This is a genomic window from Collinsella sp. An268 (assembly GCF_002159765.1).
In the GTDB taxonomy this organism is placed as follows: domain Bacteria; phylum Actinomycetota; class Coriobacteriia; order Coriobacteriales; family Coriobacteriaceae; genus Coprousia.
In genome coordinates, this window is sequence record NZ_NFJH01000003.1 from 57,672 (window position 1) to 115,342 (window position 57,671).

At 65.6% G+C, this 57,671-nt stretch carries 52 protein-coding genes and 1 tRNA gene (2 of these 53 cut by a window edge); 7 read left to right on the plus strand and 46 right to left on the minus strand.

The window, feature by feature from the left end; translation table 11 throughout:
- The 15 genes from B5F70_RS03280 to B5F70_RS03350 all read right to left on the minus strand — a co-directional run.
- Positions 1-742: the 5' portion of an FHA domain-containing protein gene (locus tag B5F70_RS03280; RefSeq protein ID WP_158094919.1), read on the minus strand. It extends 140 nt beyond the left edge of the window; only the first 742 of its 882 coding nucleotides appear in the window; its start codon is at positions 740-742; its stop codon lies off the left edge, out of view.
- A gap of 73 nt (positions 743-815) precedes the next feature.
- Complete coding sequence (locus B5F70_RS03285) at positions 816-2,771, minus strand: AarF/UbiB family protein (protein WP_158094920.1); 1,956 nt, start codon at positions 2,769-2,771, stop codon at positions 816-818.
- The gene (locus B5F70_RS10480; RefSeq protein WP_143753914.1) at positions 2,768-3,763 is read right to left on the minus strand and encodes a hypothetical protein; all 996 of its coding nucleotides are present in this window, start codon (positions 3,761-3,763) and stop codon (positions 2,768-2,770) included. Before B5F70_RS10480 ends, B5F70_RS03285 begins: the two co-directional genes overlap by 4 nt.
- A gap of 226 nt (positions 3,764-3,989) precedes the next feature.
- Positions 3,990-4,850 (minus strand): ATP-binding protein, encoded by an 861-nt coding sequence (locus B5F70_RS03295; protein WP_241145888.1) that lies wholly within the window; start codon positions 4,848-4,850, stop codon positions 3,990-3,992.
- A 417-nt stretch (positions 4,851-5,267) separates the two neighbouring features.
- Positions 5,268-5,459 carry a hypothetical protein gene (locus B5F70_RS03300; protein WP_087204281.1) on the minus strand — a complete coding sequence of 64 codons (192 nt, stop codon included), beginning with the start codon at positions 5,457-5,459 and terminating at the stop codon, positions 5,268-5,270.
- A gap of 131 nt (positions 5,460-5,590) precedes the next feature.
- A complete protein-coding gene (locus B5F70_RS03305; protein WP_087204149.1) occupies positions 5,591-6,574 on the minus strand; it encodes a DUF4097 family beta strand repeat-containing protein in 984 nt (327 codons plus the stop codon).
- Positions 6,575-6,579: 5 nt separating this feature from the next.
- Positions 6,580-7,248, minus strand: a complete 669-nt coding sequence (locus tag B5F70_RS03310; protein ID WP_087204150.1) for a helix-turn-helix transcriptional regulator — start codon at positions 7,246-7,248, stop codon at positions 6,580-6,582.
- A 200-nt stretch (positions 7,249-7,448) separates the two neighbouring features.
- Entirely contained in the window at positions 7,449-8,129 is a 681-nt protein-coding gene (hypB, locus tag B5F70_RS03315) for a hydrogenase nickel incorporation protein HypB (RefSeq protein ID WP_087204151.1), read from the minus strand.
- A gap of 75 nt (positions 8,130-8,204) precedes the next feature.
- Positions 8,205-8,564 carry a hydrogenase maturation nickel metallochaperone HypA gene (locus tag B5F70_RS03320; RefSeq protein ID WP_241145899.1) on the minus strand — a complete coding sequence of 120 codons (360 nt, stop codon included), beginning with the start codon at positions 8,562-8,564 and terminating at the stop codon, positions 8,205-8,207.
- A gap of 476 nt (positions 8,565-9,040) precedes the next feature.
- Positions 9,041-9,820 carry a twin-arginine translocase subunit TatC gene (tatC, locus tag B5F70_RS03325; RefSeq protein ID WP_204556565.1) on the minus strand — a complete coding sequence of 260 codons (780 nt, stop codon included), beginning with the start codon at positions 9,818-9,820 and terminating at the stop codon, positions 9,041-9,043.
- Positions 9,820-10,482, minus strand: a complete 663-nt coding sequence (locus B5F70_RS03330; protein ID WP_087204153.1) for a twin-arginine translocase TatA/TatE family subunit — start codon at positions 10,480-10,482, stop codon at positions 9,820-9,822. The genes tatC and B5F70_RS03330 overlap by 1 nt, the downstream gene beginning before the upstream one ends.
- Before the next feature lie 112 nt (positions 10,483-10,594).
- Positions 10,595-10,909: an STAS domain-containing protein gene (locus B5F70_RS03335; protein ID WP_087204154.1), complete on the minus strand. Its 315-nt coding sequence runs from the start codon at positions 10,907-10,909 to the stop codon at positions 10,595-10,597.
- A 91-nt stretch (positions 10,910-11,000) separates the two neighbouring features.
- On the minus strand, positions 11,001-11,702 hold the full coding sequence (locus B5F70_RS03340; RefSeq protein ID WP_087204155.1) for a tetratricopeptide repeat protein: 702 nt from the start codon (positions 11,700-11,702) through the stop codon (positions 11,001-11,003).
- Between the two features lie 9 nt (positions 11,703-11,711).
- Positions 11,712-12,182, minus strand: coding sequence for a hypothetical protein (locus B5F70_RS10590; protein WP_087204156.1), 471 nt, complete (start codon positions 12,180-12,182; stop codon positions 11,712-11,714).
- On the minus strand, positions 12,179-13,501 hold the full coding sequence (locus tag B5F70_RS03350; protein ID WP_087204283.1) for an aminotransferase class I/II-fold pyridoxal phosphate-dependent enzyme: 1,323 nt from the start codon (positions 13,499-13,501) through the stop codon (positions 12,179-12,181). Before B5F70_RS03350 ends, B5F70_RS10590 begins: the two co-directional genes overlap by 4 nt.
- A 423-nt stretch (positions 13,502-13,924) precedes the next feature.
- On the opposite strand from B5F70_RS03350, the gene B5F70_RS03355 reads away from it, so the two are divergent.
- Positions 13,925-14,179, plus strand: coding sequence for a hypothetical protein (locus B5F70_RS03355; protein ID WP_087204157.1), 255 nt, complete (start codon positions 13,925-13,927; stop codon positions 14,177-14,179).
- A gap of 12 nt (positions 14,180-14,191) precedes the next feature.
- Here B5F70_RS03355 and nhaA read toward each other — a convergent pair whose 3' ends face one another.
- From nhaA to B5F70_RS03405, 10 genes are all read right to left on the minus strand, one after another.
- On the minus strand, positions 14,192-15,637 hold the full coding sequence (gene nhaA, locus B5F70_RS03360) for a Na+/H+ antiporter NhaA (RefSeq protein WP_087204158.1): 1,446 nt from the start codon (positions 15,635-15,637) through the stop codon (positions 14,192-14,194).
- 236 nt (positions 15,638-15,873) lie between these two features.
- Positions 15,874-16,806, minus strand: coding sequence for a DHHA2 domain-containing protein (locus tag B5F70_RS03365; RefSeq protein WP_087204159.1), 933 nt, complete (start codon positions 16,804-16,806; stop codon positions 15,874-15,876).
- Between the two features lie 127 nt (positions 16,807-16,933).
- Positions 16,934-17,893, minus strand: a complete 960-nt coding sequence (locus B5F70_RS03370) for an ROK family protein (protein WP_087204160.1) — start codon at positions 17,891-17,893, stop codon at positions 16,934-16,936.
- 216 nt (positions 17,894-18,109) lie between these two features.
- On the minus strand, positions 18,110-19,441 hold the full coding sequence (gene brnQ, locus B5F70_RS03375; RefSeq protein WP_087204161.1) for a branched-chain amino acid transport system II carrier protein: 1,332 nt from the start codon (positions 19,439-19,441) through the stop codon (positions 18,110-18,112).
- A 3-nt stretch (positions 19,442-19,444) separates the two neighbouring features.
- The gene (locus B5F70_RS03380; protein WP_087204162.1) at positions 19,445-22,102 is read right to left on the minus strand and encodes a UvrD-helicase domain-containing protein; all 2,658 of its coding nucleotides are present in this window, start codon (positions 22,100-22,102) and stop codon (positions 19,445-19,447) included.
- 152 nt (positions 22,103-22,254) lie between these two features.
- A complete protein-coding gene (locus B5F70_RS03385; protein WP_087204163.1) occupies positions 22,255-23,199 on the minus strand; it encodes a DUF1177 domain-containing protein in 945 nt (314 codons plus the stop codon).
- 91 nt (positions 23,200-23,290) lie between these two features.
- Entirely contained in the window at positions 23,291-24,766 is a 1,476-nt protein-coding gene (locus B5F70_RS03390; protein ID WP_241145889.1) for a M81 family metallopeptidase, read from the minus strand.
- A gap of 76 nt (positions 24,767-24,842) precedes the next feature.
- Complete coding sequence (locus B5F70_RS03395) at positions 24,843-26,276, minus strand: PTS transporter subunit EIIC (protein ID WP_087204164.1); 1,434 nt, start codon at positions 26,274-26,276, stop codon at positions 24,843-24,845.
- Between the two features lie 86 nt (positions 26,277-26,362).
- Complete coding sequence (locus tag B5F70_RS03400; RefSeq protein ID WP_158094921.1) at positions 26,363-27,277, minus strand: PRD domain-containing protein; 915 nt, start codon at positions 27,275-27,277, stop codon at positions 26,363-26,365.
- Between the two features lie 203 nt (positions 27,278-27,480).
- The gene (locus B5F70_RS03405) at positions 27,481-28,428 is read right to left on the minus strand and encodes an undecaprenyl-diphosphate phosphatase (protein ID WP_087204166.1); all 948 of its coding nucleotides are present in this window, start codon (positions 28,426-28,428) and stop codon (positions 27,481-27,483) included.
- 220 nt (positions 28,429-28,648) lie between these two features.
- Between B5F70_RS03405 and B5F70_RS03410 the strand changes: the two genes are divergently transcribed.
- On the plus strand, positions 28,649-29,086 hold the full coding sequence (locus B5F70_RS03410) for a universal stress protein (protein ID WP_087204167.1): 438 nt from the start codon (positions 28,649-28,651) through the stop codon (positions 29,084-29,086).
- Between the two features lie 153 nt (positions 29,087-29,239).
- Here the strand turns inward: B5F70_RS03410 and B5F70_RS03415 are convergent, their stop codons facing one another.
- The 5 genes from B5F70_RS03415 to B5F70_RS10735 all read right to left on the minus strand — a co-directional run bounded on the left by B5F70_RS03415 (position 29,240) and on the right by B5F70_RS10735 (position 35,566).
- A complete protein-coding gene (locus B5F70_RS03415) occupies positions 29,240-30,292 on the minus strand; it encodes a sensor histidine kinase (protein WP_087204168.1) in 1,053 nt (350 codons plus the stop codon).
- A gap of 9 nt (positions 30,293-30,301) precedes the next feature.
- Entirely contained in the window at positions 30,302-30,967 is a 666-nt protein-coding gene (locus B5F70_RS03420) for a response regulator transcription factor (protein ID WP_087204169.1), read from the minus strand.
- A 52-nt stretch (positions 30,968-31,019) separates the two neighbouring features.
- Complete coding sequence (locus tag B5F70_RS03425; protein WP_241145890.1) at positions 31,020-31,742, minus strand: hypothetical protein; 723 nt, start codon at positions 31,740-31,742, stop codon at positions 31,020-31,022.
- Positions 31,743-31,858: 116 nt separating this feature from the next.
- Positions 31,859-33,502 carry a bifunctional phosphoribosylaminoimidazolecarboxamide formyltransferase/IMP cyclohydrolase gene (gene purH / locus B5F70_RS03430; protein ID WP_087204170.1) on the minus strand — a complete coding sequence of 548 codons (1,644 nt, stop codon included), beginning with the start codon at positions 33,500-33,502 and terminating at the stop codon, positions 31,859-31,861.
- Positions 33,503-33,589: 87 nt separating this feature from the next.
- Positions 33,590-35,566 carry a DUF2207 domain-containing protein gene (locus B5F70_RS10735; protein WP_087204171.1) on the minus strand — a complete coding sequence of 659 codons (1,977 nt, stop codon included), beginning with the start codon at positions 35,564-35,566 and terminating at the stop codon, positions 33,590-33,592.
- 247 nt (positions 35,567-35,813) lie between these two features.
- On the opposite strand from B5F70_RS10735, the gene B5F70_RS03440 reads away from it, so the two are divergent.
- Together B5F70_RS03440 and gluQRS are read left to right on the plus strand one after the other, a co-directional pair.
- A complete protein-coding gene (locus tag B5F70_RS03440; protein WP_087204172.1) occupies positions 35,814-36,332 on the plus strand; it encodes a ferritin in 519 nt (172 codons plus the stop codon).
- A gap of 192 nt (positions 36,333-36,524) precedes the next feature.
- Positions 36,525-37,484, plus strand: coding sequence for a tRNA glutamyl-Q(34) synthetase GluQRS (gluQRS, locus tag B5F70_RS03445; RefSeq protein ID WP_087204173.1), 960 nt, complete (start codon positions 36,525-36,527; stop codon positions 37,482-37,484).
- Positions 37,485-37,880: 396 nt separating this feature from the next.
- Here gluQRS and B5F70_RS03455 read toward each other — a convergent pair whose 3' ends face one another.
- The 10 genes from B5F70_RS03455 to B5F70_RS03500 form a co-directional block, all read right to left on the minus strand.
- The gene (locus tag B5F70_RS03455) at positions 37,881-38,138 is read right to left on the minus strand and encodes a hypothetical protein (RefSeq protein ID WP_087204174.1); all 258 of its coding nucleotides are present in this window, start codon (positions 38,136-38,138) and stop codon (positions 37,881-37,883) included.
- A 128-nt stretch (positions 38,139-38,266) separates the two neighbouring features.
- Positions 38,267-38,357, minus strand: a tRNA-Ser gene (locus B5F70_RS03460).
- A gap of 144 nt (positions 38,358-38,501) precedes the next feature.
- Complete coding sequence (locus tag B5F70_RS03465) at positions 38,502-40,019, minus strand: UDP-N-acetylmuramoyl-L-alanyl-D-glutamate--2,6-diaminopimelate ligase (RefSeq protein WP_241145891.1); 1,518 nt, start codon at positions 40,017-40,019, stop codon at positions 38,502-38,504.
- Between the two features lie 125 nt (positions 40,020-40,144).
- Complete coding sequence (locus B5F70_RS03470; protein ID WP_087204175.1) at positions 40,145-41,764, minus strand: UDP-N-acetylmuramoyl-L-alanyl-D-glutamate--2,6-diaminopimelate ligase; 1,620 nt, start codon at positions 41,762-41,764, stop codon at positions 40,145-40,147.
- 269 nt (positions 41,765-42,033) lie between these two features.
- Complete coding sequence (gene asnB, locus B5F70_RS03475) at positions 42,034-43,899, minus strand: asparagine synthase (glutamine-hydrolyzing) (protein ID WP_087204176.1); 1,866 nt, start codon at positions 43,897-43,899, stop codon at positions 42,034-42,036.
- A gap of 513 nt (positions 43,900-44,412) precedes the next feature.
- Positions 44,413-45,105, minus strand: a complete 693-nt coding sequence (locus B5F70_RS03480; protein ID WP_087204177.1) for a 4Fe-4S dicluster domain-containing protein — start codon at positions 45,103-45,105, stop codon at positions 44,413-44,415.
- A gap of 7 nt (positions 45,106-45,112) precedes the next feature.
- Positions 45,113-46,201 (minus strand): nickel-dependent hydrogenase large subunit, encoded by a 1,089-nt coding sequence (locus B5F70_RS03485; RefSeq protein WP_087204178.1) that lies wholly within the window; start codon positions 46,199-46,201, stop codon positions 45,113-45,115.
- A gap of 2 nt (positions 46,202-46,203) precedes the next feature.
- The gene (locus B5F70_RS03490) at positions 46,204-46,884 is read right to left on the minus strand and encodes an NADH-quinone oxidoreductase subunit C (RefSeq protein ID WP_087204179.1); all 681 of its coding nucleotides are present in this window, start codon (positions 46,882-46,884) and stop codon (positions 46,204-46,206) included.
- Between the two features lie 10 nt (positions 46,885-46,894).
- Positions 46,895-47,338, minus strand: a complete 444-nt coding sequence (nuoB, locus tag B5F70_RS03495) for an NADH-quinone oxidoreductase subunit NuoB (protein ID WP_087204180.1) — start codon at positions 47,336-47,338, stop codon at positions 46,895-46,897.
- A 12-nt stretch (positions 47,339-47,350) separates the two neighbouring features.
- Positions 47,351-50,215 carry a proton-conducting transporter membrane subunit gene (locus tag B5F70_RS03500; RefSeq protein WP_087204181.1) on the minus strand — a complete coding sequence of 955 codons (2,865 nt, stop codon included), beginning with the start codon at positions 50,213-50,215 and terminating at the stop codon, positions 47,351-47,353.
- A 446-nt stretch (positions 50,216-50,661) separates the two neighbouring features.
- Between B5F70_RS03500 and B5F70_RS03505 the strand changes: the two genes are divergently transcribed.
- From B5F70_RS03505 to B5F70_RS03515, 3 genes are read left to right on the plus strand one after another with little or no spacing between them, the layout of a single operon-like run.
- Positions 50,662-51,549: a transporter substrate-binding domain-containing protein gene (locus B5F70_RS03505; protein ID WP_087204182.1), complete on the plus strand. Its 888-nt coding sequence runs from the start codon at positions 50,662-50,664 to the stop codon at positions 51,547-51,549.
- 33 nt (positions 51,550-51,582) lie between these two features.
- The gene (locus B5F70_RS03510) at positions 51,583-52,236 is read left to right on the plus strand and encodes an amino acid ABC transporter permease (RefSeq protein ID WP_087204183.1); all 654 of its coding nucleotides are present in this window, start codon (positions 51,583-51,585) and stop codon (positions 52,234-52,236) included.
- Between the two features lie 8 nt (positions 52,237-52,244).
- The gene (locus B5F70_RS03515) at positions 52,245-53,006 is read left to right on the plus strand and encodes an amino acid ABC transporter ATP-binding protein (RefSeq protein ID WP_087204184.1); all 762 of its coding nucleotides are present in this window, start codon (positions 52,245-52,247) and stop codon (positions 53,004-53,006) included.
- Between the two features lie 175 nt (positions 53,007-53,181).
- Here the strand turns inward: B5F70_RS03515 and B5F70_RS03520 are convergent, their stop codons facing one another.
- The 6 genes in view from B5F70_RS03520 to B5F70_RS03545 are tightly spaced (at most 45 nt apart) and all read right to left on the minus strand, a layout consistent with a single transcriptional unit that may run on beyond the window.
- Positions 53,182-53,661, minus strand: a complete 480-nt coding sequence (locus tag B5F70_RS03520; RefSeq protein ID WP_087204185.1) for a MarR family winged helix-turn-helix transcriptional regulator — start codon at positions 53,659-53,661, stop codon at positions 53,182-53,184.
- 28 nt (positions 53,662-53,689) lie between these two features.
- The gene (fabZ, locus tag B5F70_RS03525; protein WP_087204186.1) at positions 53,690-54,166 is read right to left on the minus strand and encodes a 3-hydroxyacyl-ACP dehydratase FabZ; all 477 of its coding nucleotides are present in this window, start codon (positions 54,164-54,166) and stop codon (positions 53,690-53,692) included.
- Positions 54,167-54,169: 3 nt separating this feature from the next.
- Complete coding sequence (fabF, locus tag B5F70_RS03530; protein ID WP_206383489.1) at positions 54,170-55,423, minus strand: beta-ketoacyl-ACP synthase II; 1,254 nt, start codon at positions 55,421-55,423, stop codon at positions 54,170-54,172.
- 45 nt (positions 55,424-55,468) lie between these two features.
- Entirely contained in the window at positions 55,469-56,224 is a 756-nt protein-coding gene (gene fabG / locus B5F70_RS03535) for a 3-oxoacyl-[acyl-carrier-protein] reductase (protein WP_087204187.1), read from the minus strand.
- A 45-nt stretch (positions 56,225-56,269) separates the two neighbouring features.
- Positions 56,270-57,238 (minus strand): ACP S-malonyltransferase, encoded by a 969-nt coding sequence (locus B5F70_RS03540; protein ID WP_087204188.1) that lies wholly within the window; start codon positions 57,236-57,238, stop codon positions 56,270-56,272.
- Positions 57,239-57,242: 4 nt separating this feature from the next.
- Positions 57,243-57,671, minus strand: the final stretch of a protein-coding gene (locus tag B5F70_RS03545) for a nitronate monooxygenase (protein ID WP_087204189.1). It continues 504 nt past the right edge of the window; only the last 429 of its 933 coding nucleotides appear in the window; its start codon lies beyond the right edge, outside the window; its stop codon occupies positions 57,243-57,245.

A 57,671-nucleotide genomic window follows, 5' to 3' on the forward strand; every position in this document is an offset into this window, starting at 1 on the left:
CGCTGACTACCGCGGTCCCGTTGGTTGAGCCCAAATCGCGCACCTTCCAACACGAATCCACACCGTCCCAGCGCACCGCCGCATGGTGCTCGGACACATCGGCCTCTACGTCGGTGATATCCTGCGCGCCGAGCGCCAAAATGCCAATCTCCGCCCCGGTGGAAGCAGGATCCACCCAATGGGGCGCCCCCGCCAAGTAACCGCCCTCAACGCGGATGAGTCCCAGGGGCCTCGTCAGCGCGGCCTCCGCATCGCCTGTCGCCACGTCCGCCATCAAGACGCCCGCTTCCGGCGTCCCCATACGACCGCCCATGGTGGCGGTAACGTAATCCATGGTGTACGCAACGGCAGCGGGGACGTTGGCAGAGCAGCCCACTGCCACGAACAGCACCAGTACGGCCTCGGCGCGTTCACCCGTGGTATATCCCTTGCCGGTGGTCAGGCGCGTCAGCGCATTGCGATACAGCCGCACATCCTGACGGCATGCGGCAAGCGCGCGCTCCATCGCCATCCCCTGCTCGCCGCACACCATGCCGATGATCTTCTCATTGGTCATACGGCGGCCGCTTCTGGCACGCAGGCGCCCCATAACCCGCTGGGCGGCGACGCCCCAATCGCGGAAATAGCCCGGCTGGAGCGAGCCGACCGGCGCATGCACCACAAAATGCGACACCCACGACCGATCTGAGGCACGGCTCAGGGCGCTCCTGCCGTCTGATAGCTGACGTTCTGACAGGATCATGCTCGCCAAGTCGCGATGGCTGATGCCCCCATGACGCTTTAAGATATCGAACAAAGCCCCGCACGGCGTCGGTTCATGTAAGGTCAGAGGTGCCATCGCCCGCATCACCCTTCTCCTGGTCGTCCGCCCACGCGGCGAGGTTCACATCTCCGGACGGGACTTCATCTCGTACCGCCTTCGTCTCGCAATCGCCCGCGGTATCCGAAGAGCCCGATGCCAGCCTCTCCGCCGACGATTCAGCGATCGCGCTTGCCCCACCTGCCACGCCAACGGCACCACGCTCCCCCGCCGGCAATGCTCGGCGCGCCTCGGCAATGAGGGCGGGCACCACCGTCATCGCATAATCCAGAACCAAGGGGCACCAACCTGCAGCACATGCCGCGAAGACCGCCACGAGCGCGCCTCCCGCCTGCGATGACGCTCCGAGCGTAAGCGGGCCGGCGGCGGTAAGCACCACCAGGGCAGCAAGTGCCAGCGCAACGCTACCGTGGATAAAACCCCGCAGCGTACCGGCATCGTCTCGCGCAGCCCAGGCGCCCGACACCGCCGGAGCGATAAGGAGCGCAGCCACAACGGGGAACGAGAGATGCCCCTCCCATGCAAACGGCCCCATCTCCCATGCAGCGGAGGCACCGTCGAGCACGAGCGCCGTGATGAGCGCCACCGCAACGAGCACCGCATACGACGCCGCCCTCCCCATGGTGAACACAAGACGGTTGATCGCATAGGGCGACGTCGATGCAAACCAGGAAGCGCGATCCGTGCAGGGCAGCAGACGCTCGCCGGTAAGGGCGCGCTCGATGTTCACGACGTAGTTGGCGCAGAAGGACTCGAGTCCATCATGCACCGCCTGTGCGCGGGGGCGCTTCGCCTGAGCCGAGGCGAGACACGGCGTCACCAGCTCTGTCAGTTGGTTGTCCACAAGCATGAGAGCCCGCCGAAGCTCTACCGCATCGGGGTCCAAGGCAAGATCGCGCGCTACGCGTCCGGCAGCGACCGCCACGTCGGGCTCGCGAACCAAAAGCGACGCCATATCCGCATCCGCCTCATGCGCAGACACGAGACGACGCGGAGCGGTGTCCACCTTTACACGATACGGAGAGGCGCCAGACAAGTCGTCGGCATCGAGGTCGAAGGGCGTGTGGCCATCGACCAGCTCAAACAGGACGCTTGCCGCAGCATACACGTCAATCGCCGCCGACGCGCGTAAGCGCTCGAGGTGCGGCAAGTCATCAGAAAGCATCTCGGGTGGCGCATAGGCAGCCGTGGCATGGCGCACCACGCGCGCGGCGCGCGTGAACGAACCTGCCCGAGCCGGCGCGAGCGCCGCGGCCGAACCGAAGTCGATGAGGCAGATCTCGAACGACCCCTCCTCATTTTGCTTGCGCAAAGAGCGATGCGCCGTGCGCACCATGATGTTCGCCGGCGAAATGTCGCGGTGCACGAAACCGTCACCCACAAGCTCGAGACGGCCCAGCACCTCAAAGAGGTCGCGCCCGATACGTGCAGCCGTAAGCGGGGCCAGACGTGACGCGTCGTCGACCGCCAGCTCGTCACGCACCTGCTCGAGAGTAACCCCCTCGATCCACTCCATCAGCATGGCGGGCGCACCGTCGATCAAACCGTAACCATAGAGGCGCGGAAACCCCTTGAACCCGTTGAGCGCGCGGTGCGCATCGTACTCGGCACGGAAGGCGGCGCAGGCCTGCTCGCGGCGCAGGTGGCGAGCATCATCCTCCTCCTGCTCACCGTATGCCGGCTCAATCATCGTCTTTACCGCGTACGTCTCGCCCCACGCGTTGCAAGCCCACGCGACACTCCCCAAGCCGCCGCGCCTTGTACGCTCCTCGTCCACGAAGAGCGTCGCGAATCTCTGGCGATACGCCGCGCGCTCGTCGTCTTTCAGCACCACGGGCTCCTCAAAACCCTCAAGGTGCACCACGCGCAAGCGCGCGCCCGCACCGAGCGCGGCGGGAACCGACGCATCCGATCTCGGGCTCGCCAGTTGATCTGTCGATACGTCCCTCACAGCACAAACCCCTCGGCATAGGATTTGAACTCGGTGTAGTACTTATTCTCGCCGTTTACCATGTCGGCCCGTATAGGCGCCATGAATTCGTCAACGTGCTCCGCGGGGTTCTCAAACGCAACGTTGGCGGTCCAAGCGCTGCCGATGGTGCTCAAGTACGAGAACAGGCAGCGGTACATGGCAATGAGATCGACGTACGCATCTTTATAACGGCTTTTGCTCGCCGGGATTGTCAGCTGGTTGTTGAGCATGTCGGCAAACTCGCCATACAGTCGCTGATAGAGCCACTCGCATTCACGCAGGCACGCAAGACGCGTGTCGAGCGGAGCCATGCAATTTTGGTTAAACGACGTCACGCACGCGTTAACCTCGCCCACATACCCCTCGATAGACTGCGCCCGGGCAAGCAGATACTCGTAAATCTGCTGCTCGACCTCGGGATCGATACCCGGTGCGGGTTCTGGCTCAGGATCTGGCGCAGGATCGACCGGATCAGTCTCCCCCGGGTCTCCGCTTGGCTGATTGGGCGAATCATTGGTGCCGCTGTCTCCTCCGGCATCGGACGCACCGGTAGTGATGTCAGAGATCAGCCCGTCGATAGAGACGCCACCGATAGTGACGGGGGCACGCGAGGTACCCTGCTGCCCCGTAGCTGAATCTTGAGTCCCGGCAGTTGAGGCACCGTCCCCTGCACCTTGAGCGCTCTCCGCGGATTCATCCCCCGATGCATCGCGCACCAACGCATTTACCAGCGCAGAAAAGAAACTGTCTGAGATATCGCTGCGCGTGGCGGAAATGAGAGCAGGGAGTGAGATGGTATAAGCGGCGGCGCTGATAACCACCAACACGAAGGAGAACGTCACCAGGCCGATTAAGGCAGAGGGCACCGACCCGCGGCGCACCCGGTGCCCGCGTGGCGTCACGGCAGCAGCGGTTTCGCCGCCTTGAGCGCGTCGGACGCGCTCGCCCAGCCATGCAGCAAAACGTCTCACGACTCTTAGCCCCCACCCCGAAACTCCCCATCATGCGCCACCCATCATACCAGCAAAGGAACGAGTCAAGCAGGAGTCAACGCGCTCGACGACGGCATCCATCACCACGAGGGATGCCCTACCATTCTTAGTCAGGCAAACGGGCCGCTTGTGCCCTCGAAGTGGATGGCTGACTTGCCAACAGCGAGTCGCCCCCCCCCCCGCTCTTCCGCTCGTGCGGACGTGTCTACAACTCCTCGGAGAGATACGCGCGCAGAAGGGGCATCTCAAACGTAACGTATCCCCGTCGGGGAGCATCGATGACGCCCTGTTCGAGCAGGCGCGTGCGGTACACGCGCGCGTAGTTGGTGTTCTTGCCCATGCGTGCGGCAACATCGGCGACCGAACTCGGACGCCCTTCATCGGCAAGCATCGCCTCTAAAAACGCCATATCGCCGTCGGAGAGCTCCTGGCAGGTCTTTTTGACCACACCGTTGATGAAGTCCTGCCGCGCCAGCTCTGCACCGCGCCGCGCATGCTCGGAAGTCATAACCTCGGCCTCCCCCATCGCCGCCCACGACCGGAAGCCGACGAGCTGTACCATATAGGCGAAGCCATCCGCCGCAGCCACGGCGATATCGAGCGCCTCGTCCTCGACGCGCCGCCCCGCCTCCTCAAGGGTCTCGCGAAACGCATCTCGTACATCATGGTCGGCGATGCGTCCCAGCTGATGCTGCGCAGCACGGCGCAAAAACGACGCCGATTTATCGGAGAGCAAGGCGGAAACGCGCGACGGCAACCCCGCCATACACAGCGCGACATCACGGCTCTCCCGCACAAAGTGCTGAAACGTCGCGGCAAAGTCTACGAGTTCGTCAAGACCAGGGTCAACCTCGTCGACCGTAATGAGCAGGCCAATCTGATGCTCCGCGAGAACGTCTAAGAGCTTGTTCATCCTCGTGCGCCAATTGCCCGAAGCCGGATCGCGATACTCCCACGCCATTCCAAACAGTTTTGATACGGAGATTGAAGTGAGCCTGCGATCTGCGGGACGATCGACAAAGGCATCGGCCGCCTCCGTTGCGCGCTCGATAATGTCCTCGAGCATCCCCGGCCGTGCCGTAACGTTCGCCGAAATCCATCCGAACGATTCTGCGCGAGACGCAAGATAGGAGAGCAGAACCGTTTTGCCTACACCGCGGGCTCCCGTAAAGAGGCTGCAGAGGTTAGGGTCGGAGCCGTGAGACTTCAGCGCCGTCTCTAGCTCGCTGATAAGCTCTTGCCGACCGGCAAGCACTGCGGGCATCCTTCCGAAGGTTGGGGTGAACGGGTTTTCGTTGCGCACTACGTCCTCCTTCTGCGTTTCTGCATTCCATCGTAGCAGCAACGGTCACGTCGTTTTTTTCTTTTGCTCTTTTTTTTATTTTTTGCTCTTTTACGTTGGCGCAGGTAATAAGGGCAATCTCTTCTGCGCAGTGCGCCTGCGGAATGCGTCGAGGTTTTGTGAAAAAGTCGGCGACCGCCGTCAGCCGACCGCGAAGCGCCGGAGGTCCCATCCGCGGCGCTCGGCCTCGCGGATGAGATCCAAGGGGCTGGCGTCCTCCAGCGCCGCCACGTCGACGATAGCCCAAGGCGAGCCCGCAAACGCCGCCGGCCCCGTCTCGTTAACCAAGGCATCACGCAAGCGCTCTACATCGATGGTAATCCGCTCGTCCACACCCATCACCCCTTTAGGCGCATGCTATCAAATGCATAAGTTGCATAATTTGTACCCGTCCCCACGTATGCCGTACCCGTCCCCACGTATGTGCCCGCACTCCCCCGGCTTCTCGCCGGCGTGCCGCTCGCTTACGCGAGCACGCGCATGTTGCCGCTCACGGTGTTGATGGTGATGCGCGATGCGCCGTCGCCGTAGACATAGGTATCACCCGACTGCGCGCTCGCTGGCCGGTCGCTCGTGAACCCGCCCGAGATGCTCGAAACCCCCACCGTGGCACCGGCGTCCGCCGGCATCTGAAGCGATACGTCGCCGCTCACGGTATCGCAGGACACCTGCGGCGGCAGAGCTCCCGTAAGCGCGAGGTCCTGCACGCCCGACACGGTATCGACGGCAAGATCTGCCGACACGCTGCCCACCAGCTTGACGTTGCCGCTCACCGTCGCAAGCTCGGCCCGCTCGGCCGCAAGGTCCGCAACCACCAGGCCGGAGCTCACGGTGTCGACATCGAGCGCGGCGCAGGCAAGGCCGCCGAGGTCGAGCGCCGAAGAGGTGCTCTGAATGCTCACGTTGCGGAGCTTCCAGCTCTCGCGCACCGGAACCTCGGTGGTAAGGCGCATGTCCGGATAGTCGTAGCCGTTATCCGACTCAGGCAGACCGTCCGCGATGGCGAGCGTACCGCCGTTGAGCTCAAACGTCGCCTGCGTGGGGTCCATCCGATAATCGCCCGCCGCGACTTCCTCGCGCACCACGACCTCCGCGCCCTCGGTGGGCACGATGCGCACCGTGCCGCCGCGCCATGTTACGCGCAGATCGGTCACCTCGTCGGTGCTATATGCGTTCGTGGTATCGATGGGCTCGGAGAGGGTCGTGGGGTTACCCGGATTGAGGCTCCACGAACCGAGGTTGAACGATATGCCGGGAATGACGCGGAGCACGCTACCGAACACCGCAGAGGTGCACGAGGGCAGCACCGCGCCGAGTACGAGCGCCGCCATGAGGGTGACGCCGATTCCGACCTTGATAGCCTCGCTGCGGGTGAGACCGAAGCGGCGCCCGCCGGTGGTCGCCGGTACCTGCGGCGCCTCGGGACGCCGACCGCTCTTCATCGCCATTGCCCCTACCTCCCCTCTTCGTCGGCGCCATCGATATCGTCGACGCACGGCGGGGTCGGCGTCGCCACCCCACCGTCGGCCACGCGCTCACCGCGGGCGCGCGCCGCGGCACCGTCCAAGATGCTCGCCACCCAGCGGTAGATCGGCACGGTGAGGAAGATGAGCCACGCCGTCGCCCACGCATGGAAGAAGAATCCGAACACAAAGAAGAGGATGACGGTGAACGTCGCATACGGGAACGACCGCCACGCGCCGCGCCGATGCGCCTCTGCCGCCGACTCGCTCACCCGTGTCGCCTGGCTGCTCGCGCGCGCCGCAGCCTCCGCCGCCTGCGCCGCAGCCCGACTCGCCTGGGCCGCTGCAGCCGCTGCCTGCGCCGCGGTCTCGCGGTCTGCCGCGCGGGCCGCATCGTCCGCGGCGATCTTGTCGGCGCGCTCGGCGTTCTCAAACGCGATGTCGTCCGCTATATCGGCGTCGACGCTCAACAGCTCGTCCAGGCTCACCCCGTAGAGGCGCGCAAGCGCGATGAGGTTCTCGGTATCGGGCGAGCTCTCTGCCCGCTCCCATTTGCTCACCGCCTGCCGCGAGAGCCCCAGCTCCCGTGCAAGCGACTCTTGGCTGTATCCCTTGGCGCGCCGGAGCTCGGCCAAGCGCTGAGCTATCTGCACGTTCATGCTGCATCCCTTCTGCTGTTCTACGACTGGTGCACACGCGGATCCGTTAGCCTCAATCTACGGAAACAGCGCAAGAGAGGCCACCTACTCTGGTAAGAATTTCCGCAACCATCGGTTGCGGGAGCCCTGATGAGGCCTTTTGCGGTGCTGGACAGGCGCTTGCCGCCAAAATGGAAGGGGCGCGCCCTCGCGCGGGCGCGCTAGGCGCGGGCCGCCTCGATCTCGTTGGCCAGCCATGCGCACCACGCGTCCATCCCCTCGCCGGTGCGCGCGCTCACAGCGAAGCGCGGTGCGGTGGGATTGAGGTCGTCGAGCACCGCATGGTAGGCCGCCATGTCGAAATCGAACGCCGGTGCCACGTCCACCTTATTGAGCAGCTGCGCGCCCGCATGCTGGAAGATGCCCGGATACTTGACGGGCTTGTCGTCGCCCTCGGGGACCGAGAGAATCATGACGGCGAGGTTCTCGCCCAGATCGAAGTCCACGGGGCACACGAGGTTCCCCACGTTCTCGATAAAGATGACGTCGATGTTGGCGAGCCCCACGCCTTGGTCGAGCGCGTCAACCGCCTGCCCGATCATGTTGCCCTCGAGGTGGCAGAGACCGCCCGTGTTGATCTGCACCGCGGGGATGCCCGCCTCCTTCATGGTCTGGGCGTCCACGTCCGAGGCGATGTCGCCCTCGATCACCGCCGGGCGCAGACCACGCTCGCGCAGGCGCGCGTCGGTCGCGAGAATCGTGGAGGTCTTGCCGGAACCCGGGCTCGAGAGCACGTTGATCACGTAGACGCCCGCCGCACGAAAACGCTCGCGCAGCTCGGCGGCCAAGCGCTCGTTGCGGTTCAAGATGGGGCTTTCGATGGTGAGGGTCTCGGAGGACATCGGTCATACTCCTTTACGGTTGCAGCTGGCTGGACGGGGTGATGCCCGCCTGTTGGAGAGGGCGATGCGGCGCCGTTACGGTTGGCTGGGCTCGTCGGGATGCTCGACCTCGATGGAGATGATATCGAGCTCGCGACCGTGGATGAGGCGCGTATCGGCGCTCCCGCACACGGGGCAGCGCAGGTGGAAGCGGTCGTGGGTGAATCGCTCACCGCACGCGTTGCACACGCTCTCGGGATACACGTCCTCCACCGTGAGCTTGCAGCCGTCCGTGAGCGGGTCCTCCTCGCAGAGGACCTCCCATGCGAGGTCCATGGCCTCGGGCACCACCTCGCGCATGACGCCGATGCGAAGGTTTACTTGGCAGAGGCGCGAGGCGCCGGCGCGGCGCGCGACCTCGGTCACATTCTCCAAAATGCCGCTCACGATACTCATCTCGTGCACGGAAGCCGTCCTTTCTCCCCTGCAGCGGGGACGGGAGATCTTGTCCGCCGCCCTTGCGGGGTAATGCGATTCGCCCCCATATCTTACCCGTTCGCCGCAGGTGCGTCGTGCGCGCAGGGCCGCCCCGTCACCGTGCGCCGCCGCGCTCCATCGCGCATTTCCGGGTTCATGGCGGCGTGTTTTGTCCCGCCTGGGTGTTCATTTCTCGCGGCAATGAACCCGTCGATGAACCCGCAAATGCGCGACTGGGGAAAACGCAGGTAGCTGCCTGTACATTTTTCCGTGCTATGCACCGGGCGGTAGGATTATGCTCCTACAGCACATTTCCGGGTTCATGGCGCGGGATTATGTACGGAGGGGTTCGGCAAAATGCCTTGCAATGTACGCACCAAGATCCCCGTAACGCAAAAGCGCCCCGAAGGGCGCTTGCGGGTTCGCGTTATGTTCTCGTCGTCGAGGAGCGCGCGCTATTCGTCGTCGTCTGCAAACAGGCTCACGCTGCGCTTCTTGAGGCCCGCCTTGCCCTCGCGCGCCACGATGGCGAAGCGCGTGACCGCGAGCGCGATCTCGTAGAGCGAGATGAGCACCGCGAACATGAGAAGCATCGTGACCGGGCTCGCATCGGGCGTGATGCAGGCGGCGACCACCGCGAGCACCACGTAGATCACGCGCCAGGACGCGCGGAACGAGGCGTAGGGCACGATATGGAAGACGGCGAGGTAAAAGACGATGAGCGGCAGCTCGAAGGCCACGCCGAAGCCGATCATGAGCAGCATCTCGGTGCCGATGTAATCGTCGAGCATGGCGAGGGGGTTGGCGATGGCCGCGACCTCGCTCGTGAGCCACTCGAACGCCGGCGGCACAATGAAGAAGTAGCAGAAGATCATGCCCACAAAGAAGAGCGCCGTCGCGGCGAGCACCGTCGGCACGACCCATTTGCGCTCATTGGGCTTGAGCGCCGGCAGGAAGAAGGCGAGCACCTGCCACACGATCATAGGCGAGCACATCACGAGCGCCGTGCGGAAGCCGATGGTGAAGCGCGTGGTAAAGCCGCCGAGCGCCGAACCGATGTAGAACTGGTCGCCCACAAACGGTTTGATGGGATCGGTGAGCAGATCGATGACCGTAGAGGATGCAAAGTACATGACGAGCGTGGTGACCACGAGCGTCACCACCACGATAGTGAGGCGGCGGCGCAACTCGCCCAAGTGATCCATAAGCGGCATGCGCGCGGGTCCGATGGGCATTACCGCTCACCTCCTTCCGAGGCGGCGACATCCGTGGCGGATGCCTCAGCAGAAGCGGGAGCGGCCGGGGCGTCGGCGGCGTCTGCCGCAGCGGCGGCGTGCTTGCGCGGTCGGCGGGCGTACAGGTCGGCCGTGGCGCGCGCGGCCTCGGCGGCGGCGTCGACGGCCTCCTCGGCAGGCTCGGACACGGCAGCCTCTACGGTCTCGCTCCCAGCGGTCGCAGCAGGGGCCTCCTCGGTGGAAACCGGCTCGGCAGACGCGGCCTCGCGCTCATCCTCGGGCTCATCCCCGGCCGCATCCTCGGCGTCACCGCGAGCCGCCTTCTCGGCAGCGGCCTTCTCGGCGGCGAGGCGCGCGCGACGCTCGGCAAACGTCTCCTTGCGAGGCGCCGGCGCGGCGTCGGCGGTGCCCTCGGCGTCTGCATCCGCGTCGTCTGCGTGGGCAGCGGTAGCCTGCGGCGAGGCCTGCGCGTTCGCGTTGATGGTCGCCGCCATGGGGTCGATCACCTCGGACTGCACGACCGACGTCATGCGCTGCTGGGTCTCGCGGAACTGCCGGAGGGCGCGACCGAGCGTGCGGCCCATCTGGGGCAGCTTGTCCGGCCCGAAGAGCAGAAAGCCGAAGATTACGATGATGAGCAGCTCGGTACCACCGATACTCACAGGTTACCTCCTGGGTGTTGCCATCGCGCCTTAGCCGGTTCGCACCGGTCGAGGCATAACCGATTAAGTATACCGCCTGCCCGCGCACGGCGAAACAGGCGGCTCGGAGCGCTTACAGAGCCGTGATGGAAATCTCCTGGTCGACGCCGAGCAGCTGCGCCACGCGCATCACGCCCGGCTGAGCGTTGACGGCGCTGAAGCACTTGCCGTGATCGGCCGCATGGTGCGCGGCGCCCACGAGCACGCCGATACCGGTCGAGTCGATGTAGGCGACGTCGGCAAGGTCGAGGCGCACCTCCTCGGTGGGCTGCTCGAGCGCGAAGTCAATCGCAGCGCGCAGCTTGTCAGCGTTGGAGATGTCCACCTCGCCGGTCACGCAGATGGTGTACTGCTCGGGGGTGGGGTTGGTGGTGATGGTGAGTTCCATATCGCTCCAATCTGTGGGGCGGATGCCCTGGTTCAAGACACTGCGGTAAGGCCCGCGCCGCGCTGCGTTTACGCGGTGCGGACCGTAAGAGTTATGACGTACCGTTGAGCGCGTCGAGTCGGTCCTGGGCGTAGTCGCGCACGCCGTACGCGTCTGCATCGCCCGCCGCCTCGATGGCGGTCTCGTAGGCTTGGCGCGCGTCATCGGTGCGCCCGTCGTTCTCGTAGAACATGCCGAGGTTGGCCCACGCGGGGGCAAACCCGGGGTCGACGTTTTGGGTGAGGTCCTCCAGCGCGGCGATGGCACTCGCGTGGTCGCCCGTGTAGAAGACGCAGATCGCGCGGTCGACGAGAGCGGACTTGGCGCCGGCGTTATCGGCCAGATACTCGTCGTAGTAGCCGATGGCCTGCTCGAGGAGCTCCGTCGCGTGCGCACGGTCATCGTCGTCGGTCGCGTGGTTGAGCGCCGCCACGCCCCAGTCGAAGTAGCCGTTTGCCACGTTGAGAAGGGCCGTGGGGTTGCTCGGGTCCTGCTCGAGCTGGGCGAGCAGCGACTGCGCCGCCGTGCCGTACTGGGCGTCGACCGTCTCCATGGCGTCGGCAGCGCTGGCATCGTCGCCCGCGGCCTCGGCACCGGTCGCCTCGCCCGTCGCGGCGCTGCCCCGCGAGCCCGCCGTGCCTGCCGGCGCAAACCCGCCCGTCACCACAAACAGGGCGACCGCTGCAACGACCACGAGCGCCACCATGAGGACGATTGCGCGGACGCGAGAGGTCTGCTGCGCGTTAAAAGCCACGGTTCCTCCCTACTCGGCAACGTGGGCCGTGCCGTCGGTATCGACCTCGACCTGCGGATGGCCCTCGGGCAGCGCGTAGGACGCGTCGTCGCCCGCCGCATCGGCCGTCTGCTGGGCGGCGGCGTCCGCCTGCGCGCTCGCAAGCGAGCTCATGGCGGCCGAGGAGCCGAGCAGGTAGCCGATGATGACGCCGAGCAAAAGCGCGATCGCCGTGATGACGAGCACCATCCAGAACGGCGGCGCCTGGCGCGCGGGCGCATCGGAGGCGGAGACGGCGGCCTCGGTCGCGGCGGTTGCACCGGCGGCGGACGCATCGGAGGCGGGGGCGGCACCCTCGTCGCCGGCGGTGTCTCCGGTCGCGGCAGCCGTCTCGGCACCAGGCGCGGCGGCGGAGACGTCCTCTGCCGCTACCTTGCCCTCGGCCTCCTCCTCGAGCGCGAGCTCGTCATCAAAAAAGTCGTCAAACGCACGCTTCGTCATGCGGCACGCTCCTCTTGGGCGAGCTCGGCGCTCACCAGCTTTGTCGCGAGCACCAGCACATCGAGTGCAGCCTTGAGCTCGTCAACCGAGGGATAGGTCGGCGCGATGCGCAGGTTGGTATCGTCCGGATCGTTGCCGCCCGGCCACGTGGCGCCCGCCGGCGTGAGCGTGACACCCATGTCGGCGCAAAGCTGCCAGATGCGCTTGGCCGAGCCGCGCGGGCCATCGAACGAGACGAAGTAGCCGCCGCGCGGATGCGTCCAGCGCGCGCAACCGAGGCCGCCGAGGCCCTCGGTAAGCTTCTCCTCCACCGCGGCGAAGCGCGGACGCAGGAATTCCGCATGCTTGGCCATGTGAGCCTTGACCGCATCCAGATCCGGCAGGAAGCGTGCGTGCATGAGCTGGTTCAGCTTGTTGGCCGAGATGAGACCCACCTGCAGCGTGCGGGCGACCTCCTCGACGTTTGCGGCGCTCGAGCCAAAGAAGGCGATACCGGCGCCCGGGAACGTGATCTTGGAGGTAGAGGCCACCTCGAGGATGCGGTCCTCGTTGCCCACCTCGCGCGCCACGTCGTGGATGTTCAGGAGCTGGTCGCCCTCGTCAAAGAGATCGTGCACGGCGTAGGCGTTGTCCCACACGATGCGGAAGTCCGGCGCGGCCTTCATGACGGCGAGGCGACGGACCGTCTCGTCGGAGTACGTGATGCCCGTGGGGTTGGAGTACTTAGGCACGCAGAACATGCCCTTGATGGAGTCGTCCGAGGCGCACAGGTACTCGACCTGGTCCATATCCGGCCCCTCGTCGGTCATGCGCACCGGGATGTTCTCGATGCCGAGGTCCTGCGTAAGGCCAAAATGACGATCGTAACCGGGGCTCGGGCAGAGCCACTTGATGCGCGGCAGCTTATACCAGGGGGTATGACCGGGCACGCCCTTCTCCCAGTAATGGATGAGGACGGACTGCATGATGTTCAGGCTCGAGGACCCGAGCACGATCGTCTGGTCGGCCGGAACGCCGAGGAAGGCGCCCGCAAGACGGCGGGCCGAGGGGATCCCCTCGAAGCAACCGTAGTTGGAGCAATCGATGCCCTCGTCGGTGAGGTCGGCGTCGCTCGTCAAGAGGTCGAGCATGGGACGCGAGATGTCAACCTGGGCCGGGCTCGGCTTGCCGCGCGCCATATCGAGCTTGAGGCCCTGAGCCTTGACCTCCTCCACCTCAGCTTTGAGGGACTCGATGGCTCGGGCGAGCTCGTCATCACCCATGCGCTCGTACACGTTGCGCGTGAGCTCCGCCTCGGTTTTCTCGTAATCTGTCTGCATGCACATGCCTCCCACCGTTTGGGGCGACGCTCGGCGCCGCCGGGACGGCCCTGCAGCCGCCCGGGCCCGCGCCCCGGAGGCACGGGTCAAAAAGTCAATCTGCACAAGTATAGCGGCAGGGCCGACCGGCTGACCGAACGGGCTTCCCGCGGTGGGATGTCGCAACGATATCAGCAGAAACGAACATAATCTGTGCACGAACGCGCGCTCCGCGGTCCCGGAGAGGCGGTGGCGTCCTTTAATTAACCCCCCCCCATGGACAAAAACCGCGGCGGCTTTTGTCCACGGGTCGGCAGCCCGGCCCGCAACGACCCGCTCCGGCCGAGCGAGCGCGCCCCGCATCGGCGCCGCGGGGTAAGATAGGACGCGGCCGCCCCATAAGCGGCCGCGTTCACCTGCCGATCCGACCCACCGAGGAGCACCATGACGTTCCAGAATCTTCAAACCGAGGCTTTCGGCGACCTCCAGCGCCTCGTGGACAACCTTTACACCGGCCGCGACGCCGTCGAGCGCCTCGACGTCATCGTGCAGGCGGAGCTCGCGGATCTCGATGCCGACCTGCTCGAGGTGGTCAGCCTCCTGCCGCCCGGCCGCTACGGCCGCCAGCGCCTCTGCGATCAGCTCAACTCGGCGCTCGCCGCACACGGATGGGGCGCGGCCTACGGGACCGTGGAGTAGCGCGGAGAACCGCTAGCTTTTCGCCCGTCGCGCACCGCACGCAACGTGCATGTACAGCAGACCCACGAGCGCCGCCGAGGCGGAACCGGCCAGAATCGCCGTCTTTGCCGCCAAGAGCTCCGCCGGGATCTGTGTGAAGGCGAGGCCCGCGATAAGAATCGACATCGTAAAGCCGATGCCGCCGAGGATGCCCACGCCCACGATATGCCGCATGCTCACGCCGGTCGGAAGGTGCGCGATGCGCGTCTTGACCAGAAGCGCCGTCATACCCGCGATGCCAATGGGCTTGCCGAGGAGCATGCCCAGATACACCCCGATGGCCACCGGGTCGAACACAAGGGACAGCGGGTCGACGCCCACGAGGCGCACCTGCGCGTTCACAAAGGCGAAGATGGGCAGGATGAGAAAGTTGACCGGCGTGGAAATGTAATGCTCGAGGCGCTGCAGCGGCGGCGTGACACGGTGCATGACGCGTTCGACGCCGCGAGCGGCGCGGGTGAAATCGTGCTGACCGAGGATGTGGACCTCGTCGTCAAAGCGGTCGTCGAGCTCGGGGAGCTTGGAGCCCAGCCAGCCGACGAGCTCGGAGGCGACGATGTCCGAGCGCGCCGGAATCGTAAACGCCAAGATCACGCCCGCAAGCGTGGCGTGCACGCCCGACTGGAAGAGGCAGAACCACAGCACAAGGCCCAGCGCCAGATACGGCGCCAGGCGGAAGCGGCGCCAGCGGTTGAGCACCACGAGCGCCGCCGTCACCGCCGCGGCGCACCCCAACCAGAACAGGTTGGGCGCGTGCCCGTAGAAAAGCGCGATGGCCGCGATGGCGAGCAGGTCGTCGGCGATGGCGAGGGTGGAGAAGAACACCTTGAGCGCCGGCGGCACCCGGTTGCCGAGCAGCGACAGCACGCCGAGGGCGAAGGCGATATCGGTCGCCATGGGGATGGCCCAGCCGTACACCGCACCGCCCCGGTTCACAAAGCCGTAGATGCACGCGGGCACCACCACGCCCCCCACCGCGGCGAGCATGGGCAGCATGGCCTGGCGCGGCTGGCGAAGCTCTCCCACCGTCATCTCGTACTTGAGCTCGATGCCCACCAGCAAAAAAAAGATGGCCATCAAAAAGTCGTTCACAAACAGCTCGATGGAGAGCGAGAAGCTCCACGGACCGAAGACGAGCGAGACGCTCTCCTGCAAAAACGCGTGAATCGCCTCGTAGGCGGGCGTATTGGCGCAGATGACGGCGACGACCGCCGCCACGATCATCACGAGGGCGGAGATGGTGCCGTTGCTCGTGATGCGCTCGAGCACATTGCGGCGCTCCAGACGGCGGCGCTGGGCGGGCGCGATGAGTGAAGCCGGGGCGGTCACCCCGCCGACCGGGAGCTCCGTCGCAATCGCCTTGCGCTCAACCGCCTTTGCGGTCTTGCGGGGATGCTTGCGTACGGGGCGCTTGGTCATGTCGGGCTGCCGCCTTTCTGCTGGGGCGCGCGTTACCGCGCCGGTCGATACTCCGCGCAGGCACGGGCCCGCGCTTCAAAAAAGACGAGGCACCCGGGGCGCCTCGCCTTTCTGCGTCGTATCTATTGTTGCGCAACCGGCACCCTGTGCCCCCTCGGACGCACGGCGCATCCAGACGGAATCCACAGGTCCCCGCCTTCTCGAGGCAGGGCCCGTTGCGCTTGAGAGCGTGCCGGTTAGTTGGCCGCGAGAATGGGGGCCGCGACCTGCTTCTTGCGCGAGAGCACGCCCGGGCACCAGACGCCCTCGGGCACGTCCTCGATACGCAGGCCCTTCTGCGCGGCGACGGTATCGCCCTCGAGCAGCACCTGCGAGCCCTCCTCCATGATGTCGGTCACGCAGAGCACGATGCCGTCGGCACCCTTCTCGGCCTGATAGGCGCGCATGGCGGCGCGAATCTCGTCGACCATGCCGAGCGCGCGGGACTTGTCGACCGTCTCGTACTGCCCGATGAGGAGCTTCTTGCCGGCGACCTCGAAGAGCTTGATGTCGTTGCCGACCATCTGCTCGGCCGTGAAGGAACCGGACGGACGGGAGAGGAAGACCTCCATGCCAAACTTGACGGGGTCGACGCCGAGCTGCTCGCCGAGCGCGGCGGCAACCGCACGGTCGACATCGGTCGTGGTGGGCGACTTCAGCATGAGGGTGTCGGTCATCATGGCCGCGAGCAGGCACTTCGCCTGGGCATCCGTGGGCTTTTGGCCCAGCACGTCGAAGAGCTTGGTGACGATGGTGCAGCTCGAGCCCCAGGGCATGGCCACGATGGTGAGCGGCGCGGCGGTGGTGAAATCGCCAAAGCGATGGTGGTCGACCACGCCCACAACCTGAGCGTTCTCGATACCAGCAACGGTCTGGCCGATCTCGTTATGGTCGGTGAGGACCACGGGCTGCGGCTCGTCGGCGGCGGGGATCTCCTCCAGAAGCGCCGGCTCATCGATGCCGAGGTCGGCGAGGAGCTTGGCGGTCTCCGCCGGCAGGGGGCCCAGACGACGGGCCTCATAGGTATCACCGTTGTAGTTCACCTGGTTCAGGAGCTGGGCGAGAACGACCGCCGACATGATGGCGTCGTTATCGGGATTGAGATGTCCGAAGACGAGAACGTTGCTCATGGATGAGCCCCTTTCTGATGCGTATCGCCAGATATCCCTATCTTAGCGAAAAGCGCCGCCCCGGACAGGGCGGCGCCAAAAACGATGCGGATATGCACAGGCGCAAGCCGCGCATGAACAGACGCTACTAGGCCTCGCGGCTCGCGCGAAGGGCAACGTAAGCCGCACCGATGATGCCGGCGTCGTTGCCAAGGGTCGCAACCTCAATGGGCGTGTCCTTGCTCACCTTGAAGGCGCGGTCGGCAAACTTCTTGCGTAGCGTCTCCAGGTACACGTCGGAGGAGGCGGAGGCGCCGCCACCGAGGACGTAGATCTCTGGGTCGACCACGGCGGAGATGGTCGTGAGGCCGAGGGAGAGGTAGTCGGTCATGGTCTCCATGGCCTCGAGCGCGACCTCGTCACCCTCGCGGCAGAGCTGGAAAACGGTGCGGGAATCGCTGGAGCCAGAGAGTTCGTGCGGCTCGACGCCGTGGGCCTTGCAGGCGCGCAGGTAGTTGGTGACCACGCCGGAGGCAGAGGCGTACTGCTCGAGGCAGCCGCGGCGACCGCATCCGCAGGTCTCGGTCTCGTCGGGGTTCACCGTGATGTGGCCGATCTCGCCACCCGCGCCAAAGGCACCGCCGATGACGTCGCCGTTGACGACCACGCCACCGCCGAGGCCGGTGCCGATGGTCACCATGACCATGCTGTCACGACCCTGGGCACTGCCGCGCCAAAGCTCGCCCATCGCAGCAGCGTTGGCGTCGTTGACGTAGCGAACCGCCGCCTCCGGGCAATGGCCCTCGAGCGCCGCCTTGAGTGCGGGCGGATCGATCTCGATGTTGGCGGCAAGCGTAATCTCGCCAGAGGAGGGAACCGGGCAGGGCACAGCGAGGCCGACGCCCTTGACCGCGGCCGCCGTGGCATCCGTGCCGGCAACGAGCTGGTCGATGCCCGAGATAACCGCGTTAAAGCCCGCCTCATCGGTAAGCGGCGGCGTGGGCACGCTGATCTTGCCCAGAAGCTCGCCGTTCTCGTTGAAGAGGCCCTCCTTGACGGAGGTGCCTCCCACGTCGATACCAATGTAGAGCTTGATATCGTCCGCCATGTGAATCCCCTTTCACTGCCAAGGGCGCCGCACATCCGGCACCCCGCATCGGTATGCCGTCTCCGATTGTGGCACAGCCCTCGTGTGAACGGGAGATGTTTCCGGTGAACGCTGTCAACTATACTTAGAGAGGTACCCGCGAGGCCCGGGGCTGTTAACCGGAGCGAGCGGCGCAGGTATTACCGACTAGAGAGCCCGGCGGCCACCGGGCTCTACTTATCTCCTCCGCATCTTGCCGGGCGCAGACAGGCAGACGCCGAGCACTATTCCCACAACGGCGAGCAAAACCCAGCCGAGCCCCATATCGGCAAACGGCAGGGCATCGAAGATGACCCAGACGCCGGGCGCAAAGGCGTCGCGCAGGCTCACCACAACGCTCGAGACGCCCACAAGCCCAACGGTCACGGGCCACGTGAGCGGGTAGGCGTCGAGGAGGCGGTGCGCCATGCCGCCGATGACGAGGACAATCGCCACAGGGTAGAGGGCGTTTAGGAGCGGAACGGAAAAGGCAAGAATGGCATCGAGCCCAAAGTTGGAGATGACGCACGAAAACGCTGCAAAGCCAATCGCCCAGACGCGGTAGGGCACGCGGGGCAGCTCCTCGGCAAAATAGGTGCCGCAGCAGCTAATGAGCCCCGTGCACACGTTCAGGCATGCAAGCAGAAAAATCGCCGCAACAACCGCCGTGCCGAGCGTTCCGTAGTGCATCGTAGCCGACGCCGTGATGACCTCGGCACCGTTGGTCGCCCCTGCAAGCGCGGCGGACAGGTCAAAACCCACCACCGCAAGACCGCCGTAGATCGCCATCATAAGCACGCCGGCGATGACACCCGCGCGGCACACCTCGCGCATGACGCCGCCCGTATCGGTCACGCCGAGGTTGCGGATGTTTGTGGCAATCACAAGGCCGAAGGTGAGCGAGGCGAGCAAATCCATCGTCTGGTACCCGGTAAGAAAACCCTGCACCGCCGCGTTGGTATCGTAGGGTGCAACCGGCGCGGGCGCCACTTGGACCTGCCCGGTGGCAAGCGACACAAGCGATGGCACAACCACGCCAACGATAAGCAGGATAAGCGCGGGTCCCGTCACGCGGCCCAAAAGGCGCGTAAGACGCCCGGGGTGCATGGCAAGCGCAAACGAGAGCGCAAAGAACGCGACGGAGAATACGAGGCGGACCACCTCGACGGAGATACCGGCGGGCAGCAATGGGGCAAGCATCTCAAACGCCGTGGACGAGGTGCGCGGGATGGCAAGGCACGGCCCGATGGCAAGATACACCGCTGCCACGAACACGCGGGAGAACACGGGATGCACGCGGTCAGCGAGCTCGCGCACCGTACCGGCAAGCGCCACCGCCACGATGCCAAGCACCGGCAGCCCCACACCCGTGATAAAGAACCCTATGGTTGCGGGGAGCGTTGCTGTGCCCGCTTGCACGCCGAGCAACGGCGGCAGGATGAGGTTGCCTGCGCCGAAGAACATCGAGAAGAGCGTCGCGCCCACCATAAGGGTCGCTTTAGGGCTCAGAGCCTTTGCGTTGCCGGCCATGGTCTACCCCACCTTCACGATGGGGGCAAACCCCTTCATGAGCTTCTTGGTCTGGCCGCTCTTATCAAAGGTGACCTCGAGCATATCGCCCGCCACGCCAATGACCGTACCGATGCCAAACGTCTTATGGCTCACCTTGTCGCCCACGGCAAAGGTCTCGGCGCGCTTGGCGGCGTCCGGCCGGCGCTGCTCGACCGCATGGCCCGCAGCGGTCGCCTGCGTGCGGCGGCGCGGCACACCGCTGCCAAACGTCGCCGGCGCACGCCCCGCATCGGGGCTGATGCCCGTATGGCGCGAGACGCTGCCGCCCGTCGAGCGGGTGTAGGACCCAAAGACGCGGCCGCCGTACATGTCCTCGCCCACACCGGAGCCGTAGGTACCGCGGCGATCGCCGCGCTTCTCCCAGCCCGTGCCCTCAAATCCGGCCGAGCCCACACCCGTGAACTCGATGTCCGCATCGGGGATCTCGTTGAGGAAGCGGCTGCGGGGGTTCGCCTGCGTGGATCCGTACGTGCGACGCGTGGCGGCATACGTGAGGAAGAGGCGCTTGCGGGCGCGCGTGATGGCGACGTAGGCGAGGCGGCGCTCCTCCTCGAGCTTGCCGGGGTCGTCGGCCGCCGCAAAACCGGCGACATGCGGGAAGATGCCCTCTTCCAGACCGGCAACGAACACCGCGGGGAACTCCAGACCCTTGGCGGAGTGCACCGTCATCATGGTGATGGCGTGGCTCTCGCCCGCAAGCGCATCGAGGTCGGAGCGCAGCGCCAGCCACTCGAGGAGCGCGGGCAGGGCGCGACAGGCGAGCTGGCCGTAGGTGCGCTCGATCTCGGCAGCGGTCTGCGCCGCCTGCTCGCGCGCGACGGGCGCCGCCGCCATGGTGTTGCCTGCGATGAGCTGGGCGAGAGCCGCCTGAGCGCCCGTCAAGGCGGCGTCCTGCGCAGCCGCTGAGGAAGGGACCTCGGCGCCCGCAAGCGCGGGCGATGCGAATGCATCGTTTGACCCCGTCCCCAACGATGCGTCGGCAGCCGGCACGTCGGCCAGCCCGGCGGCACGGAGCTCCTCCAGGCTCTCGAGCGTGCCCTCGATATCGTCGTGGCTCTCCTCAAACTCTGCCGCCACGCCCAAAAATTCCTGAATGTTCTCGAGCCGGCCCTCTGCCTCAACCGTGCCCTCGGCCCGCAATGCCTGCATAAGACCCGTCTTGTCGACTATGGCCTCGACCACGCGCTGGAGCTCGCCGTCCATGCGGCGCCCCTCGCGCACGATGGAGACAAAGTCACCGAGGGCGGAGCGCACCTTGGCGGTGAAACGCCCGGTCTCGGCCGTGGCGATCTCGCACGCCTGGAAGAAGCTGCAGCGGTTCTCGCGGGCGAGCTCCTCGATCTTGGCGATGGAGGTGGAGCCGATGCCGCGGCGCGGCGTGTTGATGACGCGCTTGACGCTCATCTCGTCGGCCGGGTTGACGATCATCTTGAGGTAGGCCATGACATCGCGGATCTCGGCACGGTCGAAGAAGCGCGTGCCGCCGACGATCTTGTAGGGCACGCCCGCGCGCAGAAACATATCTTCGAGGATGCGCGACTGCGCGTTGGTGCGGTAGAAGACGGCGATGTCGTCGTAGCTCGTGCCGCCGGCGTGCAGCTTCTCGATCTCGCCGGCGATCCAACGGCCCTCGTCGCGCTCGTCGCTCGCCTGATAGGCTTGGATCTTCTCTCCGTCGCCCGCCGCGGTGAAGAGGCGCTTGTCCTTGCGGCGCGAGTTGTGGCGCACCACGGCGTTGGCAGCTGAGAGAATATGGCCCGTCGAGCGGTAGTTCTGCTCGAGTTTCACGACCTTAGCCTCGGGGAAATCCTTCTCGAAATCGAGGATGTTGGTGATGTCCGCACCGCGCCAGCTGTAAATGGACTGGTCGTCGTCGCCCACGACCATGAGGTTTTGGTACTTGGCCGCCAAGAGGTTGGCGATCTCGTACTGCACGTGGTTGGTGTCCTGGTACTCGTCCACCGAGATGTAGCGGAAGCGTTCCTGGTAGCGCTCGAGCACCTCGGGGCGCGTGCGAAGGAGCTCGAGCGCCCGCACGAGCAGGTCATCGAAATCCATGGCGTTGGCGGCGCGGAGACGCCGCTCCAGCTCTTGGTAGACCTGCGCGGCCTTCTGCTCCTGCGGGGAGCTCGCCGCCGCTTGGAACTCGTCCGGTCCGATCATAGCGTTTTTGGCGGCGCTGATCTTGGACCGGATCATGTTGATGGGATAGCTCTTCTGCTCGATGTCGAGGGCCTGCATGATGTCGCGCACCATACGGCGCGAGTCGTCGTCATCGTAGATGGTGAACTGGCCTGTGTATCCCAGAAGGTCGGCATCCTCGCGCAACATGCGCACGCACATGGCGTGGAACGTACAGACCCACATGCCGCGCGTGCCGTGTGGAAGAAGCGCCTGCAGACGCTCGCGCATCTCGGCCGCGGCCTTGTTGGTGAACGTGATGGCCAAAACCTGCCACGGGCGGACGCCAAGGTCGGCGATCATATGGGCGATGCGGAACGTGAGCACGCGGGTCTTGCCCGAACCGGCGCCCGCGAGGACGAGCAGGGGCCCCTCGCAGGTGAGCACCGCCTCGCGCTGGGCGGGATTGAGCGAATCGATATCAACGGCATAGGCCATGTGGGCACTCCTTCTACGGGCAACGCAGCCGGGCTCCCGAAAAACGGAGGGGCATCCCGCCCCATCCCCTTTCCGGCCAGACCAGTATAGCGATGCGCGCAGACAAACGACGTGCGCTCACGAGAACAACCGAGCGGGAGGCGCCGAGAGGGTCATCTTTTCGTACCGGGCGTCATCATGGCACCCAAGGATCCGTAGCGATCCAGAAACTCCCGATACTGTCCCTCGTCGAAGAAAGCGCAGTCGCCTCGTCCGAAGCTTTTTGCGACCTCGACGGCGAAGCGTGCCGCCTCTTCTATATCCGTACCATGGGATGCCCCGGTGGCGCACCCCGCCACCGCCTGCTCAGTCGTGATCGCCACCCCCACCACCGGGGCCTCCGTAGCGCAGGAAGGCTGCACGATGCTGTTGAGATGGTGGAGGCCGTTGCCATAGGGAGTCACGTCGTACTGGGAAAGCGCGAACACCAAGGGCATTCTGCCCGTTACCCGCGCCATGATATCGAGCAGGTCCGGGGAGACGGGCAGGATCGCCCCCTCCTTCACCGTCGGGGAGATCGCGATGCCGTTCCGGTTGACGATACGGTTCCCCTTGGTGGCATCCAGCGAGAGAACCGCATCCATCCGCCCGTCGACCTCCCAGCGGTTCATCTCGCCCATATCGATGGGAGACCCCATAAACGGCACAGGGTCGTGCGGGACGGTGGGGGCGTTCGGGCAGACATGCGTGGCGACCACGACATCGCCCTCCAACCGGTCCCCCGTCGCCGCCATCTCTACGAGCTTCAAGCAGGCGGTCAACGCGGCGATGGCGCCGTCCCCATCGGACACCGCCCCGACCACCTCCGGCCGCGCCCCGACCCCACCGAGCCTTCCGACCACGCCGAGCGTCGGGGCGTCTCCCCCCGACATCGCCCCCGCCCTTCCGGGAATGAGGATCTTTATGCAGTCCGTGCCCCCAGACGCCCCTTCGACACGCTCGGTCAGCACCTTCATCTCCGCCGGACCCCGCCGGCGAAGCAGGTCGGCAACGGCGGCGCCGTTCGCGTCCGGACGATCCAACAGGTCGTATATCTCGATCATCTGACGAATAAGCACAGAAACCTCCCCTTGAGGAAAAAGGCGCGGGCCGGCGCACCGCACCGGCCCGCGCCGAAGATCGAAGCGCGCCCTCAGCAATCGACGGCGGCTAGCACTGTTCGATGTAGACGAGCCCGTCCATATCGTCCAGCGGCCACATGGGACGGAAAATCCGCTTGAACGGAATGTTCTCCGAACGCTGAATCGTAGGACCGTTCGTCAGCGCCATCGTGTGATAGGCGGTCTCTGGGATGAGATAGGTGTCCAGATACCCCATCTTGACCACTACGATGTCATAATCGTGGAAGTCGACCCCGGCACCCTTGAACTGCTCCATGGTCCCATACTGAACGTTGCGATCCATGACCAGCACATCGATGCCGGTGCCGCCGATCGAGACGATATGGCTGTCGCCCACTCGCCTAATCCTACCGAGGCCCATCAGGGCGTCACCCGACACCTTGAGTGTCCCGCTGATGTGCACCGGGGCGGAGAGCTCATCCTCACCGACACCCAAGTCAAAGGAAACCGCGTCGCCCTCGCCGAACGCCCCCAGATACGCGCATGCGGCAGGGTCGTTTATGCCGGCAACCAAAACCGACTTGCCCCGAAGGTCCTGGGCGAGAAGCTCCCTCAGGAGCACCGTGTTGTGACCGGCGCCGCCCGCTCCGCAGTTATCTCCCGAATCCGTGATCACTGCCGTCTTCCCCTCGAAGGCGACCGCGTCGCGCACCGACTCATCGGGCTCGCCGAAATTACCCGTGAAGGTGAACTCGTGGCGATGCTCCCACGCATACGCGGAAATCTCCTCCGCCACCTCCGCGCAATGGGCACGATCCTCGGGCCGATTGGGAACGACCACCACGGCGGCGCCGAGCTTATCGTCATCGTGCCGGATGTAGCCGACGTGATAAGAGCTCGAGAAGACCCGCGGGTCCTGCTCCGCCTCATCGAGCATGCGGTTGATCGAGCGCATCGGCTCCATTGCGGAGACGCTGCGCTCCCCGCCGACCATGATGGGAAGCTTGCGCATCACCGGGTGCATGGGGCGACGGTGCTGCATGAGGTCGACGAGCTTTCGGGCTACGAGGCGCTCCGTCTCAACAGTATCGATGTGCGGCGACTCGCGGTAGCATCGCACGATGTTCAGCCGGCCGACCAGTTCCGCGGTCACGTTTCCGTGCGGGTCCATAACCATCGCTATGGGCATGTGGACGCCGACGATATCCCGCATGCGCTGCACCAGATAGTGCTCGGCAGAGACCGCCTCGAGCCCACGCACGCCACTCGCTCCATGAAACTGCAGGTAGATACCATCGATTTCAGATAGATGCCCCTTGAGTTCGCCGAGAATCTTCGAGGCGATATAATCGAACGCCTCGCGGGCGATCATGCCGCTGGGATGAAGCGCGGCGAAAAGCGAGGGCACGATCCCGATCCCCGCGTCCTCGAAAATATCTCGGACATCCAGCGCGTCTATGCACGCGTCCCCGTATCGCAGCAGAAAGTCTCCGATCTCGGCGTCCTTGGATACGTGCTCGTTGCATTCGGCCGTAAGATGCGCGACGAAAACGTTCATCGCCATATTCCTCCTTCACACGCCCGGCAGGCCCCGCGCCCGCACGGCACTGAAACGATAGACGCTCGACCGCCGCCGACCGCTAGGCCTCGGCGGCAAGCTCCTCCTCTTCAGCTTCTTCCTCCTCGTTCTCCTTGATGAGCTTGCCGCCCACGAACGAGATCGTAAAGCCCACGACAAGCGAGACGACGCAGGCGATCGTTCCCGGGACGACGGACGCACCGTCGCCTCCCGCGAACACCGCGGCGAAGAGTACGTTGCCGGTCCCGATGGTCCATGCCTTGCAGCTGAAAATGCCTCCGATTATCCCGCCGGCGAACCCACCGAGGAAGAGCGCGACCATGTTCACCTTAAAGGGAAGCACGCTGGCATACAGCGTGGGCTCCGAGACGCCACCGAGGGCGATGGTCACCGCGTTGGAGATCGCCATCGCGCGACGCTCACCTTTCCAGCGCAGTACGCTGGAGAGCGCGATACCGATCAGCGCATAGGTGCCGAAGATGGCGCTGCACCAGAAGAGGTTGTCATAACCGAACTGGGTGAAGTTCTGCATCACGATGGGGGTGATCGCCTTATCCATGCCGAATGCGACCAGGAAGTACCACAGTCCGCCGATGAGGCCGATGGCGACCGGCCCGGCAACGTTGGCGATCCAGGTGGCGACCGCGCTGATGGCGTTTCCGAACGCCGTGGTCAGGGGGCCAATGGCGCACAGGGTGATGGGCAGCATGATCAGCAACGTGAAAAGCGGGAGGAACGCATACCGCAGCGACTCAGGCATGTGCTTGCGCAGAAAACCGTACACGTAGCTCATAATCCACACCGATACGATGCTCGGCAGGAACTGGTTCGTATAGGTAACGGGCGTCATGGGGATGCCGTACACCGTGAACTGCTGCCCGTCCGAGACGATCTGCAGCAGCGTGGGGTGCACAAGAACCGCGGCCAAAAAGAGCGCGCACGGTATGCTCGTATTGAAGTACTTCGCAGCACTCCATGCCATGAAGATGGGAATGAAGTACATGCCGGCGTTTCCCACAAACGTGAAGAGCGTGATCAGGTCGTGGTCCGCCGGAAGGATGTTGAAAAGATTCGGGCCGAGCATCGAGGCGAACAGCGTGCACAAGCCGGCGGGGATGATGATCGGAATGACCGGGAACACGCAGCCTTGAAGCGTCCGGAGCATCGCGCCGGGCACTTGTCGGGGCGTAAGCTTCTGTCTGCCCAGGGCGCCGTCCAGATTCTCATCGATGGCCGCCTCGCGCTTGAGGCCGCCCAGCTCGCATATCGCGTCGTATATCTCCTCAACCGTCTGCCCGACGATGACCTGCAGCTGCTCCCCCGCCCACTGGGTTCCGAGAACGCCGCCGATCTTCTTGAGCGCCGCCTCATCGAGCCGGCTCCTATCCTTCAAGATAAAACGCAGGCGCGTAACGCAGTGGTTGAACTGGCTGATGTTATCCTTCCCGCCGACGGCGGCCAGGATCTTCCCGCCTATCTCGGAGTACTTTGACATATCGCTCCTCCTTATGTTCCGTTCGGACAATCGATATCGGTGACGGCGGCACCATGCGCGCCGTGGCGCCGCCGCGATATCAGCGCTTAGGTCTTCTCGCAGGGCCTTCCTTCGGCTGCCCGCTCGGCGTCCACCTTAGGCGTCGAGTCCGCCCTGCTCTTCGAGCACATGCGATTGATATGAAGCATGAGATAGAAGCATTCTTCTTCAGTAAGGGACGCATCCAGCTCGTCGTGAAAGAGGCGCACGACCCCGTCGGTCGCCTCGGCGATGTCAGGGAGCTGCTCGCGCATCGATACGAATGAGCCCACGCCGCCGTCCTCAAGCGGAGCCCCCTCGAGGACGCGGTTGTACAGATACTGCAGGTGGGTAGCGAACCTGCTGAAATTGAAATCTGACCGGTTGATACAAACCCCAAGCGCGTTTTCGACGATGGCCACGCAGCGCTCGAGCACCTCGTCGAACGGCATCGAGGCCGCTCCGCCCGCATTTCCCTCCGCCTGATAGGTGCCGCCCGTAGCAAGCGCGTTGTTCGCAAAGCAAAGCGCTATGCCCGTCACCTCGGTATCCGGCAACCGCACATCGTAGGTTTTCAGCAGCCGGTTGCAGATGAAGCGGCCTATCCGGTACTCCTCGGGAAACTGCTGCTCAACGTCGTAGGAGAGCGGCATGCGGACACGAATGCCCTCGTTCATGCGCTTGATGGCAAAAGCAAGGTGATCGGCCAGGATGAAGGTGAAGTTGGGGCTCAGCGGATACGGAAGCCAATCACGTACGAGGTCCGTCATCTGGGCGGCAAATCCCAGTATCTCTCCGTTCAGCTCGTCGAGAAACGTCCAGCCCTGGGGATTTGCATCGTAGAAGGTCCGCTGGATGCGCGTCAGATCGACCTCTTCGCCATCCGTCATGAAGCCCAGGCCGCGGCCGATGGCGATAACCTGTCTGCCATCGTCGTCCCGGCAAAGCACCACGTTGTTGTTGAGCCTGCTGATGACGCGCACGAACACCCTCCCCCCGACTCCGCGAGATAAAAAAATCCCAGGGCATGACCAACCGCAACGGATTGCCGTTGATGATGCCCTGGGATTTCCAGGTGACACTCTGCGAGCATCATAAACTAATCCCACGCAGTGCGTCCAGAGTAATCAGAAACGAAATAATCGAATCTGCCGCCCCCACCGATTGGGGCGCTGGAGCGCAGCCCTTAGGCAACTAACAGGAAATACCCGAGAACGATAGCGCCGAGCACGATACGGTAGACGCCGAACGCGATGAAGGTGTGCTTGCGCACGAAGCCCATGAGCCATTTGATGGCGACAAGCGACACCACAAAGGCCACAAGGCAGCCGACGCCCATGATGGCGAGCTCGCCCGTGCCAAACGTGCCACCGTCCAGCACTACGTACTTGACGAGCTTGAGCGCGCTCGCGCCGAACATCACGGGGATGGCCAAGAAGAACGTGAATTTGGAGGCCACCGAGCGCGTGCAGCCGAGCAGCAGGCCGCCGATAATGGTCGACCCGGAGCGCGACGTGCCGGGGATGAGCGAGAGCACCTGGAAGCAACCGATGCCAAATGCGGTCTTTACAGGCAGGTCCTCCACGCGGGCGATGGCACCGAAGTCCGTATCATCTGCGAAGTCAGAGGCATCGGCAGCCGCCGGCGTCGCAAAGTGCGCACCCGCCGGGCGTCCGCCCGGCACCGTCGAGGCCGCCGCGAGACGCGCAGGAAGCGCGCGCTTGCGCCACAGCTCGATAGCGATAAAGGCGATGCCGTAGACGATGAGCGCGAGCGCCACCACCGTACCGTTATAGAGGTGTTCCTCCATGAAGTCGTCGAGGGGGATGCCGATGATCGCCGCCGGCAGGCAGGCGAGCACGATCTTGCCCCAGAGAGCCCACGTGGCGCGGCGGCCCTCCTTGCCCTTGCGCGGGCTAAAGGGGTTGAGGTCGTGGAAGAACAGCACGCAGACGGCAAGGATGGCGCCGAGCTGGATCACGACGAGGAACATGTTCATGAACTCGGTGGAGACGTTCAGCTTCATGAACTCGTCCACCAAGATCATGTGGCCCGTGCTCGAGATGGGCAGCCACTCGGTAATACCCTCTACCAGCCCGAGGAACGCCGACTTAAGCAATTCGATGGGATCCATACGCCTCCCCTATCGCAGCAACAACCGTGCCGCTCGCCCGGGCGCGCCATCACGGCGCCGGCAACGCGGCTGCAAGCCATTATCGACCCGGCCGCGCGACGTCCGGCGCTCAGAGTTCCACGTTCACGGAAACATAAGAACGGTTGCACGCATTAGGGGTATAACGTCGGCAGGTAACCGCTGGCGGCGCAGGGCCGCCGCACGATAGAGGGAGGCTCGTATGAAGGAAGGCTATTCGAAGGTGTTCGTGGCGCTCGACGGCACCGAGCAACAGGATTTCGTTCTCGCGCGCGCCATCAAGGTTGCGGCGAACAACGGCGCCAAGCTCATCATCGGCCACGTTATCGACTCGACGGCGCTCGAATCCGCCGGCGCCTACCCGGCAGACCTCGTCAAGGGGCTCGAGGAGGCGTTCCGCAACTCCATCGCGGCGCAGGTCGAGGAGGCCAAGCAGAATCCGGATATCGCCGAGGTCGAGATTATGATTCGCGCCGGGCGCATCCGCGAGACGCTCAAGGACGAGATGCTCGATGTGGTGGAACCCGACCTCGTAATGTGCGGCGCCCGCGGCCTGTCGTCGATCAAGTACGCCCTTCTGGGTTCAATCTCGACGTTCCTGCTCCGCTCCACCGAGTGCGACATCCTCGTCGTCAAGTAGCGAGCCTGCCATCGGGCAACGCACGTGCCGGCGCATGCCCAAAGAGGGCGGATGCTCTGGTTTCTCGCCGAGAGGGGCGCCCACGCGTCCCTCTCTTCGTTTTTACCGGCGCGCACCGCGGCCGCACGGCAGCCACCTGGCGCCGCGCCGCCCCTATTCGAAATACTGGAACTTGTTGGTAGAGAACCGCAGCGTCACGGTAAAGCCCGCGCCCGGCGCGCTCGCCGCCGCGATGGATACGCCCATCTTGTCGCAGAGGCGTTTGACGAGGTAGAGGCCGATGCCCGTCGAGCGCTTGCCCGTGCGCCCGTTCTCTCCCGTGAACCCCTTCTCAAACACGCGCGGCAGGTCGGCTTCTGACACGCCGCAGCCGTTATCGGCGATCTCGAGCTCCACGGCCTCGGTCGCGCGCCCCGCGTCCACGAGGCGGCCGGAGAAGGTGATGGTCGGCCGTTCTGCCGCTGCATACTTGACGCTGTTCTGCACAATCTGGCCGAGGATGAACTCGATCCACTTCTCATCCGTAAAGACGGCGTAATCGAGCCCTCGCTCCACCGGCGTCACGTGCGCGGCGATGAGCGCAGGCGCATTTGCCTTTAGCGCGGCGTTGACCAGCTCTTTGAGGTTGTACTTGCGGATGAGGTAATCGCGGTCGACCGCCTCGGAGCGCGCGTAAAAGAGCGCCTGCTCGATATAGCCCTCGACACGCCGCAGCTCATCGCCCACCGCCGTCAGCCGGTCATAGTCGATGGCGCCCCGGGCGTCGTCTTCGAGATTCTCGAGCATCAGGTGCGCGGCGGCGAGAGGCGACTTGGCCTCGTGCACCCAGGTCTCGATATACTCGCGGTACTCCACGAGCTGCCGGCGCTGGGCCGCCTCGTCATCGTTGGCCGCCTTCGCGATCGCCCGCAGGGCATCGTAGACGAGTGCGCCCTCCAAGAAGTCCGGGCGAGCGACGATCTCGGCCACCAGGCGCGGCTCGACGTCGCCCTCGGCCGCCGTGGCGAGGTCTTGATAGAACGCGCGCTTGCGCAGGTAGGAGACGGAGCCCGCCGCAATTGCCGCAGCCACGAGCGCCGCAGCGACGAGCACCACGATGTACGGGTTTGTCCCCGCCGCCACCAGGACAAAGAGGACGAGTGCGTCGCCCACCGCCAGCGCGCCCCACACGAGCAGCGTGTCGCGCAGATAGGACCCCACGCTCATACGCGCCCCCTACACCGCATACCCGCGGCCGCGGTGCGTCGTGAGGTATCCCGAGACGCCGATCTTCTCGAGCGTGGCGCGCAGGCGGTTGATGTTGACGGTGAGGGTATTGTCGTCCACAAACGCGTCGGAATCCCACAGGTCGCGCATGAGAGCCTCGCGCGAGACGATGGTGCCGGCACGCCGCATGAGGAGCGCCAGAATGCGCATCTCGTTTTTGGTGAGCTCGACCTCGCCGCCCGCCGCGCGCGCGACCGAGCGCGAAAGATCGAGGGTGAGGCCGTTGTGCTCGAGCGTGCTTTTGCCCTCCGCATCCGAGGTGCGGCGCAGAAGCGCCTGGATGCGCGCCACGAGCACCCGGGCGCGATACGGCTTGGCGATGAAATCGTCCGCGCCCATGGTCATGCTCATGACCTCGTCGATCTCGGTCACCCGGCTCGTGAGCACGATAAGGGGGACATCGGAGGAGGCCCGGAGTTCTCGGCAGATAAACTGGCCGTCGGTGCCGGGCAGGGTGAGGTCGAGCAGCACGAGTGCCGGCTGGGCGGCGATGATGTCCTCGACCACGTGGTCGAATGCGGTAGCGGCAGCGACCTCAAAGCCGTTGCGCTCGAGCACCTCCACGAGTTCGCCGCGGATCGCGGCATCGTCTTCTACCACATAGATGAGCGCCATGTGACCGCCTTTCTTGCCGGGGCTCCGCAGGTCTTACCAAAACGCTGCCGCGTCACCCGCGAAGCTTCTCGTACCCCGCTACCAGCAGGTCCACGAGGTCGTCTGCCGGGACGTCGGGCGCATCCCCGGCCGCCACTACCCCGTGCTCGTCGGAGAGGAGCAGAAGCGCACCCGCGCAGGCGCCGGCGAGCGCCCGATACGGCAGCGCCGGGTCGCGCTCGATGCGCACCCCGCGCGCCTCTGCCAGCTGCGCCGCCAGCGAGGCGACGCCGGCAAGCGGGTCCTCGGCACCCACCCCTAACACGAGCGCGCCGGCGCGGTGGGCGGCAAGCACCTCGGGGGCAACGCCGGTGCGGTCCGCCTCGCGATGCGCGTCGAGCGCGCGGTAGATGAGCGCCTCGCGCGCGGTCGAGGCGAGTCGCTCGTACGGGCCGGTCGACATCGCGGCCTGGCCCGCCGTATCGATGACGAGCATGAGCACGCCGTCGTCCGGCACGGCAACCGTCGTGTCATCGGCAAGCGACCACTCGACGTGCTGCTTTGCCCACGAGAGAAGACCGCGGCCAACCGGCGCGCCCTGAATGCGGCGCGCTGCCAGCGCGCGGATATGACGGTTGAGAAGCGGTACGCGCCGCTTCGTGAGGCGCCACCGGCAGACGAGCGCGGGCTCGCCCAACTCAAAGCCGCTCTCCGGCGCACGGGCCGCATCGCACGCCGCCTGCGGGGGTACCGCGCACCGCCCCTCGCCGGCGTCTGGGGTCTTGTCCGGCTCCATATGCTGCTCCTTCTGCTCAGGCACCCCACGGTCCCTCCGATGCAACAAGCGCCCCAGGCCAACGGACCCGGGGCGCCTTGCCTGGCATCGGTTGGAGGCGCTTGGCGCCGCAAACGTTAGTGACGGAAATGGCGCGTGCCCGTAAACACCATCGCGATGTTGTGCTCGTTGCACGCCTCGATGGACTCGTCATCGCGCACCGAGCCGCCCGGCTGGATGATGGCGGTCACGCCGTGCGCCGCGAGCACGTCGACGTTGTCGCGGAACGGGAAGAACGCGTCGCTCGCGCAGGCGAAGCCGCCCTTCTCGACGCCCATGCGGTCGCAGGCGTCCTCCGCGCGCTCGCATGCGAGCAGCGCCGAGTCGACGCGGTTGGGCTGCCCGGGCCCCATGCCGATACCCGCCTCGTTCTTGGCGATGAGGATGGCGTTGGACTTGACCGTCTTCACGACGCGCCACGCAAAGAGCAGATCGCGCATCTCGGCATCGGTGGGCTTGCGCTCGGTGGGATAGGTAAAGGTCGCGGGGTCCTCCTCGACGGTGTCGACCTGCTGCAGCAGCATGCCGCCGTCTACCGAGCGGACCTCGAGGCGCGCGTGGCCCTCGGCGCCGCCGGTGGCGAGCACGCGCAGGTTGGCGCGCTTGGCAAGGCGCTCAAGCGCCTCGGGCGTGTAGCTCGGGGCGATAAGGACCTCGACGAACTGCTTGTTCTGGTCGGCGAAGTGCTCGACGAGCGAAAGCGGCACCTCGCGGTTGACGGCGATGATGCCGCCGAAGGCGCTCTTGGGATCGCAGGCGAACGCGCGGTCGTAGGCGGTCGTGACATCCTCGGCCACCGCGGAGCCGCACGGGTTCTGGTGCTTCAGGATGACGACGGCCGGATCGTCAAACTCGCGCACCGCATTCCACGCGGCGTCGGCATCGAGGAAGTTGTTGTACGAGAGCGGCTTGCCCTGAATCTGCTCGGCACCCACGAGCGGGTTGGCGGAGGAGCCGTTGACCGAGAACTCGTCGGCAAAGCGGTAGACCGCCGCCGCCTGATGCGGGTTCTCGCCGTAGCGCAGGTCCTGCGTCTTGGCAAGGTTCACGACGAGCACCTCGGGCGTCTGGAAGCCCTCCTCGCCTGCGGCGGCGGCAACGGCGGGCTCCTCGGCGGCGAGGTAGTCGTTCAGCCACGTGGAGATGGCGGAGTCGTAGGCCGCGGTTCGCGTGTAGACCTTGGCGGCGAGGCGGCGGCGCGTGGAGCGCAGCGTGGCGCCCTCGTGCAGGCGCATCTCCTCGAGGATGGCGTCGTAGTCGGCCGGGTCGCACACCACGGTCACCGCATCGTTGTTCTTGGCGGCGGAACGCAGCATCGACGGGCCGCCGATATCGATGTGCTCGATCGCATCGGCAAACGTGACGTCGGGCGCGGCGACGGTCTTCTCAAACTCGTAGAGGTTCACGACCACGAGGTCGATGAGCTCGATACCGTGCTCGGCCGCCTGCGCCATGTGCTCTGCGGAGTCGCGGCGCGCCAGCAGAGCGCCGTGCACCTTGGGGTGCAGGGTCTTCACGCGACCGTCCATCATCTCGGGGAAGCCGGTGAAGTCCTCGATGGGGGTGACGGGAACGCCCGCGTCCTCAATCGCCTTGGCCGTACCTCCCGTGGAGATGACCTCGACCCCAAACTCATCCACCAACGCGCGGGCAAAGTCAACCACGCCCGTCTTGTCGGTCACCGAGATCAGCGCACGCGCGATCTTCCGCTCCGTTCCCATATGTCCTCCTCGCCCTTACCGACCCGCCCTGTGCGATGTCGCGAAAGCAGTCTCTTAAATGTAGCGCAACCGCGCCCCAGCCGCACCTCAGAACGTGCCGCCGCCTCCGCCGCCGACGCCTCCGCCGCCGCCAACGGAAAAACCGCCGCCGAGACCCTCCGCCGAAGCGTCTTGAGCGCTCGCCGCGAGCGACGTCGCCCCCTCAAACGAGGAGTCCGTCGTCTGCCACAGTGATGTGCGGTACCCATGCCACGGCCAGAACCACCACATGAGCGGATAGGGATAGTCAAAGCCGTCAGCCGTGGCCGTTGCCGCGGCATACCCGCTCGCCGCGGCGGCCCCCACCGGCTCGGGGCTCGCCGTGATCCGGCGCAGCACGCCCTCGTCTACGCCTACCGCCACCGCGGCGATGAGGAGGCGCCGCTCTTCCGCACGCGCGATACCCAGCAGCTCGCCGCGCTCAGCGGTCGTCTCGATCCAGGCGCGAAACGCCTCGCAGCGCGCCTTGAGCTCTGCGCCCGCCTGCGTTGCGGTGCGGCAGGTATAGGCGACGATGAGCGCCCCGACCAAGAGGGCAAACCCGATGCAAAACGGCGCAAACGTCGCCGCGTCCGTCATGATGAGCAGGATGAGCGACGCCGCAAAGAGCACGCCCGAGCCGATGGTGGTCGCCGTCTTGAACCCCGCCGTCGAGGCAGTGAGCTCGCGCGCCGCAAGCTCCCGGGTGACGGCGTCGGTAAACCCGCTGATATACGCCTGCATGCCGAGGGCATCGTCCGTCTCGCCCAGCTTCGCCATGTCCACCTTGGTGCGCCCGTCGCGGAAGCAGAGTCTCAGCGCCGCCGCGTCGATGCCCGACCCGGCGAGGTGCGCCGCGTTTTCGAGCGCGAGCACGTAGTGCGGCCGCTTGGCTTCACCTATAAGGCCGTCCTCTGGACCGCGCGCCTCCACCCGCACCGCGCCCTCGTCGGTGAGCTTCATCAGCGTGACGGTAAAGGCGCGAGCGCCCACGTTGCCGTCGTCCATAAAGGCCGCGAGCACAGCGGGATGATCGCTCGAGGGGATCTCGGTCAGAAACTGGTCGGTAAACGAGGGCTTGGGCGACCGGCCGCGCGTGGCGCGATAGACGAGCACCGCGACCAAGAGCACCGCCGGCAGGGCCACTTGGGCGATTCCGCCTCCCTCGGTGAGGGCGCGCTGCTGCTCGCGGCGGGCCTGGGCGTCCGCCGCCCAGGTTGTCTCCTCGTCGAGGATGGCCTGCATGCGATCGGTCGACCCCGCATCCCCCACCGCCGCAAGGCCGGCGACCCATGCCCGGGGAAACGCAACGCGCACCTCGGCAAACGAACCGTCGCGCACCTGCGGCACCATTGCCGTCACCGAGGGTTCGGATGCATCGAGCGCAATCTCGCCCGCCTCATCGCTATGGCCCCAGGCGCGGAAGGTCTCACCGACCTCCGCCGGCGCACCGGACGCCGCGGCAAACCGCACCGTGAGCGAGACGTTCTGCGCGGGCTCATCCCAATCGGGCCCCACAAACTGCCAGTAGAGCTCGGCGGTGTCCGCCCAAGCCATAACGGCGCCCGTGAGCGTGTAGGTGAGGCGGAAGGTGGCCTCGGTGTCCTCCCCATGGGGCGCAAAGAGCTGGATGCGCAGGCTGTCATCCTCCTCGGCCACGGTAAAGACGCCGTCGTCGCCCGGCTCCGCCTCGCCCGTGCGCGCAAGCTCGCGCGCAGAGCCGTCCTCCACGAGCGAGGCCTCAATGGATGCGACGTCCACCCATGAAGGGCGCCCCTGCTCGTTCTGCATGATGGGAACGGTCCAGAACACGCCGTTGACCTCGTCGTCGAAGGCAAAGGTACGCTCCTCGGTTATGTTGAGCGCGCCGTCCGCCCCCACCACCGCGTCGATAACGACGCGCGGCATCTCGTAGGCACGGGCAGAAACAGGACGGGCACACGCCAGCGCGGCGATAAGAATCGCGAGCGCGAGCCAGATCCGGCGCTGACCCCGTCCGCCTCGGAGCCATCCCGGCTGCCGGCCCGTCGCACGCCTCGTCGTCATAGCGGCTTCCCTTCTCTCGGCGTCGTCTCCCCTATTCTACCGAGACGTGCGGACACGCGTGCGTGCATACCGCGAGCGCGCAGCGTCCCTCGGACGCGCGGGCGCGCGTCCCGCCCCGCGCCCAATTGCGACGAAACGGTGAGTCTCGCGTGAGGGAATTGTGGATGCGTTTGAACGCCCGCAGACGGGTATACGAACAGTGCGACTCGGAAACGCATTCGATACCTACGACGCGGGAAGGAACACCATGGCGCTCACCGATCAGGTTACGTCCGTTCTCAACGAGCAGATCAACAAGGAGCTCTACTCCTCCTATCTGTACCTCACCTTTGCCGACTACTACGAGGACCGCGGCCTCAAGGGCTTTGCCAACTGGTACGAGATTCAGGCTAAGGAGGAGATGGACCACGCCATGGCCATCCGCCGCTACCTCCTCGACAACGACTTCACGCCCACCATGGAGGCCATCGCCAAGCCGGACAAGACGTTTGAGAACGATCTGGCCCCGCTCGAGGCGGGCCTCGAGCATGAGGAGTACGTCACGAGCCTCATCCACCACTGCTACGAAGTGGCCCATGAGGTGCACGACGTCCGCACCATGAAGTTCCTCGACTGGTTTGTGAGCGAGCAGGGCGAGGAGGAGACCAACGCCCGCGACATGATCACCAACATGAAGCTCTTCGGCTGCGATCCCAAGGGTCTCTACGACCTCGATCGCGAGTATCAGACGCGCGTCTACACGCAGATGACCGCGCTTCCGCTGTAGCCTCCCTTCCTTAGCGGGGGCGGTTCCCCCCTAACCGCCCCCGCACGGTTTGTCCCCCCCCTTTTCCAGGAGCCCCCGGGTATGCAGGCCCGGGGGCTCCAGCCGTTTGTGGGCCGGCGCCCGGCTCGCCCTTAGGTATGACGGTGCGCTTCTCTGGCCGTGAGCGTGGCGGCTCCCCTATACTCTCTAACCATGAGTAGCTCATCCAACATAGTCGGGCGCTTTGCCCCCACGCCTTCCGGCCGCATGCACTTGGGCAACATCTACGCCGCACTCGTGGCGTGGCTATCGGTCCGCAGCGCCGAAGGGCGCATGGTGCTGCGCATAGAGGACCTCGACCCGCGCACCCAGTCGGGGCCGTGGACAGACTACTTGCTCGCCGACCTGCACTGGCTCGGCCTCGATTGGGACGAGGGACCCTACTACCAGCGCGACCGTGTTGAGGCGTATCATGCCGCCCTCGACCAACTCCGCGACGCTGGCCTGCTCTACCCGTGTTTCTGCACACGCGCGGAGCTCCACGCCGCAAGCGCGCCCCATGCAAGCGACGGCACGCCCATCTACGCGGGCACGTGCCGAGACCTCTCCCCCAAAGAAGTCGCGCGGCGCTCCGCCGCGCGCCCCGCGGCGCTGCGTCTTATGGTGCCTGGCGAGAATGATCCCGCGGGCACGATTTCCTTTACCGACCGTGTCTTTGGCCCGCAAACCGAGGTCCTCGCCCGCGATTGCGGCGACTTCCTCGTCCGTCGCAGCGACGGTGTCTTTGCCTATCAGCTTGCCGTGGTGGTTGACGACGCGCAGATGGGCGTCACCGAGGTGGTCCGGGGACACGACCTGCTTAGCTCCTCCGCGCGCCAGATCTATCTGCAGCGCCTGCTTGGCTACCCAGAGCCCGCCTATGCCCATGTGCCGCTTCTGGTCGCCCCCGACGGACGCCGCCTCTCCAAGCGCGACCGGGATCTCGACATGGAGGGTCTGCGCGAGCGTTTTGGCACACCCGAGCGCCTGCTAGGGTGGGTCGCCGGCGTGGCGGGCCTTGCGCCGGACACCGAGCCGCGCAGCGCTTGCGAGCTGGCTGAGCTCTTCAGCTGGGACCTCGTCCGTGCGCATCGCGGCGACATCGCAGTAACAACCAGCGACTCTTGTCAGTAACCAGCAGGTCTTTTCAATAAGCGCCTCTTCGGCGGACAAAAATGACAAGAGTCGCTGGAAATGAAATGAAGCGCAGGCGGGAGCGCTCAACGTGTGCGCAGAAAGCGCGCCGCTACGCTACGTGTTGCCCCTTTGCCTGGAGCACGATATTGCGAAGCTCTTCCGAGCGCGTCCAGCCATGGGTGTGAGCGCGCTCATCTACAAATGACATGAGGGATACGGGGAATCGCACGGTATAGGGCCGAACTTCTTCAGAGGCAAGCGATGGCCTTCCTCGGCGAGGTTTACAAAGCGTCTTTTCGTCCCACGTGTCCTCTTCGTACGACTTTCCACGCGCATCGGCTTCGGCCTCGGTCATCCCAATGCTCTGCAGCAGCCTTTCATCGCTCATGAAAATCACTCCAATCCCAATTCACGGCGTGCTTTGGGCGTCGGCGGTGTAAAGGCATGCCAAATAACCCAGTCGCCGTTTTCGTTTGCCCTGCCCACCATTTCGATAAGCCTTCCGCGCGTATCACAACCAACCGCAAGATATTCAAATGGCCTTGCATCAGAACGTGCCGCCGAAACAATGGCGTGCTCCCAAGCATGTGCAACGTCCTCAGCTCTCAGTTCGGGATGGCGAGCATGAATCCTTTCCATAATAAATACCATATGCCTGCTCCTTTATTGTAAGACAATATTTAAAAGAGCGCATGCCCCCCTCCGTCCTTTCTCTTGCTGCGGCCAGATAACGAAAAACGCCCGCCTCCCAGCAGGGAAACGGGCGTATCAAATTCGGCTGGCGGAGAGCTGGGGATTCGAACCCCAGATTCCCTTTAGGGGAATACTCGCTTAGCAGGCGAGCACCTTCGGCCTCTCGGTCAGCTCTCCGTTAGCAGCAAAACATAATACCGTACTTACCGGGCGCAATACAAGCCGCGCGCAGAACTTTCCCAAACGCACGCAATGCAACAGGCTGCAACAGGCTGGTTTTATTGGGCCGTTTAGTTTGCGCAGTCGCTATGCATACCGGCGCTAGGCGTCGGCCAGCAGGCGCGAGAGCTGCTCGCCGTCCGGCTCATAGGGCTCGCGCACGCCGCGGCGCAACATAAAGGCGTCGTTGCCCTTACCCGTCACCACCACGACGGCGGGGCGCTTGGCCCCCGCCACCGCCTGCGCGATGGCCTGCGGCCGGTCGAGCACGATCTCCCACGCATGGTTGCCCTCGGCCTCAACCGCCCGCGCGATGGCCTCGCAGATGTCGGCCGGGTCCTCGGGGCCAGGGTCGTCCTCCGTGATGATGATACGGTCGGCGAGCTTGCCCGCTGCGGCGCCCATGGTGTCGCGGCGGTCGAGCCCTTTGCCGCCCGTCGCTCCAAACACCACCGTGAGCTCGCGGTCGGGATAGCTCTCCCGCATCTCGCTAAGCAGCGCCGTGAGGCTCATGCCGTTATGCGCGTAGTCGACGACGCCCACCACCTGGCCCGATGCGCTGGGGTACACCTCCATGCGCCCGGACACGCGCACATGCGCCAGGCCCGCGACGATATCCTCCGCCTCAGCGCCCAGCGCCACGGCGCACGCGATGGCGCCCAACGCGTTGGCAAGATTGAAATACGCCGGCGTGGGCAGCGTGAGGTCGCAGGCAAAGCAAGGTGTTCGCACGGTTGCGGCAAGCCCCTCCGCCGTGCGCTCCCACCGCTCGAGGTAGATATCGGCCCCCTCGTCGACGAGCGAGTACGTGAGCACGCGCTCGCAGGAGGCGGCCGCCTCGCACACGCGCATCGCCACGCCCATGTCGAGGTTGACGACCGCGGTGCGGCAGTTACGGAAGAGCATGAGCTTGCTGGCGAGGTAGTCCTCCACCGTGGGGTGCTCGATGGGCGAGATGTGGTCCTCGGCAAAGTTGGTAAACGCGCCGACGGCAAACTCGACGCCCAGCGTGCGGTGCAGCTTGAGCGCCTGGCTCGACGCCTCCATCACCAGCACGTCGCGATCGGCGGCGACGGCGTTGGCGATGCGCCGCTCGAGCTCCGGCGCCTCCGGCGTGGTGAGAACGCTCTCGCCGGCCTCCACCCCATCGTCATAGGTAACGCCCGTGAGGTACGCCGGGTCGTGCCCGCCTGTGCGCCGCGCCCGTGCCGCCAAGATGCTCCGCAGGTAGAACACGCTCGTGGTCTTGCCCTTGGTGCCGGTGAAGGCACATACCTTGATGCTGCCCGAGGGGTGGTCCCAGGCGGCGTCGGAGAGGATGCCGAGAGCGCGGCGGATGTCGCGCGCATGGATAAACGGCACGCTCACGCCGAGGTCCCGCTCTGCGATGTAGGCGACGGCGCCCTGGGAGATGGCCTCGACCAGATACGCGCGCTTAAACGATGCGCCCTTGCAGATAAAGAGCGTGCTGGGACGCACCGCCTTAGAGTCGCACGACACCCAGCGGATGGGCAGGTCCGCCAACGCGGTGCCTCCGCCCGGCTCTGCGACGAGCGCGTCGTGCGCGCGCAGAATCTTGAGATACTCGCCCAGCGATCGAATCCTCTGCGATGCAGCCACCGTACCTCTCCCCTCTTGCCCCCGGCAATCTGATGCCGCCGGCGGCCCGCCTGGCGCGAGTCGACCGGCAGCGCGCGGCGCCCGCCCGTGCAGCCGGGGCGGACGCCCTCACTCTGCGAGCTACCTTACCCTTGCAGCAGCTCCCGGGCAAGACTCAAATCGCTTTTGACCTCGGGATACTCATCACCGCGGTGCTGCCTGGTCTCGTCGCCCTTGGCAAGCAGGAGCACAATGGACGGCTGCGTCTCGGCGAGCGCCTGGGTGAGCGCATATGCCACCGCCTCCTCACGGTCGGGCATGACCCTATAGGCGACGCCTTCCGGCGTGTGGGCGGCGAGCTCGGCGCAGATATCCTCGACGCGCTCGTGCGCGGGATCCTCCTCGGTGTAGATGATCAGGTCGGCATAGGCCCCCGCCACCTGCGGCAGCACGCGGCGGCGCTCCTGCGCCTTATCGCCCGGGGCGCCAAACACCGCGACCACGCCGCGGCCGGGGTACTGCCGCTTGACCGATGAGAACAGCATCTTGAACGAGAGCTCGTTGTGCGCGTAATCGACGAGCGCGAGCACGTGCCCGTCCGCCGAGCCCAAAAGCTCCATGCGCCCGGGGATGCGCACCTGGGAGAGGCCGCGGGCGATGGCATCGTAGCCGACGCCCATAAGGCGGGCGATGGCGCAGGCGGCAAGCGCGTTGTCCACGTTAAAGAAGCCGGGCACGCCGACGGTGAGGGCATGACGGGCAAGCGTGCCATCTGAAGCGCGCTCGCCCACGGTAAAGGCGATACCCTCCTCCGAGGCGCGAAGGTCCTCCGCCACGAAGTCGGCAGGCCGCGCGCCCTCGACGGACACCTCGGCAGACCGGCCCGCCGCGCCGCCAGAGCCCTCGGCCGGCGCCGCTGCGTCGTGGACGGTGTGCAGCGTGACCACGCGCGCCGCACCGTCCTCGGCTGCGGCGAGAATCTCGTCCGCCCGATCGCTGTCGAGGTTGACCACGGCGGTCTCGCATTGCCCGAATATGCGGAGCTTGCTCGCAAAGTAGTCCTCAAATGAAGGATGCTCGAGCGCCGATATGTGATCGCGCCCGATGTTGAGGAAACAGGCGATATCGAACGACAGGCCGCGCACGCGGTCGTACTTGAGGCCCTGGCTCGACACCTCCATCACCATGGCGCGGCGGCCCGCGTCGACGGTGTTGCGCAGATGGCGCCAGAGCTCGGGCGCCTCGGGCGTGGTGTTATGGCTTTCAAAATGCTCGACGCCGTCGTCTGCCTCGATGGAGCCGAGGACCGAGGCCTCGACGCCCGCCGCGGCAAGGATGGCGTGCAGCATGTAGGCGACGGTCGACTTGCCCTTGGTGCCCGTGATGCCCACGACGGTGAGCGCGCGGTCGGGATGGTGGTAGATGACGGGCGCCACCGCCGCCATGGCACGGCGTACGTTTTGCACCGAGAGGTGCGGCACCCCGGGCGCGACCGCGACAAGGTCGCGCAGGCCCTCGTCGTCCTCGGCCAGATAGGCGCAGGCGCCGCGTGCGACCGCGTCGGCGAGATAGGAGGGCTTAAACGCACGCCCCTTGCACACAAACAGGTTCCCGGGCTCCACGGCGCGCGAATCGACCGACATCCCGCGTACGGCTACGAGCGGGTCGGCGACGGCGCGCACGGCGATATCCTCGGCAGCCAGCGCCTGCGCAAGGTCGAAAAGGGTCACAGGGGCGAGCGGGGCGGCAGCACCGGTCTTAGGCATGGCATCCTCCTTGCCGGGACGCCCCCAACGCCCTCAGCGTAGTCGTGTTGTTGCAACAGTCGTTCTCACCATACCCAAGAGCGAACTCAAACGGCACTTCGCCAAGAGTTTTTCTTTCGGCGGCGCGTTTTTGCCCCCGGTCGCGGTACGCCCACTAACAAGCGGCGAGAAGCGCCGCGACCGCGGGCAGGCTCACGCGCGCCTTCACCCGCGACCTTGGCTAGGTCTGGCCCTGAAAGCAAACGGCCCGCCGAAGCGGGCCTGCGGTGCTATTCGTCGATAAAGTAGCGCTTGTACCAGATGAGGAACGTGAGCGCGGTGTAGATCTTGCGCTGATTTAGGGCCGTACCGGCAAAATGCTCGTCCAGCATCTTCATCAGCGCGTCGGTGTTGAAGAACTCCGCGGCCCATGGCGCCGTGAAGTACTCCTTCACGTAGTCGTAGTACTTCTGCTCGCGTAGCCAGAACTTGAGCGGGACGGGGAAGCCCTTCTTGGGGCGCGTCGCCCACTCGTCCGGCAGGCAGCGATTGGCCGCATGGCGCAGCACCTGCTTGTTGCCGTGCTCGTTCACCCGGAAGCGCGCGGGCACGTGCTCGGCGAACTCCATCACCTTCTTATCGAGGAATGGTACGCGGAGCTCGAGCGAGTGCGCCATGCACATCTTGTCCGCCTTGAGCAGGATATCGCCCGGCAGCCACATGTTCATATCGAGGTACTGCTGGCGCGAGAGCGGGCAGAAGTTCTTGACGCGGTCGTATACGGGCTGGCAGAGCTCGAAGGCGTCGGGGCCGTCCGAATAGGCGGGCGCGAGCACCTCGTCCGCCTCGTCCTTGCGGTAGACGTACGCCTGGCCAACAAACCATTTCTCGGGCATCTCGGCGCCCTTGAGAAGGAAGTTCCGCCCGTGGAAGTAGGGCTTATCCGCCACAAAGTTGCCGAGCGCCCGGCGGATACCGCGCGGCACCAGGCGCTTGTACCGGGCGATGGAGGGGACGTCCTCGTAATAGGCGTAGCCGGCGAAGAGCTCGTCGGCACCCTCGCCCGAAAGCACCACCGTGACGTCTCGCGCCGCCAGCTCGGCCAAGAACCACAGAGGCACGCTCGAGAGGTTCGACTGCGGCTCATCCATGTGGTATTGGATCTGGGGCAGGGCGCCAAAGAAGTCGTCGGCCGTAATCATCTTGCGGACGTTCTTGATGCCGAGCTTGTCGGAAAGCTCGGCCGCGTAGTTCGTCTCGTTGAAGTCCTTATAGTCGAAGCCGACGGAGAACGTCGTGTCCGGCATAAGGCAGGCGGCGATGTAGCTCGAGTCCACGCCGCCCGAGAGGAACGAGCCCACCTTGACGTCGGCGATGCGGTGCGCGGCGACGCTCTCGTGCACCACCTTGTCGCACTCGTCCACGTACTCGTCGAACGTCTTGGAGTTGTCGTCCGAGAAGTCGGCGTCCCAGTACCGGCGGACGGAAAGGCTGCGCGTGGCGAGGTCATAGGTGAAGCAGTGCGCCGCCGGCAGCTTATACACGCCCGCAAAGAACGTCTCGTCCGTCACGGGGAACTGGAACGTGAGGTAAGGACGCAGCGCCCGGTGATTGACCGCCTTGACGAAATGCGGGTGGTCGAGGAAGCTCTTGATCTCGCTACCGAAGAGGAAGTCCCCGGTGTCGGGCCGGCCGTCGCGCCCGTCGGCAAGATAGTAGTAGAACGGCTTGATGCCAAAGATGTCGCGCGCGCCGAAGAGCTTGTGGGCGCGGGCGTCGTAGACCACAAAGCCGTACATGCCGCGCAGGCGATCGACGAGGCTCTCGCCCCATGCCTCATACCCGTGGACGAGCACCTCGGTATCGGCGTTGCAGTGGAAGGTGTAACCCATACCCTCGAGCTCGGCGCGAAGCTCTTGGAAGTTGTAGATCTCGCCGTTGAACGTCACAAAGACGCTTCCGTCGGCGTTGCCCATGGGCTGGGCGCCCGCCTCGGTAAGGTCGAGAATCGAGAGGCGGCGGAACCCGAGCGCGACCTCGTCGGTCAAATGACTGCCGCCCATATCGGGCCCACGGTGCACGATACGCGCCATCATGGCGTCGAGCACCTCTTGACGGTTATCGATCTGGCCGGTGAAGCCGACAAATCCGCACATGGCAAACCCCCAGTGGAGCACCCTCGCGGGCGCATGAGATTACCTGGTTCGCGCCGGCTTGCCCCGCTTGCGGCGGGAAGCCGTCGCGCATATCGAACCAAATCAGGGTACCACGACCATCAGGAGCTGCCGAAAGGTGCATGCAATCTCCGCGCTGGGGCAACCGCTCGCTTACACGCCCGAAACGACACGGCAACGAGCCGCACGCCCGGCGGCCCCCGGCGCATGGGCCCCGGACTCGCGTTCCCGCGCGCGGCCCTCATTTTCCCGTGTGCGGGAATGCCACTCCTGCATCCCCAAGACAGGTCAAAAGTGGCATTCCCGCACACGGCAACAAAGCCGAGGGACAGAAGGTGCGGGCGGTACGGACAGGGGGCTCGGGGGCGCCGGTAGCAAAAAGGCGCCGCCGACTCACACGAATCGGCGGCGCCCGCGCAAACAACGCTATCGGTGCGGCGCTATGCCGCTGCCCGTACGGCCGCGCGCGGCGAGCGCGCGGGGGTATCGGACAAGCTACTCGGCGGCCTTCTTGCCCTCACGGGCCGCAAGGGCGGCACGCACCTTGGCGGCCTTCTCGGGGTCCATGGCGGCGAGCTTGGCCTCCATCTTCGCCTGGCGCTCGGCCTCGGCAGGATCTGCGGCAGCGGGGGCCTCTGCGGGCTTCTCCGTCTGGGCGGCATCCGTCGCGGGTTTGGCCTCGGCATCGCCCGCAGCCTTAGCGGCCTTCTTAGCCGCAGCAGCCTTCTTGGCCGCCTCCACGCGGGCCTGCTGCTCCGGCGTCAGCTCACGCTTGGGCTTCGCGGCGGCACCGGCGGCACCCGCCTTGGCGGCACCGGCCTTCGCGGCGGGCTTTGCCGGCATGTCCTTGTGCAGCGTTATGGTCGAGAGCTCCTCGGTGGGCTCCGTCGGCCAAAGCCCCATGGAGAGGCAGTTCTTGGGGCACTCGTAGGTGCAGCTCGCGCAGCTGATGCACATGTACGGCTCGAGCTTCCAGTCGCCGGCCTTGCGGTCGACGGTGATGGCGCCCACCGGGCAGGCGCGCTGGCACATGCCGCACAGGATGCAGGTGTCGATATCGCACTCAAGATGCCCGCGCATATGCGGGAAGAGGTTCTCGATATCGCGCTTCTCGTAGGGGTAGCGCACCGTCACCGGCTTGTGGAACAGCGAGCGGAGCGTCATCTTGCCCAGTTTGAAAGTTCCCATTACCGGCCTACCTTTCCGTGCAGCTGATGCACGGGTCGATCGTGAGGATGATCATCGGGACGTCCGCCAGGTCGACGCCCTGCAGCGCCTTCACCAGGCCGCCCAGGTTCTGCGAGGTGGGCGTGCGCAGGCGGAAGCGGTCGAGGTACTTGGTGCCGTTGCCGCGCACGTAGTAGAACGCCTCGCCGCGGGGCTGCTCGAGAAGCACGTGGCTCTGGCCCTCGGGCACAACCTTCGCCTTGGACTTCTGGCCGATGCCGTCGTGCGGAATCTTGGAGACGAACTCCTTGATGATGTCGATGGACTGGATGACCTCCTGGGCGCGAACCTTGCAGCGCGCATAGCAGTCGCACTCGGTGGAGATGATGGGCTCGAAGTGGTCGAGGTCACCGTAGGCGCCGTAGCCGGTCGTGCGCATGTCGTGCACGAGGCCGGAGCCCTTGGCGAAGGGGCCGACCATCGAGAGCTCGGTCGCCTCCTCGTAGGAGATGACGCCCACACCGCACAGACGGCTCTTGACCGACATGTCGTTCATCATGGTGTCCATGATCTCGAGGTAGTCGCGCTTGATGCTGTCGAGCTTGTCGCAGATGCCCTTGAGGTCGGCGTCGTCGATGTCGTGCGCAAGACCGCCCACCACGAGGATGGACAGGATGATGCGGCCGCCGCACGTGCGCTGGAAGATGTCGAGGATGTTCTCGCGCAGGCGCCAGCAGTGGTTAAAGAGCGCCTCGAAGCCGAAGGCGTCGGCAAGAAGGCCAAGCCACAGCAGGTGCGAGTGGATGCGCGTGAGCTCCTCGAGGATGTCGCGGATGTAGTCGACGCGACGCGGGACCTCGATGCCGAGGAGCTTCTCGGTGGCGCTCACGTAGCCGTAGCCATGGCCGTGGCTGCAGATGCCGCAGGTGCGCTCGGCGATGTAGACAAACTGGTTGTAGTCGCGCTTCTGGGTGAGTTTCTCCAGACCGCGGTGGATGAAGCCGATCTGCGGGATGGCCTCGACGACCTTCTCGTCCTCAACGACGAGGTCGAGGTGGATGGGCTCCGGCAGCACCGGGTGCTGCGGGCCAAACGGGATGACGGAACGGGTTGCCATGCTTACTCACCATCTTTCTGCGCGGCCTTGGCAGCCTTGGCGGCAAGCGCGGCGCGAACCTTAGCGGCCTTCTCGGGGTCCATGGCGGCGAGCTTGGCCTCCATCTTGGCGGCGCGCTCGGCCTCCTTATCGGCGTCAGAGCGCGCCTCGGCTGCCGGGTCGGGCTTATCGCCCACAGAGCCGGCGCTCTTGCCGGCGGCGACGGCCGCTTCCTTGGCATCGGCGGCAGCCTCCGCCTCAGCGGCCTGCTTCTCCTCGGCGGCCTTGCGCGCCTTGGCGGCCGCGGCGGCGCGCTGCTTGGCGAGCTTCTCGCGCTCGGCCTTCATCTCGGGGGTGATGACCGTCATGGGCGCTTCCTCGGCCACGTTGAAGAAGTGACCGCCAAAGTCGAGCTTCATGTTGATGAAGTGCACGCCAAACAGGTCGTGGGTCTCGTTCTCGTAGCTGAACGCGGCAAAGTACAGCTCCTGGATCGAGGGCACCTCGGTGTCCTCGCCGATGCCGTACACGCAGAGGTTGAGCGCGTTGTCGCGGACCTCGTCGTAGAACGTATAGAGCAAATCGGTGCCGGCCTCGGTGGTCTCGCCGCACATCTGCACGAAGCGGAAGCCCTCGTGCTTGAGCGTCTGCACGCGGGCGAGCAGCTCGACCAGCGGAATGTCGACAAACTCGGTGGTATACATCCGCCCCTCCTTATCGATTCTTCTCGGCGGCGCCCATCTTGGCGGCCTTCTCGTCCAGGATCTTCACAGCCTTGAGCACGGCGTCGATGATGGTCTCGGGGCGCACAGCGCAACCCGGCGCGTACACGTCGACGGGAATGGCCTTGTCGGCACCGCCGATGACGTTGTAGGCGTCCTTGAAGACACCGCCCGTGCAGGCGCAGATGCCGCAGGCGACGACCACCTTGGGCTCGAGCATCTGCTCGTAGATGTGCTTCACCACGTTGACGTTTTGGTGGTTGATGGCACCGGTGATGAGGAAGATGTCGGCATGCTTGGGGTTACCCGTGTTGATGATGCCGAAGCGCTCCACATCGTAGAGCGGCATCATCGAGTCGAGGACCTCGATGTCGCACCCGTTGCAGCTCGACCCGTCGTAATGGATGAGCCACGGAGATTTAGATGAAAAGCTCATAGCTGCGCTCCCTTAGATGAACGGGGTGATGAGGACGTAGAACAGGTTCACGACGCCCACCACGAGCGCCACGAGCCACGCGCCGGACAGGCAGTTCTGCCACTTCATGCGCGCGAAGTTGTTGTCGATGAAGACCTCGAAGAACCACGCCGCCAGCGCCATGACGATGCCGAGCACAATCGACAGCGGGTTGTCCCACACGAAGAACATACCGACCCACATGAGGAAGAGCACGCTCTCGCACCAGTGCATGATCTCGACCTTGGCGAGCGTACGGCCCGTCATCTCGGTCGTGATGCCCTTCACGATCTCCTGGTGCGCATGGTGGCTGTAGGAGAGATCGAACGGCGACTTGCGCAGCTTGATGGTGAGGATGAAGAGCAGGCCCAGGAAGATGGGCAGCAGCGGGAAGATGATGGGAGAGTCGATCTGGAAGAGGCGCGCCACATCGAAGGACTGCGTCGCGGTGAAGAAGCCGACCGTCATTATCATGAGCATGGGCTCGTAGGACATGACCTGCAGGCACTCGCGGTCGGCGCCGGTGTCGGCGTAGGGAGAGCGCGCCGAGTAGGCCGCAATGACCATGAAGAGCGTCGCCAGCGTCACGAGGAAGACGCAGAGCAGCAGGTTGGAGCCGGAGATGAACATACCGCCGGCGAGGATGGCGAAGATGAGCGCGCACGTGACGTAGGCCTCGTCGACCGCGTTGACGCTCGCCTCCTCCTTGCCCATGAGCTTGCGGACGTCATAGTACGGCTGGAGGATGCGCGGGCCCACGCGCCCCTGCATGTGCGCGGAGATCTTGCGGTCGCAGCCGTCGAGCAGACAGCCCAGGATGGGCGCAGCGATGGCGAAGACCACCACGCCGGCGAGGATGCCGGGAAGACCCGGGCCGACGAGCAGCACCTCGCGCTCAACGAAGAACGAACCGCCCACGAGGAACGGCACCGCGAGGATGAAGCACGCGGCGAAGCCCATGATGATGATCGAGGTGCAGATGATGACGCCCGCGAGGGTGAGCTTGTCCTCGGGGAAGACGTCGGTCATGTACCAGTTGCGCTTGGTGGACGTCATGGTGCGGCCCATGGACGCATGGTACTTGCGGCTGTCCGGATCGGTGCACTGGCCGCCCAGGTAGACGGCGACGCGGCGCTTGTCGGTCGCGCGACCCCACGGCGTCAGGAGCACGATGGCGATGAAGACGACGATGGCAGCCATGATAAGCAGGTTATCCACACCGATGAGCTGCGGCATGGTCTGGTAGACACCCGCGAGGTACGGCCCCACGACCGCCTGCGAGATGACCGGCAGAAGCACGCAGCAGCCGAGAAGGAGCACGGAGATGAAGCCGATGGCGGCCCACTCGCTCTTGTGAACGCCGCCCTCGACGTTCTCGGCCTTCTGCGCCACGCCGGCGAGCTTGCCGAGCCACTTGGCCCAGAAGAAGAACGTCGCGGCGGAGCCGAAGGCGAGCAGGATCAGGAAGAAGATGTTGCCGGTCTCGGCGAAGGAGACGAGCGTGGCCCACTTGGAGATGAGCATGCCGAAGGGCGCCACGAACATGCCCATGATGCCAAGCATCATGAAGCGGGTGAGGCGCGGAAGACGGCTGAAGAGGCCGTCCATGTCCTCGATGTTGCGGGAGCCGATGCGGTGCTCGACGGTACCGACGCACAGGAACAGCACCGACTTGGAGACCGTGTGGAAGATGATGAGGAAGATGGCCGCCCAGACCGCCTCGGCGGTGCCCACGCCCGCGCAGGCGGAGATGAGGCCGAGGTTGGCAATCGTGGAGTAGGCGAGCACGCGCTTGGCGTTGCTCTGCGTGATGGCCATGAACGAGCAGAGGGCGAACGTGATGCCGCCGATGGCGACCACCATGGCGGACGCCGCCGGGTACACGAGGTAGATGGGCGCGAGCTTGACGAGCAGGAACACGCCGGCCTTGACCATCGTGGAGGAGTGGAGCAGCGCCGAGGTGGGCGTGGGCGCGACCATGGCGCCGAGCAGCCAGCTGTGGAACGGCATCTGCGCCGCCTTGGTGAGGCCGGCCACGGAGAGCAGCATCACCGGCACGATGAGTGCGGGAGCCACATAGGAGTTGGCGACGACGGGAAGCGATGCGAGCGACATCGGCAGGCCCCAGAGATGGATGATGATGAGCGCCACGAGGAAGGCGACGCCGCCGATCATGTTGAGGATGATCTGACGGAAGGAGTTCCGGATGGCCTCGGGCGTGCGGGTGTAGCCGATCATGAGGAACGAGCACACCGTGGTGATCTCCCACCCGGTGAACATCCACTCGAGGTTGTCGGAGAGCACGATGACAAACATCGCCGACAGGAACAGGAACATGAGCGCTGCGAAGAAGTGACGGCGATCGGGGGCGCCGGCGGGCTCATGATGCTGGAAGTCCTTCATGTAGCCCAGGGCGTACACGCAGATGGCGCTGCCCACGAGGCCCACGATGAGGACCATGATGACGGAGAGCTGGTCAAAATAGACCGGCGCGGTGAGCATGTGCTCGGCACCGTGCGGCAGGGTGAGGTTGGCGAAGTAGATGACGCCGACCGTCTGCACAAGGCCGATGACGAGCGCGAGCTTGTTCTTGTAGCGGATCGAGAACCAGAGGATCACCGCGCAGAGCACGATGTCGACCGCGGTCATCACGATAGTGATGATGAAGCTCGTCTCCTGCGGGAGCTCATAGACGGTGTAGCCGCTGAGCAGGTGCTGGAACGCGAACAGCACAGACGCGACGCCCGTGATGCCCGCTGCCGCGACGGTGATGACCGCCCGCTGGCTCTCGCTCCTAAAGAGCATGAGCGCGACGGCGGCCACCAGAGGAGCGGCGACGAGAAATGCGATGAGACCCATAGCTTTCCCCTCTTGACCTGAGATTCGGGCGCCCCTGCGCCCGAGCCGATATCTGCAATATTGTAGCCGATATGTCTTCACCCTTCTTTCACAATGGCAGGGATACTGCACTTCGGTATCGGACACCCCTCGAACCAGCCGGGAGCGGGGATGCGACGAGTCGGACGGATCGCATGTCCCTCCAGCCTAGAGGATTACGTGGGCGGACGGCGCGCCCGAGCGGAGAAGGGAGAGACGGCATGCAATCTGCGGGTTTTCTCCCCGCAGCCCTAGACACTGAGTTGCCGGCCCGCCCCGTGCGCGCCCGCACCAGCCGCGGCGGTCCGCAGGGTACGTGTGCAACGATATGGTTACAACAGGTTGCGCTTTAGTTAGATAAAGAGTATGCTGCCGTCGTTCGCTTTACTACTTTAGTTTGCTAAAGTGCTTACGGGAAGGACCTCACCATGGCATACTTCACCTCTCCTCTCGACCGTCGCTCGTTTGTCCGTCTCGGCGCCTGCGCCCTCGGCTCGGCGGTACTGCTCGCCGGCTGCTCGGGCGGCCAGACAGCCCCCGCCGGTTCCGGCGCTGCCGCGGGATCGGCGCCTGCCGACGCCGCCGGCGACGACACGAGCGCCGTCGCCACGGGCACGCTCATCGTCGGTTTCGACCAGTCCTACCCGCCCTACGGGTTTGTGGGCGATGACGGCGAGTTCACCGGCTTCGACCTCGACCTCGCCCAAGCCGTTGCCGACAAGGAGGGCTGGGAGGTGCAGCTCGAGGCCATCGAGTGGGACGCCAAGGACGCCCTTTTGAGCTCCGGCGCCATCAACTGCATCTGGAACGGCTTTACCATGGAGGGCCGCGAGGACGACTACACGTTCTCGGAGCCGTATATGCTGAACGGGCAGGTCGTGGTCGTGCGCGCCGACAGCGGCATCACCAGCTTTGACGACCTCGCCGGCGCGACCGTCATCACCCAGATCGATTCCGCAGCGCTCGACGTGCTCGAGGGCGACCAGGCCGACCTCGCCGCCACCTTTGCCACCCTCGACACCATCGGCGAGTACAACACCGCCTTCATGCAGCTCGAGAGCGGCGCCGTCACCGCCGTCGCCTGCGACCTCTCCATCGCCGAGTACCAGATGGCGGCCAACCCCGACACCTATGTGCAGCTGCCCGAAATGCTCTCGGAGGAGCACTACGCCGTCGGCTTCAAGAAGGGCGACACCGCCACCGCCGACGCGGTCACCGAGGCTCTGCGCGAGCTCGTTCAAGACGGCACCGTGGAGGAACTCTGCGAGAAGTACGCGGACTACGGCATCTCGTTCGACAACTGGGTCCTCGCCTAGCGCGGCCCGCGACCCCTCGAAAGGACGAATAGCGTGTCGTTTGCGACCATGCTCACCATGCTCACCGATGGCTTCCTCGTGAGCCTGCAGATTTTTGCGTTTACGCTGATCGGCGCGGTGCCGCTCGGCATCGTCGTGGCGCTGGGGCGCATGAGCCGCATCGCGCCGGTGCGCTGGATCGTGCGCATCTATATATCTATCATGCGCGGCACGCCGCTCATGCTGCAGATGTTTGCCATCTACTTTGCGCCGTACTACGTGTTTGGCATCCAGCTCACGCCGGATTCCAAGTGGCAGGCAACCATCGCGGCGTTTATCGTCAACTACGCGGCGTATTTTGCCGAGATCTACCGCTCGGGCCTGCAGTCGATCCCCCGTGGCCAATACGAGGCGGCCGAGGTGCTCGGCTACACGCGCGTCCAGACGTTTGCCTACATCGTGCTGCCGCAGGTGGTCAAGCGCATCCTCCCCGCCATGGGCAACGAGATCATCACGCTCGTCAAGGACACGTCGCTCGCGTTCTCCATCGGCGTGGCCGAGATGTTCTCCACCGCCAAGGCGCTCGTCGCCTCGCAGGTGAGCATGGTGCCGTTCGCCGTCGCCGCGGCGTTCTACTGGGTGTTCAACTTTATCGTGGAGCTCGTTCTCGGGGCGGCCGAGAAGCGCCTCGCGTATTACCACGACTAGGGGGCGCTATGAAACCAGTTATGACGCTTACCGGCGCCCGCAAGGCGTTTGGGGCCCATGAGGTGCTGCGCGGGGTGTCGCTCGCCATCGCGCCGGGCGAGGTCGTCGCCATCATCGGACCGTCCGGTGGCGGCAAGTCGACGCTTCTGCGCTGCGCCACGCTGCTCGAGACGCTCGACGGCGGGTCGCTCGCCTTTGGCGACCTCGCCGTGGCGACAGATGCGGGTGGACGCGCCGCCTACGCCGGGCGCGACGTCCTCAAGCAGGCGCGCGGCCGCTTTGGGCTCGTCTTTCAGAACTACAACCTGTTTCCGCACCGCACCGTCTTGCAGAACATCGCCGACGCCCCCGTGCGCGTGCAGAGGCGCAACCGCACCGAGGCCGACCGCGCCGCGCGCGAGCTGATTGCCAAGATGGGGCTCACCGGCTGCGAGGACAAAGTGCCCTGCCAGCTCTCGGGCGGGCAGCAGCAGCGCGTGAGCATCGCCCGCGCGCTCGCCATGAACCCCGAGATCCTCTTTTTTGACGAGCCCACGAGCGCCCTCGACCCCGAGCTCACCGCCGAGGTGCTGCGCGTCATCAAGGCGCTCGCCGCCGAGCACATGACCATGGTGATCGTCACACATGAGATGAGCTTCGCGCGCGAGGTGGCCGACCGTGTCGTCTTTCTGGACGGCGGCGTCATCGTCGAGGAGGGTCCGGCCGCACAGGTTATCGACCATCCCCGCGAGGCGCGCACGCAGGCATTCCTCTCCAAACTCGCCGAATAAGCGCTGCGGGCGCCCTCGCGGGCGCCCTCCCCGAGGAGTGCTTTTCTTCCGTTTTGGCGCATCTCCTCAAGACCCCTGAAAGAGCAGAAAACCACTCGCGGGCGTGCGCGGTGCGCGCCTGCGAGTGGTTTTGCCTTCTTCGGGCGACCGGTCGCCGAGCGGGACCTGACCCCGCCTAGGATTGGGCGGCGTCGCACGCCGCGCGCTGCCACTCACCACCGAGCGCCACCTCGGGCATGAGCTCCTCGGACATGGCCTGCAAGATCTCCTCCATCTTAGCGAGGTCCTCGGCAGAGAAGCGCTCCTTGATGCGCTCGATCACCTCGTGCACGTACGAGGCGCTGATGTTGTAGTAGTCGAGGTACTTCTGCGTGGGGCGCAGATGGTACTCGCGGCCATCGTGCTCGGAGCGCACCTTCTCGACGTAGCCCTTGCGAATGAGGCTCGCCACCTTGTAGGCGGCATTGGACGACGAGATGCGCATGAACTGCGCGAACTCGTGCACCGTCGGGCTACCCAGCGCGTAGATGGCCTCCATCGCGAAGGATTCCACCGTGGTGAGACTCGCCTCGCGGTTCTGGAAGCGCGCAAACGTCTCCATATAAAAGTGCAGCTTGAACTTGCTATACACCTCGTTAAACCGTTCCTCGAGCATGGGTCCCCTTTCGCACGTGCATCGGCACCTACTGTACACCCTCGCCGGCGCCGAGGGCGAGGGTGAGCTCGGCCGATGCCGCCACGACACCGTCCACGCTCGCCGTCGCCTCCACAAAGGCGAAGGCGCCGCGCGTCTTGGTGATGCGCGCCTCGAGCGTGAGCACGTCGCCGGGACGCACCTGCCGCTTGAAGCGGGCGTCTTTGATGGCGGCAAAAAAGCCGAGCTTACCGGCGTGCTCCGGCAGCGAGAGCATGGCCACGGCCGCCGTCTGGGCGAGGGCCTCGATGATGAGGACGCCGGGAAGGACGTGGTAGGAGGGGAAGTGCCCGCAGAACACGGGACTCGTCACGCTCACGCACAGCCGTCCGCGCGCCCAAGAGCCCGCCTCGCCGTCATCGATGCGGTCGACGAGGGCGAAGGGATAGCGGTGCGGTAGCACCTGGGCGATCTGATTGGCGTCCAGCTGAAGGTGCGGTGCGGCGGAAGCGGTGGTGTCGGCCATAGGTTAGCCCTCCCATTTCTTGAACAGCAGGCAGGCGTTGTGCCCGCCGAAGCCGAGCGAGTTGGAGAGCGCGTACTCGACGCGCTTCGCGCGGCCCTCGTTGGGGATGTAGTCGAGGTCGCAGTCGGGATCGGCCTCGGCGTAGCCGATGGTCGCCGGCAGGTAGTCGTCGTGCAGCGCCAGAGCCGTAAAGACGGCCTCCACCGCACCGGCAGCGCCGAGCATGTGCCCTGTCATGGACTTGGTGGAGGAGACGGCGAGCTGATAGGCGTGATCGCCAAACACCGTCTTGATCGCCGCGGTCTCGCAGCGGTCGTTGAGCGGGGTCGACGTGCCGTGCGCGTTAATGTAGCCCACGGCCTCGGGCGCGACGCCGCCGGCGTCTTCGAGCGCCTGCGCCATGGCGCGCGCGCCGCCCTCGCCATCAGGCGCCGGCGCCGTGATGTGGTGCGCGTCGCAGGTGACGCCGTAGCCCACCACCTCGGCGATGATCTTGGCACCGCGGGCGAGCGCGTGCTCGCGCTCCTCCAGCAGCAGCATGGCGGCGCCCTCGCCCATCACAAAGCCGGAGCGGCGCGCGTCGAACGGAATCGACGCGGCCTTGGGGTCCGCGCCCGTGTGGAGCGCGCGCATCGTGGTGAAGCCGCCGATGGAGAGCGGGGTGATGGCCGCCTCGGTGCCGCCGGCGAGCATGACCTCGGCATAGCCGTCGCGGATGTGGCGGAAGGCGTCGCCCACCGCATTGGAGCCGCCGGCGCACGCCGTGACGGGGCAGGTGCACATGCCCTTGAAGCCCATCTCGATCGCGACCTCGCCCGCCGCCATGTTGGAGATGCCGGAGGGGATGTAGAAGGGCGAGCAGCGGTCAAACCCGCGCTTCAAGCAGCTCGTCTGTTGGTTCTCGGTCTCTTCCACGCCGCCGATGCCGGAGGAGACGATCACGCCGGCGCGCGTGGCGTCGATGGAGGCGGTGTCGAGCGCGGCGGTCTCAACGGCCTCGTGCGCCGCGATGAGGGCGAACTGCGTGAAGCGCGCGAGGTGCTTGGCGCGCTGTCGGCCCAGCAACGCCGCGCCGTCCCAGTCCTTTACCTCAGCGGCGAGCGTGACCTTGCGCTCGCTCGCGTCGTAGCGCGTGATGGGGGCGATGCCGCACGTGCCGGCGCGCACCGCGTCCCAGCTCTCGGCCACGGTATGACCGAGCGGCGTGACGGCGCCCATACCGGTGATGACCACGCGGCGCCTTTGCAGATTGCTCATTCGAAACTCCTTAGAACACAGGGGCACACATACGTGAGAGGCGGATTACATGCTCATGCCGCCGTCGATGGCGAGCACCTGGCCCGTGATGTAGGCGGCGTCGTCGGACACGAGAAATGCGATCGCATGCGCCACGTCCTCGGGCGCACCCAGGCGGCCGGCGGGGATCTGGGCGAGGGTGGCCTCGCGGGCGGCCTCGGGCATCGCGTCGGTCATGTCGGTCGCAATAAAGCCGGGGGCGACGGCGTTCACGCGGATGCCGGCGCCGGCGACCTCGCGGGCGATCGATTTGGTAAGGCCGATGAGGCCCGCCTTGCTCGCGGCGTAATTTGCCTGACCGGCGTTGCCGCGCAGCCCCACGACGGAGCTCAGGTTGACGATGGCGCCGGCGCGGGCGCGCATCATGGGACGCAAGACGGCCTTGGTCATAAGGAAGGCGCCGGTGAGGTTGGTGGCGATGACGGCCTCGAAATCCTCGGCGCTCATGCGCGCGGCCAGCTTGTCGCGCGTGATGCCGGCATTGTTGACGAGGATGTCGACGCCACCGAGCTCCTTGGCCGCGTCGACGAGCGCGGGCGCGGCCGCAGGATCGGTCGCGTTCGCCTTAACCGCGCGGACCTCGACGCCGAGCGCCGCGGCGGATGCGCGCGTCTCCTCGGCGGCAGCGGCATTGCCCGCATAGCTGAACACGATGTTTGCCCCGCGGCGCGCGAGCTCGAGCACGACGGCCCGCCCGATGCCCCGGCTGCCGCCCGTGACGATGGCGCACTTGCCGGCGAGGTTCTGGGGTGTCTCCTGCATGGCTATCCTTTCTAAGGGAGGGGTCGGTACAACATCCCGCCCCGGTTATGAGACCAGCGACTCGATGTCCGAGACGGTCTCGACGGACGTGCACGCGATGCCGGGCTCCGTCTTGCGTACGAGCCCCGAGAGCACGCGCCCCGGGCCAATCTCGATCACGCGGTCGACACCGAGCTCGGCGAGCCGGTGGATGGTGTCCTCCATGCGCACCGCGCTCTGCACCTGGCGAATGAGCAGCGCGGGCACGAGTTCGTCGATGCTACCGGAGGTCGACGCGGCGTCGAGCTCAGCCTCGCTCACCTCGCGGCCGAGCGTGTTGAAGAGCACCGGCACGCGCATGGCGCCGAAGCGCTCGGTTGCGAAGCGCTCGCGGAGCGCCTCGCCTGCAGGGGCCAGCAGCGAGGTGTGGAAGGGGCCGGAGACCTTGAGCGGGATGCAGCGGCGGGCGCCGGCCTCCTTGGCGAGAGCTGCTGCCGCCGCAACCGGTTCCGCATCGCCGGCGATGACCGTCTGGCCGGGGCAGTTGTAGTTGGAGACCTCGACGACCTCGCCGTCCGCAGCGGCCGCCTGCGCGGCGGCGACAGAGCGCTCCACCTGCTCGCGATCGATGCCCAGCACCGAGATCATGGCCGTCTTGCGCCCGGACGCCGCCTCGGCCATCGCACGGCCGCGGAAGGCGGCGAGCGCCACGGCCTGCGCGGGCTCGAACACGCCGGCATAGGCGAGGGCGGAGTACTCGCCGAGCGAGAGGCCGGCGGCGTAGTCCGCCTGGATGCCCCGCTCGGCAAGCACCGCCGTAAGGCCGCATGCAAAGGCGACCATCGCCGGTTGCGTGTAGGCGGTATCCGAAATCTTGCCCTCGGGGTCCTCGAACATGAGCGTCTTGAGGTCGAAGTCGACCGCGGCATCCGCCTCGTCGATCACGCGGGCAAACGCCGGGTAGGTCTCGTACAGATCGGCGCCCATGCCCGCATGCTGCGAGCCCTGGCCGGCAAAAAGAAACGCGAGCGCCATGGGGCTACACCTCCAACCCAGCTATGACCGCGCGTGCGCCGGCCACGAGGTCCTCCAGTATGGCGCGCACCGGACGCACCTCGTGCACCATGCCCGCCACCTGGCCGCACATGAAGCTTCCGGTATCGATGTCGCCGTCGAACACGGCGCGGCGAAGGCTGCCGAGCGTGAGCGCCTCGAGCTCGTCGCGCTTGGTGTCGGTGCGCTCCAGCTCCAGATACCTCTTGGTCATCTTGTTCTTAAGGCAGCGCACGGGGGCACCGGCGGGACGGCCCGTCACCACGGTGTCGTTCACGCCGGCCGCAACGACCTTGTCCTTATAGTTCTGGTGGATGGGGCACTCCTCGCTCGCCAGCAGGCACGTGCCCACCTGCACGCCGCAGGCACCGAGGGCAAGGGCCGCCGCCATGCCGCGCCCGTCGGCAATGCCGCC

Bases quoted from the DNA above. Each gene is read 5' to 3' on its own strand.
- B5F70_RS03395 (WP_087204164.1), bottom strand. From the start codon at position 26,276: ATGTCAAAGTACTCCGAGATAGGCGGGAAGATCCTGGCCGCCGTCGGC.
- B5F70_RS03320 (WP_241145899.1), bottom strand. From the start codon at position 8,564: ATGAGTATCGTGAGCGGCATTTTGGAGAATGTGACCGAGGTCGCGCGC.
- B5F70_RS03295 (WP_241145888.1), bottom strand. From the start codon at position 4,850: ATGCTCGAGGACATTATCGAGCGCGCAACGGAGGCGGCCGATGCCTTT.
- B5F70_RS03405 (WP_087204166.1), bottom strand. From the start codon at position 28,428: ATGGATCCCATCGAATTGCTTAAGTCGGCGTTCCTCGGGCTGGTAGAG.
- gluQRS (WP_087204173.1), top strand. From the start codon at position 36,525: ATGAGTAGCTCATCCAACATAGTCGGGCGCTTTGCCCCCACGCCTTCC.
- B5F70_RS03410 (WP_087204167.1), top strand. From the start codon at position 28,649: ATGAAGGAAGGCTATTCGAAGGTGTTCGTGGCGCTCGACGGCACCGAG.
- B5F70_RS03500 (WP_087204181.1), bottom strand. From the start codon at position 50,215: ATGGGTCTCATCGCATTTCTCGTCGCCGCTCCTCTGGTGGCCGCCGTC.
- B5F70_RS03540 (WP_087204188.1), bottom strand. From the start codon at position 57,238: ATGGCGCTCGCGTTTCTTTTTGCCGGCCAGGGCTCGCAGCATGCGGGC.
- nhaA (WP_087204158.1), bottom strand. From the start codon at position 15,637: ATGACCAAGCGCCCCGTACGCAAGCATCCCCGCAAGACCGCAAAGGCG.
- B5F70_RS03455 (WP_087204174.1), bottom strand. From the start codon at position 38,138: ATGGTATTTATTATGGAAAGGATTCATGCTCGCCATCCCGAACTGAGA.
- fabF (WP_206383489.1), bottom strand. From the start codon at position 55,423: ATGAGCAATCTGCAAAGGCGCCGCGTGGTCATCACCGGTATGGGCGCC.
- B5F70_RS03515 (WP_087204184.1), top strand. From the start codon at position 52,245: ATGAAACCAGTTATGACGCTTACCGGCGCCCGCAAGGCGTTTGGGGCC.
- nuoB (WP_087204180.1), bottom strand. From the start codon at position 47,338: ATGAGCTTTTCATCTAAATCTCCGTGGCTCATCCATTACGACGGGTCG.
- B5F70_RS03390 (WP_241145889.1), bottom strand. From the start codon at position 24,766: ATGGCGATGAACGTTTTCGTCGCGCATCTTACGGCCGAATGCAACGAG.
- B5F70_RS03490 (WP_087204179.1), bottom strand. From the start codon at position 46,884: ATGTATACCACCGAGTTTGTCGACATTCCGCTGGTCGAGCTGCTCGCC.
- B5F70_RS10735 (WP_087204171.1), bottom strand. From the start codon at position 35,566: ATGACGACGAGGCGTGCGACGGGCCGGCAGCCGGGATGGCTCCGAGGC.
- B5F70_RS03505 (WP_087204182.1), top strand. From the start codon at position 50,662: ATGGCATACTTCACCTCTCCTCTCGACCGTCGCTCGTTTGTCCGTCTC.
- B5F70_RS03380 (WP_087204162.1), bottom strand. From the start codon at position 22,102: ATGGCCTATGCCGTTGATATCGATTCGCTCAATCCCGCCCAGCGCGAG.
- fabZ (WP_087204186.1), bottom strand. From the start codon at position 54,166: ATGGCCGACACCACCGCTTCCGCCGCACCGCACCTTCAGCTGGACGCC.
- hypB (WP_087204151.1), bottom strand. From the start codon at position 8,129: ATGTCCTCCGAGACCCTCACCATCGAAAGCCCCATCTTGAACCGCAAC.
- B5F70_RS03480 (WP_087204177.1), bottom strand. From the start codon at position 45,105: ATGGGAACTTTCAAACTGGGCAAGATGACGCTCCGCTCGCTGTTCCAC.
- B5F70_RS03420 (WP_087204169.1), bottom strand. From the start codon at position 30,967: ATGGCGCTCATCTATGTGGTAGAAGACGATGCCGCGATCCGCGGCGAA.
- B5F70_RS03310 (WP_087204150.1), bottom strand. From the start codon at position 7,248: ATGAACGTGCAGATAGCTCAGCGCTTGGCCGAGCTCCGGCGCGCCAAG.
- B5F70_RS03370 (WP_087204160.1), bottom strand. From the start codon at position 17,893: ATGGCGGACGATATCAAGCTCTACATTGGTATCGACGTGGGAGGCACC.
- B5F70_RS03355 (WP_087204157.1), top strand. From the start codon at position 13,925: ATGACGTTCCAGAATCTTCAAACCGAGGCTTTCGGCGACCTCCAGCGC.
- B5F70_RS03485 (WP_087204178.1), bottom strand. From the start codon at position 46,201: ATGGCAACCCGTTCCGTCATCCCGTTTGGCCCGCAGCACCCGGTGCTG.
- B5F70_RS03335 (WP_087204154.1), bottom strand. From the start codon at position 10,909: ATGGAACTCACCATCACCACCAACCCCACCCCCGAGCAGTACACCATC.
- brnQ (WP_087204161.1), bottom strand. From the start codon at position 19,441: ATGGCCGGCAACGCAAAGGCTCTGAGCCCTAAAGCGACCCTTATGGTG.
- asnB (WP_087204176.1), bottom strand. From the start codon at position 43,899: ATGTGCGGATTTGTCGGCTTCACCGGCCAGATCGATAACCGTCAAGAG.
- purH (WP_087204170.1), bottom strand. From the start codon at position 33,502: ATGGGAACGGAGCGGAAGATCGCGCGTGCGCTGATCTCGGTGACCGAC.
- B5F70_RS03415 (WP_087204168.1), bottom strand. From the start codon at position 30,292: ATGAGCGTGGGGTCCTATCTGCGCGACACGCTGCTCGTGTGGGGCGCG.
- B5F70_RS03440 (WP_087204172.1), top strand. From the start codon at position 35,814: ATGGCGCTCACCGATCAGGTTACGTCCGTTCTCAACGAGCAGATCAAC.
- B5F70_RS03305 (WP_087204149.1), bottom strand. From the start codon at position 6,574: ATGGCGATGAAGAGCGGTCGGCGTCCCGAGGCGCCGCAGGTACCGGCG.
- fabG (WP_087204187.1), bottom strand. From the start codon at position 56,224: ATGCAGGAGACACCCCAGAACCTCGCCGGCAAGTGCGCCATCGTCACG.
- B5F70_RS03365 (WP_087204159.1), bottom strand. From the start codon at position 16,806: ATGAGCAACGTTCTCGTCTTCGGACATCTCAATCCCGATAACGACGCC.
- B5F70_RS03470 (WP_087204175.1), bottom strand. From the start codon at position 41,764: ATGCCTAAGACCGGTGCTGCCGCCCCGCTCGCCCCTGTGACCCTTTTC.
- B5F70_RS03425 (WP_241145890.1), bottom strand. From the start codon at position 31,742: ATGGAGCCGGACAAGACCCCAGACGCCGGCGAGGGGCGGTGCGCGGTA.
- B5F70_RS03350 (WP_087204283.1), bottom strand. From the start codon at position 13,501: ATGCAGACAGATTACGAGAAAACCGAGGCGGAGCTCACGCGCAACGTG.
- B5F70_RS03520 (WP_087204185.1), bottom strand. From the start codon at position 53,661: ATGCTCGAGGAACGGTTTAACGAGGTGTATAGCAAGTTCAAGCTGCAC.
- tatC (WP_204556565.1), bottom strand. From the start codon at position 9,820: ATGCCCATCGGACCCGCGCGCATGCCGCTTATGGATCACTTGGGCGAG.
- B5F70_RS10590 (WP_087204156.1), bottom strand. From the start codon at position 12,182: ATGACGAAGCGTGCGTTTGACGACTTTTTTGATGACGAGCTCGCGCTC.